The 56,323-nt window shown below is 58.9% G+C and carries 52 protein-coding genes, 1 tRNA gene and 1 pseudogene (1 of these 54 cut by a window edge); 23 read left to right on the forward strand and 31 right to left on the reverse strand.

The window, feature by feature from the left end; all coding sequences use genetic code 11:
- Nucleotides 1-218: 218 nt before the first annotated feature.
- Nucleotides 219-794 carry a hypothetical protein gene (locus E5J99_RS10810; protein ID WP_135497770.1) on the forward strand — a complete coding sequence of 192 codons (576 nt, stop codon included), beginning with the start codon at nt 219-221 and terminating at the stop codon, nt 792-794.
- Nucleotides 795-1,160: 366 nt separating this feature from the next.
- Here the strand turns inward: E5J99_RS10810 and E5J99_RS10815 are convergent, their stop codons facing one another.
- From E5J99_RS10815 to lpdA, 5 genes are all read right to left on the reverse strand, one after another.
- Complete coding sequence (locus E5J99_RS10815) at nt 1,161-1,520, reverse strand: nucleotidyltransferase domain-containing protein (RefSeq protein ID WP_135497771.1); 360 nt, start codon at nt 1,518-1,520, stop codon at nt 1,161-1,163.
- Nucleotides 1,496-1,888 (reverse strand): HEPN domain-containing protein, encoded by a 393-nt coding sequence (locus E5J99_RS10820; RefSeq protein ID WP_135497773.1) that lies wholly within the window; start codon nt 1,886-1,888, stop codon nt 1,496-1,498. Before E5J99_RS10820 ends, E5J99_RS10815 begins: the two co-directional genes overlap by 25 nt.
- An 82-nt stretch (nt 1,889-1,970) precedes the next feature.
- A complete protein-coding gene (locus E5J99_RS10825; RefSeq protein ID WP_135497774.1) occupies nt 1,971-2,294 on the reverse strand; it encodes a DUF5615 family PIN-like protein in 324 nt (107 codons plus the stop codon).
- Nucleotides 2,278-2,514, reverse strand: coding sequence for a DUF433 domain-containing protein (locus tag E5J99_RS10830; RefSeq protein WP_135497775.1), 237 nt, complete (start codon nt 2,512-2,514; stop codon nt 2,278-2,280). Before E5J99_RS10830 ends, E5J99_RS10825 begins: the two co-directional genes overlap by 17 nt.
- A gap of 197 nt (nt 2,515-2,711) precedes the next feature.
- Complete coding sequence (gene lpdA / locus E5J99_RS10835; protein WP_135497776.1) at nt 2,712-4,118, reverse strand: dihydrolipoyl dehydrogenase; 1,407 nt, start codon at nt 4,116-4,118, stop codon at nt 2,712-2,714.
- A gap of 825 nt (nt 4,119-4,943) precedes the next feature.
- On the opposite strand from lpdA, the gene E5J99_RS10840 reads away from it, so the two are divergent.
- Nucleotides 4,944-6,368, forward strand: a complete 1,425-nt coding sequence (locus E5J99_RS10840) for a sialate O-acetylesterase (RefSeq protein WP_135497777.1) — start codon at nt 4,944-4,946, stop codon at nt 6,366-6,368.
- Nucleotides 6,369-6,375: 7 nt separating this feature from the next.
- Here E5J99_RS10840 and E5J99_RS10845 read toward each other — a convergent pair whose 3' ends face one another.
- Nucleotides 6,376-8,037 (reverse strand): M1 family metallopeptidase, encoded by a 1,662-nt coding sequence (locus E5J99_RS10845; RefSeq protein ID WP_135497779.1) that lies wholly within the window; start codon nt 8,035-8,037, stop codon nt 6,376-6,378.
- 173 nt (nt 8,038-8,210) lie between these two features.
- Here E5J99_RS10845 and yedA point away from each other — a divergent pair, with 173 nt between their 5' ends.
- Together yedA and E5J99_RS10855 are read left to right on the forward strand one after the other, a co-directional pair.
- Nucleotides 8,211-9,131 carry a drug/metabolite exporter YedA gene (gene yedA, locus E5J99_RS10850; protein ID WP_135497781.1) on the forward strand — a complete coding sequence of 307 codons (921 nt, stop codon included), beginning with the start codon at nt 8,211-8,213 and terminating at the stop codon, nt 9,129-9,131.
- 187 nt (nt 9,132-9,318) lie between these two features.
- Nucleotides 9,319-9,708 carry a group III truncated hemoglobin gene (locus E5J99_RS10855; RefSeq protein WP_135497783.1) on the forward strand — a complete coding sequence of 130 codons (390 nt, stop codon included), beginning with the start codon at nt 9,319-9,321 and terminating at the stop codon, nt 9,706-9,708.
- 380 nt (nt 9,709-10,088) lie between these two features.
- Here E5J99_RS10855 and odhB read toward each other — a convergent pair whose 3' ends face one another.
- The 3 genes from odhB to E5J99_RS10870 all read right to left on the reverse strand — a co-directional run bounded on the left by odhB (nt 10,089) and on the right by E5J99_RS10870 (nt 16,144).
- Nucleotides 10,089-11,774 (reverse strand): 2-oxoglutarate dehydrogenase complex dihydrolipoyllysine-residue succinyltransferase, encoded by a 1,686-nt coding sequence (odhB, locus tag E5J99_RS10860; protein WP_135497785.1) that lies wholly within the window; start codon nt 11,772-11,774, stop codon nt 10,089-10,091.
- Nucleotides 11,775-11,894: 120 nt separating this feature from the next.
- Nucleotides 11,895-14,744: a 2-oxoglutarate dehydrogenase E1 component gene (locus tag E5J99_RS10865; RefSeq protein ID WP_135497786.1), complete on the reverse strand. Its 2,850-nt coding sequence runs from the start codon at nt 14,742-14,744 to the stop codon at nt 11,895-11,897.
- 203 nt (nt 14,745-14,947) lie between these two features.
- A complete protein-coding gene (locus tag E5J99_RS10870; protein ID WP_135497788.1) occupies nt 14,948-16,144 on the reverse strand; it encodes an SMP-30/gluconolactonase/LRE family protein in 1,197 nt (398 codons plus the stop codon).
- Between the two features lie 319 nt (nt 16,145-16,463).
- Between E5J99_RS10870 and E5J99_RS10875 the strand changes: the two genes are divergently transcribed.
- Nucleotides 16,464-16,967 carry an RlpA-like double-psi beta-barrel domain-containing protein gene (locus E5J99_RS10875; protein ID WP_135497789.1) on the forward strand — a complete coding sequence of 168 codons (504 nt, stop codon included), beginning with the start codon at nt 16,464-16,466 and terminating at the stop codon, nt 16,965-16,967.
- 56 nt (nt 16,968-17,023) lie between these two features.
- On the opposite strand, the gene E5J99_RS10880 is transcribed toward E5J99_RS10875, so the two are convergent.
- Both E5J99_RS10880 and E5J99_RS10885 read right to left on the reverse strand, forming a co-directional pair.
- A complete protein-coding gene (locus E5J99_RS10880) occupies nt 17,024-18,046 on the reverse strand; it encodes a hypothetical protein (protein WP_135497791.1) in 1,023 nt (340 codons plus the stop codon).
- 147 nt (nt 18,047-18,193) lie between these two features.
- A complete protein-coding gene (locus E5J99_RS10885; RefSeq protein WP_135497792.1) occupies nt 18,194-18,595 on the reverse strand; it encodes a hypothetical protein in 402 nt (133 codons plus the stop codon).
- A gap of 132 nt (nt 18,596-18,727) precedes the next feature.
- Between E5J99_RS10885 and E5J99_RS10890 the strand changes: the two genes are divergently transcribed.
- Nucleotides 18,728-20,626, forward strand: a complete 1,899-nt coding sequence (locus E5J99_RS10890; protein ID WP_135497793.1) for a WG repeat-containing protein — start codon at nt 18,728-18,730, stop codon at nt 20,624-20,626.
- A gap of 18 nt (nt 20,627-20,644) precedes the next feature.
- Here E5J99_RS10890 and E5J99_RS10895 read toward each other — a convergent pair whose 3' ends face one another.
- Nucleotides 20,645-21,127 (reverse strand): DUF6799 domain-containing protein, encoded by a 483-nt coding sequence (locus E5J99_RS10895; protein WP_135497795.1) that lies wholly within the window; start codon nt 21,125-21,127, stop codon nt 20,645-20,647.
- Between the two features lie 149 nt (nt 21,128-21,276).
- Between E5J99_RS10895 and E5J99_RS10900 the strand changes: the two genes are divergently transcribed.
- Nucleotides 21,277-21,522, forward strand: coding sequence for a hypothetical protein (locus E5J99_RS10900; RefSeq protein WP_135497796.1), 246 nt, complete (start codon nt 21,277-21,279; stop codon nt 21,520-21,522).
- A 76-nt stretch (nt 21,523-21,598) separates the two neighbouring features.
- Here E5J99_RS10900 and E5J99_RS10905 read toward each other — a convergent pair whose 3' ends face one another.
- Nucleotides 21,599-23,131: a hypothetical protein gene (locus tag E5J99_RS10905; RefSeq protein ID WP_135497798.1), complete on the reverse strand. Its 1,533-nt coding sequence runs from the start codon at nt 23,129-23,131 to the stop codon at nt 21,599-21,601.
- A gap of 188 nt (nt 23,132-23,319) precedes the next feature.
- Between E5J99_RS10905 and E5J99_RS10910 the strand changes: the two genes are divergently transcribed.
- From E5J99_RS10910 to E5J99_RS10925, 4 genes are all read left to right on the forward strand, one after another.
- On the forward strand, nt 23,320-24,063 hold the full coding sequence (locus E5J99_RS10910; protein ID WP_135497800.1) for a hypothetical protein: 744 nt from the start codon (nt 23,320-23,322) through the stop codon (nt 24,061-24,063).
- Nucleotides 24,064-24,107: 44 nt separating this feature from the next.
- The gene (locus E5J99_RS10915; protein ID WP_135497802.1) at nt 24,108-24,692 is read left to right on the forward strand and encodes a hypothetical protein; all 585 of its coding nucleotides are present in this window, start codon (nt 24,108-24,110) and stop codon (nt 24,690-24,692) included.
- Nucleotides 24,693-24,908: 216 nt separating this feature from the next.
- Nucleotides 24,909-25,487, forward strand: coding sequence for a DNA-binding protein (locus E5J99_RS10920; RefSeq protein WP_167852079.1), 579 nt, complete (start codon nt 24,909-24,911; stop codon nt 25,485-25,487).
- Nucleotides 25,488-25,556: 69 nt separating this feature from the next.
- A complete protein-coding gene (locus tag E5J99_RS10925; protein WP_135497805.1) occupies nt 25,557-26,393 on the forward strand; it encodes a DUF1206 domain-containing protein in 837 nt (278 codons plus the stop codon).
- 56 nt (nt 26,394-26,449) lie between these two features.
- Here E5J99_RS10925 and E5J99_RS10930 read toward each other — a convergent pair whose 3' ends face one another.
- The gene (locus E5J99_RS10930) at nt 26,450-27,670 is read right to left on the reverse strand and encodes an NAD(P)-dependent oxidoreductase (protein WP_135497807.1); all 1,221 of its coding nucleotides are present in this window, start codon (nt 27,668-27,670) and stop codon (nt 26,450-26,452) included.
- A 152-nt stretch (nt 27,671-27,822) separates the two neighbouring features.
- Between E5J99_RS10930 and gcvP the strand changes: the two genes are divergently transcribed.
- Nucleotides 27,823-30,744 carry an aminomethyl-transferring glycine dehydrogenase gene (gcvP, locus tag E5J99_RS10935; RefSeq protein ID WP_135497808.1) on the forward strand — a complete coding sequence of 974 codons (2,922 nt, stop codon included), beginning with the start codon at nt 27,823-27,825 and terminating at the stop codon, nt 30,742-30,744.
- 90 nt (nt 30,745-30,834) lie between these two features.
- On the opposite strand, the gene E5J99_RS10940 is transcribed toward gcvP, so the two are convergent.
- The gene (locus E5J99_RS10940) at nt 30,835-31,095 is read right to left on the reverse strand and encodes a hypothetical protein (protein WP_135497810.1); all 261 of its coding nucleotides are present in this window, start codon (nt 31,093-31,095) and stop codon (nt 30,835-30,837) included.
- Between the two features lie 254 nt (nt 31,096-31,349).
- Here E5J99_RS10940 and E5J99_RS10945 point away from each other — a divergent pair, with 254 nt between their 5' ends.
- Complete coding sequence (locus E5J99_RS10945; protein ID WP_135497812.1) at nt 31,350-31,958, forward strand: DUF4136 domain-containing protein; 609 nt, start codon at nt 31,350-31,352, stop codon at nt 31,956-31,958.
- 73 nt (nt 31,959-32,031) lie between these two features.
- Here the strand turns inward: E5J99_RS10945 and lipA are convergent, their stop codons facing one another.
- Nucleotides 32,032-32,934: a lipoyl synthase gene (gene lipA, locus E5J99_RS10950; protein WP_394345948.1), complete on the reverse strand. Its 903-nt coding sequence runs from the start codon at nt 32,932-32,934 to the stop codon at nt 32,032-32,034.
- A 160-nt stretch (nt 32,935-33,094) separates the two neighbouring features.
- Complete coding sequence (locus tag E5J99_RS10955; protein ID WP_135497814.1) at nt 33,095-33,874, reverse strand: hypothetical protein; 780 nt, start codon at nt 33,872-33,874, stop codon at nt 33,095-33,097.
- Nucleotides 33,875-33,985: 111 nt separating this feature from the next.
- Here E5J99_RS10955 and E5J99_RS10960 point away from each other — a divergent pair, with 111 nt between their 5' ends.
- Entirely contained in the window at nt 33,986-34,393 is a 408-nt protein-coding gene (locus tag E5J99_RS10960; protein ID WP_135497816.1) for an OsmC family protein, read from the forward strand.
- Nucleotides 34,394-34,493: 100 nt separating this feature from the next.
- Here the strand turns inward: E5J99_RS10960 and ytxJ are convergent, their stop codons facing one another.
- The 4 genes from ytxJ to E5J99_RS10980 form a co-directional block, all read right to left on the reverse strand.
- Nucleotides 34,494-34,838 carry a bacillithiol system redox-active protein YtxJ gene (gene ytxJ / locus E5J99_RS10965; protein ID WP_135497818.1) on the reverse strand — a complete coding sequence of 115 codons (345 nt, stop codon included), beginning with the start codon at nt 34,836-34,838 and terminating at the stop codon, nt 34,494-34,496.
- Between the two features lie 4 nt (nt 34,839-34,842).
- Complete coding sequence (locus E5J99_RS10970; RefSeq protein WP_135497820.1) at nt 34,843-35,166, reverse strand: hypothetical protein; 324 nt, start codon at nt 35,164-35,166, stop codon at nt 34,843-34,845.
- Between the two features lie 102 nt (nt 35,167-35,268).
- Nucleotides 35,269-35,580 carry a hypothetical protein gene (locus E5J99_RS10975; RefSeq protein ID WP_135497822.1) on the reverse strand — a complete coding sequence of 104 codons (312 nt, stop codon included), beginning with the start codon at nt 35,578-35,580 and terminating at the stop codon, nt 35,269-35,271.
- 97 nt (nt 35,581-35,677) lie between these two features.
- Nucleotides 35,678-37,657, reverse strand: coding sequence for an alpha-ketoacid dehydrogenase subunit alpha/beta (locus tag E5J99_RS10980; RefSeq protein ID WP_135497824.1), 1,980 nt, complete (start codon nt 37,655-37,657; stop codon nt 35,678-35,680).
- A gap of 303 nt (nt 37,658-37,960) precedes the next feature.
- On the opposite strand from E5J99_RS10980, the gene E5J99_RS10985 reads away from it, so the two are divergent.
- Nucleotides 37,961-39,241: a M16 family metallopeptidase gene (locus tag E5J99_RS10985; protein ID WP_135497825.1), complete on the forward strand. Its 1,281-nt coding sequence runs from the start codon at nt 37,961-37,963 to the stop codon at nt 39,239-39,241.
- Nucleotides 39,242-39,319: 78 nt separating this feature from the next.
- Here the strand turns inward: E5J99_RS10985 and E5J99_RS10990 are convergent, their stop codons facing one another.
- The 3 genes from E5J99_RS10990 to E5J99_RS11000 all read right to left on the reverse strand — a co-directional run bounded on the left by E5J99_RS10990 (nt 39,320) and on the right by E5J99_RS11000 (nt 40,970).
- Nucleotides 39,320-39,901 carry a hypothetical protein gene (locus E5J99_RS10990; RefSeq protein ID WP_167852080.1) on the reverse strand — a complete coding sequence of 194 codons (582 nt, stop codon included), beginning with the start codon at nt 39,899-39,901 and terminating at the stop codon, nt 39,320-39,322.
- A 126-nt stretch (nt 39,902-40,027) separates the two neighbouring features.
- Entirely contained in the window at nt 40,028-40,372 is a 345-nt protein-coding gene (locus tag E5J99_RS10995) for a hypothetical protein (protein WP_135497829.1), read from the reverse strand.
- A 70-nt stretch (nt 40,373-40,442) separates the two neighbouring features.
- Nucleotides 40,443-40,970: a hypothetical protein gene (locus tag E5J99_RS11000; protein ID WP_135497831.1), complete on the reverse strand. Its 528-nt coding sequence runs from the start codon at nt 40,968-40,970 to the stop codon at nt 40,443-40,445.
- Between the two features lie 220 nt (nt 40,971-41,190).
- Between E5J99_RS11000 and pheS the strand changes: the two genes are divergently transcribed.
- The 4 genes from pheS to E5J99_RS11020 all read left to right on the forward strand — a co-directional run bounded on the left by pheS (nt 41,191) and on the right by E5J99_RS11020 (nt 44,522).
- On the forward strand, nt 41,191-42,234 hold the full coding sequence (gene pheS / locus E5J99_RS11005) for a phenylalanine--tRNA ligase subunit alpha (protein WP_135497833.1): 1,044 nt from the start codon (nt 41,191-41,193) through the stop codon (nt 42,232-42,234).
- A gap of 257 nt (nt 42,235-42,491) precedes the next feature.
- Nucleotides 42,492-42,806 carry a Rieske (2Fe-2S) protein gene (locus E5J99_RS11010; RefSeq protein WP_135497835.1) on the forward strand — a complete coding sequence of 105 codons (315 nt, stop codon included), beginning with the start codon at nt 42,492-42,494 and terminating at the stop codon, nt 42,804-42,806.
- 96 nt (nt 42,807-42,902) lie between these two features.
- Nucleotides 42,903-42,979 (forward strand) — tRNA-Asn (locus E5J99_RS11015).
- A gap of 172 nt (nt 42,980-43,151) precedes the next feature.
- Nucleotides 43,152-44,522: a hypothetical protein gene (locus tag E5J99_RS11020; protein ID WP_135497837.1), complete on the forward strand. Its 1,371-nt coding sequence runs from the start codon at nt 43,152-43,154 to the stop codon at nt 44,520-44,522.
- A 237-nt stretch (nt 44,523-44,759) separates the two neighbouring features.
- On the opposite strand, the gene E5J99_RS11025 is transcribed toward E5J99_RS11020, so the two are convergent.
- The 4 genes from E5J99_RS11025 to E5J99_RS11040 form a co-directional block, all read right to left on the reverse strand.
- A complete protein-coding gene (locus tag E5J99_RS11025; protein ID WP_245318896.1) occupies nt 44,760-45,761 on the reverse strand; it encodes an IS701 family transposase in 1,002 nt (333 codons plus the stop codon).
- 41 nt (nt 45,762-45,802) lie between these two features.
- Nucleotides 45,803-45,949, reverse strand: coding sequence for a TfoX/Sxy family protein (locus tag E5J99_RS22255; protein ID WP_135497839.1), 147 nt, complete (start codon nt 45,947-45,949; stop codon nt 45,803-45,805).
- A gap of 135 nt (nt 45,950-46,084) precedes the next feature.
- Nucleotides 46,085-47,443, reverse strand: coding sequence for a sensor histidine kinase (locus tag E5J99_RS11035; protein ID WP_135497841.1), 1,359 nt, complete (start codon nt 47,441-47,443; stop codon nt 46,085-46,087).
- Nucleotides 47,433-48,806, reverse strand: a complete 1,374-nt coding sequence (locus tag E5J99_RS11040; protein WP_135497843.1) for a sigma-54-dependent transcriptional regulator — start codon at nt 48,804-48,806, stop codon at nt 47,433-47,435. The genes E5J99_RS11035 and E5J99_RS11040 overlap by 11 nt, the downstream gene beginning before the upstream one ends.
- A gap of 303 nt (nt 48,807-49,109) precedes the next feature.
- Between E5J99_RS11040 and E5J99_RS11045 the strand changes: the two genes are divergently transcribed.
- The 3 genes from E5J99_RS11045 to E5J99_RS11055 are packed head-to-tail and all read left to right on the forward strand — an operon-like array spanning nt 49,110 to nt 53,472.
- The gene (locus E5J99_RS11045; protein ID WP_135497845.1) at nt 49,110-50,369 is read left to right on the forward strand and encodes an efflux RND transporter periplasmic adaptor subunit; all 1,260 of its coding nucleotides are present in this window, start codon (nt 49,110-49,112) and stop codon (nt 50,367-50,369) included.
- A 39-nt stretch (nt 50,370-50,408) separates the two neighbouring features.
- Nucleotides 50,409-51,092, forward strand: coding sequence for an ABC transporter ATP-binding protein (locus tag E5J99_RS11050; RefSeq protein ID WP_135497847.1), 684 nt, complete (start codon nt 50,409-50,411; stop codon nt 51,090-51,092).
- Between the two features lie 22 nt (nt 51,093-51,114).
- Nucleotides 51,115-53,472: an ABC transporter permease gene (locus E5J99_RS11055; protein WP_135497849.1), complete on the forward strand. Its 2,358-nt coding sequence runs from the start codon at nt 51,115-51,117 to the stop codon at nt 53,470-53,472.
- A 291-nt stretch (nt 53,473-53,763) separates the two neighbouring features.
- Here E5J99_RS11055 and E5J99_RS11060 read toward each other — a convergent pair whose 3' ends face one another.
- The gene (locus E5J99_RS11060) at nt 53,764-53,949 is read right to left on the reverse strand and encodes a hypothetical protein (RefSeq protein ID WP_135497911.1); all 186 of its coding nucleotides are present in this window, start codon (nt 53,947-53,949) and stop codon (nt 53,764-53,766) included.
- Between E5J99_RS11060 and E5J99_RS21865 the strand changes: the two are divergent.
- Nucleotides 53,902-54,036 (forward strand): annotated as a pseudogene (locus E5J99_RS21865) (IS5/IS1182 family transposase); the annotation flags it as partial. The gene E5J99_RS11060 and the pseudogene E5J99_RS21865 overlap by 48 nt on opposite strands.
- A 6-nt stretch (nt 54,037-54,042) precedes the next feature.
- Here the strand turns inward: E5J99_RS21865 and E5J99_RS11070 are convergent.
- Both E5J99_RS11070 and E5J99_RS11075 read right to left on the reverse strand, forming a co-directional pair.
- Complete coding sequence (locus E5J99_RS11070) at nt 54,043-54,939, reverse strand: carbohydrate kinase family protein (RefSeq protein ID WP_135497851.1); 897 nt, start codon at nt 54,937-54,939, stop codon at nt 54,043-54,045.
- 52 nt (nt 54,940-54,991) lie between these two features.
- Nucleotides 54,992-56,323: the 3' portion of a glycoside hydrolase family 13 protein gene (locus tag E5J99_RS11075; protein ID WP_135497853.1), read on the reverse strand. It continues 564 nt past the right edge of the window; the window shows 1,332 of its 1,896 coding nt (coding positions 565-1,896); its start codon lies off the right edge, out of view — the gene reads right to left on this strand; it ends in the stop codon at nt 54,992-54,994.

Raw genomic sequence — 56,323 nt, forward strand, 5'->3', positions numbered from 1 at the left:
AACGGCGCACAGCGGGTCTTGACCTTGCGCGTCTGCGCGATGAGTAACCGATGGCAGCTGGTACGCCAACACATTGAACCCTTCAACACGGCCAGGGCGGCGTAGCGACAATTTGGGTTGCACCCCATAGGAATCGAGCAAACGTATTAGAAATACTTACTGAGGACATCAAAGAAGCATGTGATATTGTAAATGAAAAAGTTGGTTTACCAGATAATATGAACCCATTAAGGCTAGCACAATGGAAACCAACAGAAGAACACGTATTAAAAATGCACAATGACATTAGCGACGATGTTTTAAACTCAAGATTACCAGAATCTTTAAAAGATCAATATGCAGACAAATCTTACAATCAAGTAAAGCCATATGACCAAAGCATACAATCCATATTTGAAGAATATGCATTGCATAATCTAATGCAAAAAATATCTGCCTCATCAAGAGCATTGAGAAACAGTGATTATGTAGATCCTGAGATTAAAAAAAAATTATTAAAGGAGATTATACGAGGATGGGAACAATTATCAAAAGTTCTATTGGCATTAGCTCCTATTCTTGCATCCAAAGGTCAAGCTGCTTTTGAAGGATGCGGTTTTGAGCTTTCAGGAGATTTTGGAAATACTTTTGAGGAAAGAATGAATAGTATCATTCAAGTCAACCCTACTAATGTTGTAGGTTATTTTAAGGATGATTTATTTTCTAATAAAATGGGGCCATTACTTTATGCGCATTTTTCACTGGAAACAGATGCAATAAAAAAACATCAATTAGCTTTATTATTTGTATTTTAAAGACCTAAAGATTGGAAAAAGTATATTCAAGAGCACATTGTATCAATTTCCAAAAATTCTTTTTATCTATATGATATTTTCAATGCACTACGAGTACAATATAGATACGCATTCGCATCAGAAGAAACATTGAAAGAAATAGAATACCTAATTAAAATGGGGTTAGCAAAACATCATTTCGGCGACAAAAAACCTAGCCTCGATAAAATAGTTAAAATATCAAACAAGAATTTACCAAAAAGGGAATTCGGCGAAGAGGAAAGCAAGTAGCAATCTAGCTCTATTACTAATCACTCTTACAGCCAAAAAGCGGCTGAAGTTTCCCTAGCTCTAGCCGCTTTTGCGTTACTGCATTACGGCGCGGAATTACATATGCATGGCCCGACTCTCGGGGGCGGTGGGTTCCCACTCGCCGATGACGATGCCGGTGCGCTTGATTTCCTGGACGAAGGGGTTCCAGTCGGTGAACTGCTCGGGCGAGAAGGTATGGGGCTCGATATCGACAAATGCCTTCTGGGCAATGACTGCCCCTATCAACCCTACGTCCTGAAACCCGAACCCGGTGAACTCGTCGGCCACTAAGGCCACATCGATATCCGAAAACGGCCGCTGGTCGTTGCAGGCATACGAGCCAAATAGAATGACCTTCCGCAACGACACCTGCTCACTGCGGATACTTTCGGCAAAGGCTCTGACCCGTTCTAAGGCAGCTGATTGAGTAAGCATTGGCGGAGGTTGGTTACGTCTTGTAGCACAGTTTGGGTGAAGGCGCGTGTAGCCTGCTGGCGCAGGTTGGCGGTGTGGCTTTCATAACGGCCTTCAAGCTGGAAAGTGTTCAACTGTTGCACGAACGTGGCCTGGGCAGGCGTCAGGACCAGCGTGGTATCAGCCGGCAGCCGGGCAATGTTGTGGGTAAAAGGCGGAGTGTCGCCGGGGTTGTCCTGCACCCAGAGTGCCTTAGCCAGCTTTTCAATGGTAAGATGTGCCCAGAACAGGCAGGGCACATAGGTGCCGGCCGTAAACATGCTGCCGACCTCCTGCCAGTTCTGGTTGGCGGCGTTCATCCAATAGGCAATGTGGTCGGCTTTGGTCATGCGTGAGGCCAAGCTACAAAAAAGCGGCTGAAGCCCCGGGGAGTTTCAGCCGCTTTTGGCGCTACTGCATTACGGGACGCAACTACAGCGAAACGACTTGCGGACCGGGCCGCAAGGGTTGCTGTAGCAGCTGCCGGAGCGGCGGCACGAGCTGCTGGAGGGTCAGGTATGTATTGTCGGGGGCATTGAGCAGCACTACGGCAATGGGGTACTTGCTGAAGTTCTGTTGGTAGCGCAGGTTTTTGTCGAAGGTTACCAGCACCTGGAAGCCGGTGGCCAGCATCTCGCGCAGTAGCTCACCGTTCTTTTTGCCCTGCCACTGTTGGTCGCGCACGGTGTAGAGCTCATGCTCGGGGAAATCCTGCTTCAGGCGTTTGGGCAGGTTCTCATCAAGCAGCACTTTCATAGATCTGCCGGAAGTTGGGCGAGGAGAACATCTTTTCGGCTATGGCCAGCACCTGCATCACCTGCTCGTGTTGCACGGAAGGAAAGTCGTCGAGAAACCCGGCTACCGATACACCTTTTTCCAGGTGCATAAACAGCGTTTCAATGGGGACGCGGGTGCCCTGGAACACCGGGGTGCCACCCAGAATATCGGGGTCGGAAAGGATGACGTCGAGGTTCATAAAGCGGTGATGACAGGAGTAAGCTAAAGATACTGTATTCGGTAGAGGAGGAAGTTGGAGGGCATAAAAAAGCGGCTGAAGCTCCGGGGAGTTTCAGCCGCTTTTTTATGGTTGGGCAACGAAGCGGTAGAGATGCTTCGGCTCCACTACGGTGCGCTCAGCATGACGTTCTTTCGTGCTGCTGAGCCGTTTTGTCCTTACATATGAATCGCCCGGTTCTCGGTGGCGGCGAGGCAGGCTTCCTTCATGGCTTCGGCGTAGGTGGGGTGGGCGTGGCTCATGCGGGCCACGTCCTCGGCGGAGGCGCGGAACTCCATGGCCGTCACGGCTTCGGCGATGAGGTCGGCGATGCGGGGGCCGATCATGTGGACGCCCAGGATTTCGTCGGTTTCCTTGTCGGCCAGCACTTTCACGAAGCCGTCGAGGTCCATGGAGGCGCGGGCGCGGCCCGAGGCGCGGAACGGGAACGAGCCGGTTTTGTAGGCTTTGCCCTGCTCCTTGAGCTGCTCTTCGGTGTAGCCTACGCCCGCCACTTCGGGCCAGGTATACACCACGCCGGGGATGAGCAGGTAGTTGATGTGGGGCTTCTGGCCGGCAATGGTTTCGGCCACGAACACCCCTTCTTCCTCGGCCTTGTGGGCCAGCATGGCCCCGCGCACCACGTCGCCGATGGCGTAGATACCGGGCACATTGGTTTGCATGTGGGCATCGACCTTAACACGGCCGCGCTCCTCCATCTCGATGCCGGCGGCTTCCAGGTTGAGGCCCGCCGTGTAGGGCGAGCGACCCACGGCCACGAGGCAATAGTCGCCTTCGAAGGTCACTTCCTCGCCTTTCGGGTTGGTCGCCGTCACGGTCACGGTGTCGCCGGCGCGGGTGGCGCCGGTCACTTTGTGGCTCAGGAAAAACTCGATGCCGATTTTGCCCAGCACGCGCTTCAGCTCCTTGCCCAGGCCGCGGTCCATGGTCGGAATGAGGGAGTCGAGGAATTCGACTACCGATACTTTCGCGCCGAGGCGGGCGTAGATGGAGGCCATTTCGAGGCCAATGACGCCGCCGCCAATGACGACCATGTGCTTGGGCACTTCCCGGATGTTGAGCGCCTCGGTGCTGGTGATAATGCGCTGCTTGTCCTGGGCAATGAAGGGCAGCACAGTGGGCTTGGAGCCGGTGGCGATAATAACGTTCTTGGTCTCGATCTGCTGCGCCTCGCCGCCGGCCGTGGGCGCGATGCTGATATGGGTCTTGTCGACGAACGAGCCGACGCCTTGCAGCACGTCGATCTTGTTTTTCTTCATCAGATACTGAATGCCGTCGGTATTGGCCTTCACGACGCCCGCCTTGCGGTCAATCATCTGGTTCATATTCACCTGCAGGTCGCTCAGCTCGATGCCGTGCTCCTTGAAGGTGGTATGGGCGTTGTGGTAGTGCTCGGTCGAGTCGAGCAGGGCCTTGCTCGGGATGCAGCCCACATTGAGGCAGGTGCCGCCCAGGGTGTCGTACTTCTCGATGAGGGCCGTTTTGAGGCCCAGCTGGGCGCAGCGGATGGCCGCTACATATCCGCCGGGGCCGGAGCCGATGACGGTAACGTCGTATTGGGTCATAGTAGGGTGAATTCGGTGGAAATCAGCGTGCGGCAAAGGTAGGAATGAATGCCGGGATGTGCGGGGTCGACGGGCGGGAGTTAGCAGGCACAGCAGGTTCGGGCCCGCCGGAACGCCGTAGCGGCACGGCCCTGCGACCCCGGCGTCCGCGCCGCCAGAAGTCATTCGCTGCTGGTTATCCAACACCCGCCTGCACGGGTTGCGCCTGAGGAAAGTGGATGAGTCTACGCTGAACTTTTCGGCAGGGAAGCCTCTCTTTTTTCTGTGGCCCGCGCGCCCCAGGCCCAACGCGGCGAAACTGGGTAGTGAGGCTGTTGGGGAGTTCATTTGCCGGTCATCCTATGTTTGTCGAAGCATCTCTACTGCTTCGTTACATTCCCAACCAGTTAGAGCGGTTTCGAGGTCAATGGCTAGTAGCGCGAACTTTGTAGGTCGCGTCGCCACGCCGTTCGCATGCGTTCTATCGGCGCGGGGACGCGAACTACAAAGTTCGCGCTACTATTGTCCCGTACACGGAATTCGAAACCACGCTGGGGCGCTATTTTTGTCGCGCCTGCGTTGGGCAGCCTGTTCAGGGCGTGTGGACCGTAATCGAAAAAGCGGTCCTGAATGCTTTTTGAAGGTCGTGCTGAGCATTCTGCGCATCAAGCAGCGAACGAAGCATCTCGCGTGCGGTCGTTGGATGACTACTCCTACGGCAGCACGCGAGATGCTTCGTTCGCTGCTTGATGCGCAGAATGCTCAGCATGACGGCCTTTTTTCTTGCTGTCCACACAGCCTAATTGCCGGACTCCCGCTGCTGCTGTATACCGCTCATTTTCTGCTATGATTTCTACCATCATCCGGTGCCTCCTACCAGCCACTTTACTGCTTCTCGCTTCCCTGACCCAAGCGGCGGTACGCCTGCCCCGGCTGGTTGGCAGCAACATGGTGCTGCAGCGCAACACGGCTTTGCCCATTTGGGGCTGGGCGGCTCCCGGTGAGCGGGTCGTGATTATCTTCCAGGGCCACACCTATCGGACCCCGGCCACCGACACCACGGGCCGCTGGCGCATTATGCTGCCGCCACTGCGTGCGGGTGGCCCCTATAGCATGCTCGTGAAAGGCCACAACACCATTCAGCTGAGCAATATTCTGGTCGGCGACGTGTGGCTGGCCTCAGGACAATCGAACATGGAATGGCCGCTGCAAGAGGAAGTGCTGAATTTTCGGCAGGAAATAGCGGCGGCCAACTACCCCCGCATCCGGCTGCTGACGGTGGAGAAAGTCACGGCCGCCTCGCCCCAGGCCGATTTTGCAAGCGACGGGTGGCAGGAGTGCGGCCCCCAAACCGTGGGCCGCTTTTCTGCTGTCGCCTATTTCTTCGGCCGCAGTCTGCACCAGCACTACCATGTTCCCATTGGGCTGATCAGCGCGGTATGGAGCGGTACGGCCGCCGAAAGCTGGGTGAGCCCGGCCACCCTTCGCACCTTGCCCGGCCAACCGCAACACCCCTTTCCCACGAGCGGACAGGCAGAGTTCCCCTCGATTTATAATGCCATGATTGCACCGCTCCTACCCTACGCGCTGAAAGGCATCATCTGGTACCAGGGCGAAAGCAATGTGTCCCGGGCGTATCAGTACCGTACTCTGTTTCCGGCCCTGATTCAGGATTGGCGCACCCGCTGGGGCCAGGGCAATCTACCCTTTCTCTTCGTGCAGCTCGCCGGGTATATGCGCGACCAGCCTGAGCCCGCCGAGTACGAATGGGCAGAGCTGCGCGAAGCCCAGCTACGCACCCTGGCCGTACCCAGTACGGGCATGGCCGTGGCTCTCGACCTAGGTGACCCAAACGACATTCACCCGCGCAACAAGCAGCCGGTGGGTGAGCGGCTGGCGCTGGCGGCCCGCCGCGTAGCCTATCACGATTCGGGGGTGGTAGCTTCGGGGCCGCTGTTACAGGCCATGCGAGTGCAGGGAAACACTGTCCGGCTACGCTTTTCCCAAACGGGCGGGGGACTGGTACTGAAAGATCCGGCGGGTCCCTACCTGCGCGGATTTGCCCTGGCCGGGGCCGATCAGAAGTTCGTGTGGGCCCAGGGCCGGCTGGAAGGCCAGGAGCTGGTGCTCTACAGCGACCAGGTGCCCACGCCCGTGGCGGTGCGCTATGCCTGGGGCAACAGCCCGTTTCCCAATCTCTACAATGCCGAGGGCCTGCCCGCCTCCCCGTTCCGCACCGACGACTGGCCGGGACTGACCACAAACCGGTAACGACTCATCAATCTACCAGCACACCGATGTAGTAGTTGAACGTATCGACTTCGAGGTTGGCTGTGGTGGCGCCGGGCAGCTCGATGGGCTGAAACTGACTGGAGGGCTGGATGAAGCTATACTGACCGCCCTTCACCCGCACCCGCACGGGCATGTTGAAGCCGGGCACGCTGGCAACCCAGCGGGCCTGGAGCTGGCCGGCTTCCTGCCGTATTTCCAGCGTCGGAATGGTAGGGTAACGCAGGTACTGATCAAATACCTTGGTCAGGTCCTTGCCGCTCTGCTGGTTGAGGTAGCCCACGATTTGTGCCGTCGTCACGGTCTGGTGGTAGAAGGTCTGGCCGAGGCCGCGCAGCATTTGCCGCCACTTCTCGTCGTCGTTGATGATGGTGCGCACCATGTTGAGCACGTTGGTGCCCTTGTCATACATGTCGCCGGAGCCTTCGGTATTCACGCCGTAGGGGCCAATAATCGGGGCGTCGTTCTGGATGTTGCGCCGCTGCCCGTGGATGTATTCCTGGCCGGCCCGCTTCCCAAACTGACTTTCCGTGAACAGGGCCTCCGAGTACGTCGTGAAGGCCTCGTGAATCCACATATCGGCAATATCCTTGCTCGTAATATTATTGCCGAACCACTCGTGGCCGCTTTCGTGGATGATGATAAAATCCCACTTCATACCCCAGCCGGTGGCCGAGCGGTCTTGGCCCAGGTAGCCATTCTGGTATTTGTTGCCGTAGGCCACGGCGCTCTGGTGCTCCATGCCCAGGTGGGGCGCATCCACCAGCTTGTAGCCATCCTCATAAAACGGATAAGGGCCAAACCAGTGCTCCAGCGACTTAAGCATAGGCTTCACGTTGGCGGCGAAGTGCGTTTTTGCCTTGGCCAGATTTTCTGTCAACACCCAGTATTGCAGCGTCAACGGGCCCTTCTCGCCGGCGTAGGAGTCGGCAAAGCTGGTGTAGTCGCCCACGTTCAGGGCCACGTCGTAGTTGTTGATGGGGTTGCGCACGGCCCAGTCGAACCGGCTGAAGCCGCCTTGCACGGGCGTCACCCGCCGCAGTCGGCCATTCGATACGTCTTTCAGCCCCTTAGGCACCGTCACACTGATGAGCATGCTATCCACTTCGTCGGCCTGGTGGTCTTTGGTGGGCCACCACACGCTGGCCCCCAAGCCCTGGCAGGCCGTAGCTACCCAAGGCTTGCCGTTAGCATCGGTCGCGAAAACCAGGCCGCCGTCCCACGGGGCACGCTCGGCCACGCGCGGCTTGCCGGAGTAGAACACGGTGAACTCGTCGCGGCTGCCTTTGCGGATGGGCTGGGCAAAGGTGACGAACACGGCATTAGCCTCGCGGGTGAAGGGCAGACTCTGGCCCTTGTACACCACTTTCTCCACCGTCAGATTGGCGAATAAGTCGAACTGCAGCCGCGAGAAGTCCTGGGTGGCCGTAAAGCGAAACAGGTTGGAGCCGCTGATAAACCGCTTCGCTATGTCCAGCTTGACGTCGAGGTGGTAGTAGTTGATGTCGTAGCAGGTGCGCAGCGGCGTGAGCGTACCGCGCAGGGAATCAGCGCGGGTGAAGGCCGGGCGGCTCTGTAGCAGCTGGGCCGTAGCGCGCTGGCCCAGCCCCAGCACGGCCAGCAGTAAGAAAAGAGTAGCGGTACGCAGCATAGAAGCGGAAAAACAAGATAGAAACGTGGCTAACAGACTCCTGAGCCAGCCTGGAGTTGCGCCCCGGCGCGTGCGCCAGGCCAGCCGGCAGACGCACGAAGGTAGCCCACCGCAAGTTTCGGGTGGCCACCCGCCAGACTTTGCCGTAGGTTTACGGCCTCATTCCTCAGTTTATGCCTGCTGCTTCCCCCGCTCCTTCCCGTGCCGCTCTGCTGGGCGCGTTTGCCATTGTGTACCTCATCTGGGGCTCTACCTACCTGGGCATCCGGTTTGCCATCGACAGTATTCCACCGCTGCTTATGGCTGGCACCCGCTATTCGTTGGCGGGGCTGCTGCTGTATGGCTACATGCGCTGGCGCGGCGAGCCGCGCCCCACGGCCCAGGGCTGGCTCACGGCGGTGCTTATCGGCGTGTGTCTGCTCACGTTTGGCAATGGCGGCGTCACGCTGGGCGAGCAGTATATTCCTACCGGTATGGCTTCGCTGCTGGTCGCTACGGTGCCTATGTTTCTGGCGCTGCTCGGCTGGCTGAGCGGCCTGGCGGCCCGGCCCACCCCGTGGGTAGCGCTGGGTCTGCTGCTGGGCATGGGCGGCGTCTATCTGCTGGCCCGCAACCCCGGAGCCAGCCACGTAGCCCTACCCGGCCACGAAACCCTGGGTATTATTCTGGTGCTGGTAGCGGCGCTGGTGTGGTCCATCGGCTCCCTGTACTCCAAGAAAAAGCAGGCTGCCGCCTCTCCTTTCCTGGCCGGGGGCATGCAGATGCTGTGCGGCGGACTGGCCATGCTGGTCATTGGCCTGATGCGGGGAGAGGCCACAGGCTTCGAGCTGGCCGCCGTCACCACCAAATCGTGGATAGCTTATGCCTACCTGGTCACGTTTGGCTCCATTGTCGCTTTCTCGGCTTACATCTGGCTGCTGCGAGCCGTGGAACCGGCGCTGGCGGGCACGTATGCGTTTGTCAATCCGGTGGTGGCCGTGCTGCTGGGCTGGGCCTTCGCCGGCGAGCAGCTCACGTTGGGTATGCTGGGTGGAGCGGCTCTCATCGTGGCCGCTGTGGTGCTGGTTGTGTTGGGAGGTCGCCAGAAAACGTAGCGGCCACAACGTTGTTCGCCAGCTGCTGGCACTGCAGAGCCTAAAGCGGCTTCTTGCGCTGCGCAAACGTTTTTTCATACCCTCATTCATACTTATTATATAAATATACATACGGTATAGAGCGAAATCTATGAAACCTGCGTAAATTCGCTGCGTATCTGGTACTCCACTCGCTTAGCCGCTGCCCATGAAAACATCTGCTATTCTCTCCGACATCAAAACAGAAGGGGACATCAAGACTTTAGTGGACACGCTGTGCCATAAAGCAACCAACGATACGTTGCTTGGAGCCCGTTTCGGCGCGGCCGCCCGCATTCACTGGCCGCACTACCTCACCACGCAATACCGCTACTGGAGCAGCACCTTGCTGGGTCACGGCACCCAGGAAGGCGAACCACTCCCGGAGCAGCTGGCACTGCCTACCAGCGGCCCCCACATCGAGCACTGGCTGAAGCTGTTTTCCTCGGCTGTGGAGGAGTGCTTCGCGGGTTCTAAGGCTGATGAGGCCAAACACCTGGCCCGCCAGATGGCAACCCGCCTGAGTGGCACCCGCACCCGCGAGCTGCCCGTCGACTAAGTACAACACCTATTGCATAGCTATTCCGGCCTTTTTCCACAGCCTCTTTTCCCTTTCTACTCACCCACCCGTTAGAATCCGGATTTCTTTAGAACCAGACTCTATCCCACCCCCACCAACCAGCACCCTAACCAGTGCTGGTTGTGTCGTTTTAGAGGATTCGGGGGAATGACAGAGCGGTTTCGGGGTCATTCGCGTCGCCGCGCCGTTCGCAGTCGTTTTATCGGCGCGGCGACGCGAACTACAAAGTTCGCGCTACTGCTCTCCTGTACCCGGAATCCGGAACCGCTCTAACAACTCGTAGACTTACCACCAAAACATAAAAAAGGGCAGCCCGAGAATTCGGACTGCCCTTTCTTGTATCGCGCTACTGCGCTAGCCTACACGCCCAGCAACAGACGCGTCGGGTCTTCCAGCAGCTCTTTCACGCGCACCAGGAACGATACCGACTCGCGGCCGTCGATGATGCGGTGGTCATAGCTCAGGGCCAGGTACATCATGGGGCGAATGACCACTTGGCCATTTTCGGCAATAGGGCGCTGCACGATGTTGTGCATCCCCAGAATGGCCGACTGCGGCGCGTTGATAATCGGCGTGCTCATCATCGAGCCGAAAATGCCGCCGTTGGTGAGGGTAAACGTGCCACCGGTCATCTGCTCGATGGTGAGCTTATTGTCGCGGGCCAGCATGGCCAGCCGCACCACTTCCTTCTCGATACCCTCGAAGGAGAGCTGCTCGGCATTCCGGATTACGGGCACCACCAAGCCTTTTGGGGCCGATACGGCAATGCTGATGTCGCAGAAGTCGTTGTACACGATATCGGTGCCGTCAATCTGGGCATTGACCGACGGCCACTCCTGCAGGGCCACGCACACGGCCTTGGTGAAGAAGGACATAAAGCCCAGGTTCACCCCATTCTTTTCCTTGAACCTGTCCTTGAACTTGGTGCGCAGGTCCATAATCGGCTGCATGTTCACCTCATTGAAGGTGGTAAGCATTGCCGTTTCGTTTTTCACCGCTACCAGGCGGCGGGCTACGGTTTTGCGCAGGTTGCTCATGCGCTCCTTGCGCTGGGTGCGGTTGCCGACAGTGGCCGGAGCGGCTGGCTGGGCAGCAGCCGCAGCCGCCGGCGCGGCAGCTTGCGGAGCCGCTACAGGTGCCGCCGGACGAGCCTGAGCATTCAGTGCGTCTTCCTTCGTAATGCGGCCGTCGCGGCCCGAACCCTGCACCTCAGCGGCTGCAATTCCTTTCTCGCCTAGAATCTTACCCGCTGCCGGCGAAGGCGTGCCGGTGGCATAGCTGGTCGAACCAGTAGAAGCGGGAGCTGCGGAAGCAGTTGGGGCAGCGGGAGCGGCGGCTGGCGCGGCCGGAGCCGGAGCAGCACCCGCGCCGCTACCGCCCTCAATCCGGGCAATAACAGTTCCGATGCTGATGGTTTCGCCTTCCTTAACGGCATGGCGTAGCGTACCGGCACCCTCGGCGGGTAGCTCAAACGTGGCTTTATCCGATTCCAGCTCGGCAATTACTTCGTCGCGCTGCACCTGGGCTCCGTCGGGCTTCAGCCATTTGGCTACGGTTACTTCCGTGATGGATTCGCCAACGGCGGGTATCTTCATTTCCACCGTGGCACTGCCGCCAGCAGCCGGGGCCGGGGCGGCTGCCGCCGGAGTAGGCGTATCGGCGGAGCCGGCCTGCGAACCGCCGTAGCCCGACTGATTGCTGGCTTGCGGGTTCTGCTCACCCTGCGTTACCGGGTCGGCAGCCGCTGGGGCCGGAGCGGCGGCCGGAGCCGCTGCAGCAGCTGGCTCAGCTACTGGAGCGGCACTGCCGCCCGCGCCGTCGATGTCGGCAATAACGGTTCCGATACCGATGGTTTCACCCTCCGCTACCCGGATTTTGAGCACGCCATCTGTTTCGGCGGGCAGCTCAAACGTGGCTTTATCTGATTCCAGCTCGGCAATGACTTCGTCGCGCTTCACGGTTTCGCCGTCTTTCTTGAGCCACTTGGCAATGGTCACTTCGGTAATGGACTCGCCGACGGCGGGGATTTTAATTTCCAGACCCATAGGGAGGGAGTTGAAGGGTTTCGGTGGAGGGTGATGACGCAAGCGGGGTGGCTCGCGTTTCCTGAACGGGTATTCGTAATACGGCTTAGTGCCGGGCGAGCTACGGAGCCCGGACCCCACTTAGTCCTGCTTCTTGGCTATTTCTACGGTGCTTTTGATGTTGGCATCGGCCACCTGCTCTTTGGGCTTGTCGAAGGCGCGGGCCACAAGGTCCTTCTGCTCCTTCACGTGCACCTTATTGTAGCCCGTAGCGGGCGAGGCCGACGGCTTACGGGCGACAACATCCTCCAATTCGCGGCGCATGTAGCGAAGCATGAAGTTCCAGTAGCCCATGTTTTCGGGCTCTTCCTGAACCCAGTACAGCTTGGCTTTCGGGTACTTGGCCAGCTCGGCGTCCAGTTGCTTCTTAGGGAATGGATGCAGCTGCTCCAGGCGCACAATGGCCACGTCGGTGCGGGCGGAGGTGCGTTGCTCTTCCAGCAAGTCGAAGTACACCTTGCCCGAGCACAGCAGCACGCGCTTCACCTTTTTGGCATCGGCATACACATCACCCAGCACTTCGCGGAAAGAGCCGCTGGTAAACTCCTCCACCGGCGACACGCACAACGGGTGGCGCAGCATCGACTTCGGCGACATTACGACCAAGGGCTTGCGGAAGCTCCAGGTCAGCTGCCGGCGCAGGGCGTGGAAGAAGTTGGCCGGCGTGGTCATGTTAGCCACCACGATGTTGTTTTCGGCCGCCAGCTGCAGAAACCGCTCGGGGCGGGCATTGGAATGCTCCGGCCCCTGGCCTTCGTAGCCGTGGGGCAGCAGCAGCACCACACCGTTCATGCGCTGCCACTTGCTCTCCGATGACACGATAAACTGGTCAATCATGGTCTGAGCGCCGTTGGCGAAGTCGCCGAACTGGGCTTCCCACACCACCAAAGCAGTCGGGTTAGCCATGGCGTAGCCAAATTCGAAGCCCAATACCGCGTACTCGCTCAGCAGCGAGTTGTAGATGCTCAGCTTCTCTTGGCCCTCGCCGATGTAGTTCAGCGAGTTGTAGGGGGCCGAAGTTTCGGCGTCGTGCAGCACGGCGTGGCGGTGCGAGAAGGTGCCCCGCTGCACGTCCTGGCCACTGACGCGCACGATGTGCTTTTCGGCCAGCAGCGAGCCGTAGGCCAGCAGCTCGCCGGCCGCCCAGTTGAGCACCTTGGTGTCGAAGAACATCTTCTTGCGCTCCTCCATCAGCTTCTCAATCTGCTTCAGCGGACGGAAGCCTTCGGGCAGCTTCGTCAGGGCTTTGCCCACCTGCTGCACCAGCTCCGCGCTGATGCCCGTAGCCGGCGACTGGTCGAAGTCTTCGGGCTTGGAGCGCCGCAGACTGCGCCACTCGTTTTCCAAAGCCTGATAGTTATAAGGCAGCGGCTTCTGCTTCACCATGTCGAGGCGCGCCTGCAGGGTGTCGCGGAACTCCTTATCCATATGAGCCGCCAGCTCCGCGTCTACGTCGCCGCGCTGCACCAGCGTCGCGTTATATACTTCGCGCGGGTTCTGGTGCTTGCTGATCAGGTTGTAGAGCGTGGGCTGAGTGAATTTGGGCTCATCCGACTCGTTGTGGCCGTGGCGGCGGTAGCACACCATATCAATGAAGATATCGGCGTGAAACTGCTGCCGGTATTCGGTAGCCAGGCGCACGGCGAACACCACCGCTTCCGGATCATCGCCGTTAACGTGCAGCACCGGCGCGTCGATAATCTTGGCTAAATCGGTGCTGTAGATAGACGAGCGGGCATCCTCGAAGTCAGTCGTGAAACCAACCTGGTTATTGATGACGAAATGCACCGTGCCGCCCGTCTTGTAGCCTTCCAGCAGCGACATTTGGGTCAGCTCGTAGCCAATGCCCTGCCCGGCCAACGCGGCATCACCGTGGATGAGGATGGGCAGAATCTGGTGGTAGTCGTCGGCGTACTGATGCTCAATTTTAGCCCGCACGAAGCCTTCTACCACGGGGTTTACAGCCTCCAGGTGCGACGGATTCGGTGCCAGCTTCAGGTTCACCTTGTGGCCGGCTTCCGTGTCCACTTCCGAGCTGTAGCCCATGTGGTATTTCACGTCGCCGTCGCCCATGGTCAAATCCGGTACGGCCGTTCCCTCGAATTCCGAGAAAATCTGCTCGTAGGTTTTGCCCATGATATTGGCCAGCACATTGAGGCGGCCGCGGTGAGCCATTCCAATCATTACTTCACGTACTCCCAGAGTGGCCGCCTGCTCAATGATGGCGTCAAGAGCAGGAATCGTGGTTTCGCCGCCTTCGAGCGAGAAGCGCTTCTGCCCCAAAAACTTGGTGTGCAGGAAGTTTTCGAATACTACCGCTTCATTTAGCTTGCGCAGAATCCGCTTTTTGTATTCGATACCAGGATTAAAGGCCAAAGAATCCTTCTCGACCTTGGCCCGGAACCAGTCGAGCACCTGTGGGTCGCGGATGTACATATACTCGAAGCCAATGCTGCGGGTATAGATCTTTTCCAGCGCCGCCACGATGTCGCGCAACTTGGCTCCCGTGCCCAAGCCCAGCACTTCCCCCGTCTTGAAGGGCGTATCCAGATCGGACTCTCCCAAGCCGAAATCGGCAATATCGAGGCGGGCTTTGCGGTCTTTGCGTTCCCGCACCGGGTTGGTTTTGGCCCGCAGGTGACCTCGGCTCCGGTAGGCGTGCACCAGGTTGCTCACCTGGGTTTCCTTGTCGGCGGCAATTGTATCTACGGCCCGAATGAGACCGGCACTATCGGTAGAGGCTGAGGTAGTAAGCACTCCGGTACCGGCGGGCTGCACATCGCCTTCGGCAGCATACTGCTGCGAGAAGTCGAAGCCTTCAAAGAATTTGCGCCAGCCAAAGTCTACCGACTCGGGGTCGGCCTGATAGGCTTGGTAGAGTTGGTCAATGTAGTCGCCATGAGCGTTGGCGATATAAGAGTAAGCGTCCATTCGGAAGGAGCTAAGTGAGGTGGCGTAAATGTATTACGCTTCACCGGAAGGCGAAAACTTAAATTCGGGTATACAAATATGCCTCTTTTTCAAAAGATTGATTGCACATCTCCAGTCAGCGGAGAGTAAGCAGTAGCCAATCTATTCAAAATAGAAGGCAAACTGTCTTCCTGCCAGTGGAAACACCAGCCCTGCAGAAGCTCTTATTTAGGCAGTGCCATCTTGAAAATCCGGTAGGGCTGGTCTTGCTTCCCCACTCCTTTGTTCCAGGAGGGCGTTTTGTGGATGGCGGAAGTCGTCACGTACAGCGTTCCGTCACCTGCGAAGGCGAAGGTATCGGGCCATTGCAGACGTGGGTCCTGCACTACCAGCTCTATCTTGCCAGCCGGAGTGCGGCGCTTGATGGAATGGTCCTCGAAAGTGGACATATAGAGGTTGTCGGCGGCGTCGATTTCCATGCCGTCACAGGCGGGAACCTGGCCCAGGTCTTCGATTTGCTGGGCTAGCTGCGCATCCGACAGGCTGGCATTGCGCAGGGCTTCGGTTTTGATGCGGTAGAGCTTGTAGCTGGTCAGGGGCTTCCAATACAGATACTGCATATCCTGACTCAGGGCAATACCGTCGGCATTGAAGCGGGCCCGCTTACCAGTCGCATCAATCATTTCGTGCCCATCCGCTTTGATGTTCAGAGTGGTGTCGCCCATCATGGACGGATGCGTAGCCAGTAGCTTGCGCGCTTTCCCCGATGCAAGATCGATGACCACGAGGCTGCCCACGCCCGATTCGGTGATGTAGGCATAGCGATGTTGGGTGTCGATGCGCACATCGTTCAGGTATGATTTCCGCGAAGCCACACTTTCCGGAATACCGATATTCTGCGCCACCTTGTTGGTTTTCGGGTCTATCCTGACCAGTTTCGGCCCACCCGGAATAGTCCCTTTCAGCCCTGGCGAAGCGGGATCGAGCACCCACAGCATACCGGTTTTGTCGGCGTACACACTCTGGGGGCAAATCCAGTGTTTTTGGGGCTCGTCCCGGACCGACTCGTTCCAGGTGCACCAACTGGCGTCCGGGTAGGGCTTCACCGAGCCGTCGGTGCCAATCTCGGCCACCGGAGCCACGGGGTTGTTGTCCCAGCGCGGGAAATCGCCGAACACGCGGCCATCGGGCAGCACCGCCACACCTACTATTTGGGGCTCCCGAAACTCAGCAACAACTTGCAAGGGCGAACCGCTGGGCGTTGCCGAGCTAGTGGCAGCAGAATCGGCGGCAGCCGTTGTAGCAGCCGCATCGGCCGGCTTGTCGGGCGAAGAGCAGCTGGCAACTGCCGCCGTCAGTAAAAAGCCGAAAGCAACCTTGGCGCGGTGCCGCTGAAACAGGCGGTTTGCAGAAGGGGACATAAGTAGTATTTCGATGGAATTGGTCAGAGCGCCCGGGTCCGGGAGTCGTTTTTTTCTTACGACTTGAACCGCTATGGGTTTCTGCTTCCAAACCTTCGCAACGACGCTTTCTACAGTTTCAGCAAATTAAATGGTGTATTTTTATGTCTTTTGTAATATTAAATATAAAATTAGTATATGTTTACAATACTCTGACTCACTAAATCCACAGCGGTGGCAACTTTTTTCTGTTGTTCAGGGTTAACTCCATCTTGCCCGCCTCGCATGTAGGCGGCCCATTCTCTTCGGGCCTAAAGGAGAGTCCACGAAGCCAAACGTCATGTCTATTGCTCTAGTCCTACTCACCCTGCTTTTCCCCCCGCGGCCTGTTTTCTCCGCTGCTCTCCCCTCTACCGTTGCCCACCTGAGCCCGCGCACGGTAAGCTTTGTTTCGGCTCCGCTTGTTCCCAAACGACTGCCCCGCCGCCTGCCAGTCTACACCGTCACGGCGACGATTTATGAAGCCGACCCCCGGCAAACTGATTCCGAGCCCTTTATCACGGCCGACAACTCCCGGATTCCGCGTCGTCATTCGAGCAAACTCCGTTGGATGGCTTTATCCCGGGACCTGCTCAAGCCCTGGGGCGGCAAATTTGCCTTCGGCGACTCTGTTCGGGTAACCGGAATTTCTGCCAGGCTCGACGGCACCTACATCATTCACGACACCATGAACCGCCGGCACCGTCACTGCATGGATATTCTGGCCGCCAAGTGGGAACACCTCGATGAGATGTGGAAAAACGTTAAAATCACGAAAGTAGAGCCCCAGTGGCATGCTAGCTGATTGGCCGTACGTCCGCTAATCAGCACCGTTTTCTCTGAGCAGACTGGGCAATTGTGCTACACCGGCCGCCCGGTAGTACCTTTCCCTTCCCACGTTTCTATCGTTTGGGGTTCCCCATCCGCATCGTACAGGTAGCTTAGCGGCTGCTGCGGATCACGCATGATTTCGGAGTACGGAATCTGCCACCGTTTCCACATTTCCTGCAACGACTGTCCATAGCCGGTATTCTCCCAGGGGTTGAAAATCTCCCGCGTTACGTCGTCAATCAGCGTGTCGAATACCAGTTGCGTATCGCCGGGCTGCGTGGGGCGCGGGAAATAATCGGGGACTACATTGAGCAGATACGCGCCATAATAGACCCGGGCTTTGAACTCAGCAACCTGCACTGGATGCAGGGGCCGCTGCGCGTCCCGGTACACTCGGCCCATAGCTTGCCGCACGATACCATTGTCGATCAGGCAGGTGATGAGCACCGTTTCGTCCAGCTTAATGCTGAAGGTCATAGTGCTCAAATCGTCGTCGTATTCAAAGGGAATAGTATCTTCCAGCCCGGCTGTTTTCAGCACAAAAATGGAGGCAGGCGTGAAATCCTCAAACTCAATGGGGACGCGCAACGCCTGAAACACCTGAAAGAAGCACTGCAGCTTGCGCAGTAGCTGGGTATTTTCGGCCAGTGGGTATAGGGGCTTCGCTAACGGGTCAAGCTCATTGAGCAGCTCTAGCAGCATCACGCCGTAAAACATCTTACCCAGCCACAGGAACAGCGTTTTCCCCTCTAAGTCGCGCAAGGCGGCCGGGCCGGCCTGTGCGGCGTCGGCCACGGTCTGCTCCAGCGGCTCTACATATGCCTGACGGCAATCCGCGCAGCAGGGCATACGCAGGTCACGATAAGCCAACACACTCTGGTCGAGCAGCTTAATCTGCAGGTCGGCGAGCTGGTAGCGCTCCAAGAGCCACTCAGCGAAGACCAGCACCGAATCGGTGGGCATCGGTGTGGGGACACCACACAGGAAGCAGTGATGCGCAAAACGCATGCCCGTGAACGGGTCGTAGAGCGAGAGGTCGGGCGAAGTGGGCATAAGCAGCGCGAGGAAATGAAGGCGCAAAAGTACGTGGCTCACAAGGAACAGCTGGTACTGCCTTTGCTACCTGCTCAACGGATGGCTTATAACCAAAAGCCTCAGCCAGTAGATGGCTGAGGCTTTTGGTTGGGCTACAATTCCGAACTAGCGGGAGAGTGAAGACCCTATTTTGATGAGCAGCTTGCCCAAGTGCGTGAGTGGGGCAGTGTAGTTATCGGAGGTTTCGTCGGCTACTTTCACCGTTTCGGCCCCCAGCGTGGCCAGGGTTTCGGCAATATCGTGCGCGGCCGTATCCTTGTCGCTCAGTTGCTCGCGCAGAATGGTGAGCTCCTGAATAATCTTAGCCAAACCGGGCCGCTCGCTCGCGCGCAGCACCTGCTCCCACCGTTCTATCTCGCCCAAGCCCCGCTGATCGGCCTTTTCCGGAACACCATTGTTTAGCAGGGAAAGCGTGTCGTCGAGCAGGGCGGAATTCTGCTGGTCGGTTACTTCCAGCGGAATAGTAGGCATGGGAGTGTTCTGGGGCGTGGGCGTGGTGGAGTCCATGGTAAGGCGGAAAAAAATCGAAAGAAGTTATTGGTTATACTGCCTTCTTTCCAGAAAAGTTAAGTGACCACAACCAGGCCTCCCGCGTACAAACCGCCCGTACCTGCCCAGCCGCCGCCCTCATTCCTGCCTATGCTCCACGTTTCCATCCTGTCACCTTTCTCTACCAGAGCCCACGCAGAGCAATTTGAAGCAATACGGGACGCTTTGGCGGCCGAAACCACTGCGCCGCCCACAGTGCTGCTAGCCAACTGGCGCGTGTCGGGGGAAGAAGTGCTGGATGCGGTGATACTGCGCCCCCACCTCATTGCGGTGCTGCTGCTTGAGCCCCGGGGCGGCCGCTTAGCCATCCGCGACTTTGCCCACGCCGCCTGGCAGCTCGATGGAGCTCCCCTTACCGGCTCGGCTGATGCCGACAATCCTTTCCAGCAGTTTATGCAGCAAAAAGCGGCTTTGGCGCAGGTATTGGCCACTTATCTGGAAGCCGGGCAGGCAAATCTGAGCTTCATCAGTGGCCTGCTGCTATTTGGGGAGCCAGTCGTATTTGGGCCGGAAATAGAGGAGCGCATGAGTGCCGTGCCCGCCGCCAACAGCTTTCAGCTGCTGGCCGATCCAAGCCGCTTCACCCGGCGGCTGGCACAGCTGGCGACGCCCGAAATTGAGCTCAGCGAACAAGACCTGCACCAGCTGTGGACCGAGCTGACAGCTACGGCCGAACTGCAGCCCAGCGACGAAGCCGATGAAGCCGATGCGCCAGCAGCGGAACCCATAGCTCCGACCACGCCGGCGGCCGGCAGTTTTTTTCAGCAGAAAGCCTCGCAGCTCTGGCGGTGGCTTGGGGCCGAAGATATCGACGAGCTGGACAGTGCGCCCTACGGCTACGCGGAAACGACTCTGGCGGCCCGCAACCAGGAAAAGCAGGAGTTGGAACACGTACGAGCCACTATGCAAGCAGAGCTGGCGACGCAGCTCCGAGCAATGGAGGCCCGCGAAACGGAACGAGAAAACAGTATTGCGCAGCTCCGGGAGCAGTTGGCCGTGGCCCCGCCGGTAGCTCCCGAAGCTGCCGTGCTCCAGGCCCGGCTAGCCGCCGAAAGCCGGGAGAAGGAAGTGCTCGACGCCGCTATTCAGGCCTCACGTGCCGAGTCGGAAGCCCGCAACCGGGAGCTGGACGCGAAGATTCAGCAGCTGGAGCAGCTCATGCAACGGTTGCAGAACGCTCCCGCAGCGTCGGCAACGCCATTGCCCACAGCTGCTCCCGGGGTGGCCAGCCCGGTGGCTCACGCGGTAGGCGCTCAACGCCCGGTGAATCTCACCAGCCGCTTCCGTCAGCTACGCGCCTGGCGACGCCGCCTCCCGCGCCTGGCGGCGCTGGGCACCGGGCTGGCGGCGGCGGCTTTGGTGGTCGGTGGCATCAGGTCGCTCACGGCGGGGCCGCCCAGGCCCTTTGAGCAAAACGGAAAATGGGGCCTACTCGCTGCCGATGGCGACACGGCATTGCCGGCGCGCTACACCGCTATTGGCACTTTCCACGATGATCGGGCCGTGGTAGAACAGACGGGCGCGTTCGGCTTTATCAACACGCGGGGCGAAGAAATCTTGCCGCCTACCTACGATGCCCTCAACCCCTACCACGACACCTACGCCCGCGTCCGGGTGGGCGATACCTACACCTTTATCGGGGAGGACGGTCAGGAGTTCGACCACTACTACTACAATGCGCTCGACTTTGCCGAAGGCCGCGCGGCGGTGCTCGACTACCGGGGCTGGCTGTATATTACCGGACCCGAAATACCGGCCAAACCACCACTCGTGTTTCGGGAGGCATATTCTTTTCAGGATGGTTTGGCCCGGGTACGGCTGGCCGATGGCTACACATTCATTACGGAAGCATACTTAACCGATGCTGAACCTGACACCAAGCCCTTTGGCCGCTACACCAGCGCCACTGACTTCGTGGACGGGCGGGCGCAGGTGACCCAGGATGGGCGCACCTTTTATATTGATCGGGATGGTGACCCGGTAGAGTAGCTAGCCGACGAGTACGGCCTAGTCGTCGTTCTCATTCTTATGACGCTTGCCTTTGCCGTGCTTATTTTTCTTGTAGCGGCCCCCGCCGCGGTGCTTACCATTTCCTAGTAGCTGGCGCAAATACGTATCGGTTGAGACTGCCCGGGCTTCAGCAGAAGCAACAGGCTGCGGGCGGGCAGCGGCAGCCAGCACCAGCTGGCCATTGGCCCCGGGCGTTACGGCGGTGGTTGTTCCCACTAAGTCACAGCCGTTGCCTTCGCGCAGCTCCGTACGATGCCCGTCGCGCTCTACCACAAAGCCGTCGCGGGTGATGACACGACCGTTGGGCAAGTGCACGTCCCGCGTCATAGGGCGCTTCACCCCGTTGCGAATGACGTACATGCTGCCGTCCCGGCGCTGAAATCCGTCGTTGGCCGCACGGCCTTGGCCCGCCAAAGGCGTGGTAGCCAGCAAGGCGACACCGAGCACGAGAGTAGAAAAGGAAGTAGGAATGACGGGCAAAATGGCGGCTGCTAAAAGGGGAGGGAAACGTAGGCTACGGCTGGCCCAAGGCGCAAGTTTTCAGCCAGGTTTTGCAGACGCACGGGTTACTTTTAAAAAAGCTCCGTATTAAAAGCCAACCTAACATTCTACCTCATTCTTTTTTAGCCATGAAAACCACTTTCAAGCCCCTGTTCATTGCCGCTGCATTCGCTCTGTTCGCTACTACTTCCTGCTCGGAAAAAACCCAGGAAAATGCGGAAGCAACCACCGAAAGCGCCGTAACGGATGCTGCCAACAACACCGAAAACGCCGCCGGAGAAGTGAAAGCCGACATGGCTGCTGAGCCTGGCGACACGGCTGTAGTTATGGATAAAGAAGCTGACAAGCTCGTAGAAGAAACCAACAAGAAGTAGTTTTAGCTGCTGCCTGTTTCTGACCGGGTCCGTGCTACCACAGCACGGACCCGGTTTTTTTTATGGCCAGTGTGCTCTACACCGGAGCCGCAGCCGACAACTCCAGCAGCACATCGTAGTAGGGTCGGGCCACGACCCGCGACTTCAGCCAGGCATAAAAGCTCATGGCATGCAGGTCTTCCCGCTCGAGGGGCAGAAAATCGGGGAGAGCTTCCATGCGGGCCACAAACCCGGGCCGGGTCGGGGCCGCCGGGTCGTCGATGATTTCGCGCACCAACGCCAGGTAGCTCAACACGTAATGATAGTCGCCGCCCTCATCGCCGAGCCGCTCGCGCAGGGCCCGCTCAATGGCTCGTAGTCGGTTCATGGCCAGGTCCAGGTTACCCATTTCGAGCTGCACCAGCATTTCGCCCAGGCTTTTATTGAACACCCATTCCAGCCCCATCTGCTGCTCGCACCACCGGTCGGAGCGCCCGATACCGATGAGCGTCTGGTTGGTTTTGGCAAACTTTCCTTCGGCGAAGTAGTGAAAGCCCAGCCCCAGGCGAGCCGTGAGTTGGTCGCGTGGATTGAGCACCACTTCGCGGCCTTTCAGCACTTCTTCCAGCAACTGAATACTCTCGGTATTGCGGCGCAGGAAGGCATAGTTGGCGGCCAGCAGAAACGTGTACTTGGGCACAAAATCGGCGTAGTGCCCCCGGGGCCCGGCATACAGGGCTACGCGCAGCTGCTCCAGATACTCGATGGACTCGGGAAAGCGGCGGGTGCGGTAGAGCCCGTGCGCAATCATGTAGAGCAGGCTCAGCTGGTAGTAGCGGTGCGCCGCCGCAAAGCCGTGGCGCTTCTCCATCAGCTTGTAGCAGCGAATAACAAAGGGCGTGAAGGAAGCAAAGTCGCGGCGGACCAGCATGGCGCTGCGCGCAATCGACATGAGTCGGTAGAGCAAGGACGGCCGCCGGGCGAAGGCTTCCTGCAAATCGTATTCGCGCAGCACTTCCTGCATGATGCCGTCGAACGACTCGCCGGCGCGGCCCCGCACCCGTGCCTCGCGCAACCGCTGCCGAATGAGACTGTGGGCAATGCCGGCCCGCTCCTCTTCATCGGCAGCCTTCTTGTTCAGGTTGCGCCGCCGGATGATATCGGTCAGGTTTTCGGCGTACTCACTGTCGGCCTGGGCTATTTGCAGGTTATAAATAGTGTTGAGCAACTCATATTGCTCGTTGGTGTGGGCGAGCTTTTCCGCTTTGCGCAGCGTGAGCCAGGCCATGCGGGGCACGCCGGCCTCGAACAGATACTGAGCCAGCGTAAGCTGCCCGCGCACGGAGGAAGCAGCCGTAGGATCTTGCTGGCGCTGACGGAGCAGCAGAAAGTCGGTGATATGGCGCATCAGGCGCTTGCGTAGCGCATAGTAGGCCACCGTATTGGGCTCCTCGGGGTAGAGGCGGGCTACGAGCTCCTCGGTGTCATACTGTTTTTGGTGCAGCAACAGCTCGTAGAGGCGCGAGTCCATGCGGCCCTTCTGCTTCTTGCGCTGGCGCTGAATAAAACGACCGAAATCTTTTCGATCTTCCACTGAAAATGTGGCGAGGGTGGTACGCAGGTCATCCATGAGCTACGGCCAAGTTGTGAATAATTCTTTAAAGTCTAATATCACCGCTATTAAAAACCTGACTGTCAGTATTTTTTGGACTGATTCGGGGATTTTGCAAAGTCTTTTAAGTCGACAAACTGGCACACAGCTATAACTAGTAATGCTGCATCTTTCGACTACAAAGCGTCACTCTATTCCCCTACACCATGCTTCGTACTCTACTCCTGCTCGCTGGCTGCCTATGGGCATTCGCCGCTCAATCCCAGGATCTGCTCACCAAACAAAACGGCGAGGAACTCCAGGTCAAAGTTTTAGAAATCACGCCTACTGAGGTGCGCTACAAGCGCTTTGACTACCTGGATGGCCCCCTGATCACCGTGCGTAAGGCCGACGTATTTATGATTCGCTATGCCAACGGCACGAGGGAAGTACTGGGCGTGAAGGCGGCCTCGCCAGCTCTATCGGCCCCTGGTGCTGCACCGCTGCCCGGCCCGGTAGTGCCCGGCGACGAAGCCTCGGCGTATGATGAAGTGCATCTGGGCGGCCCGCGCATTGGCATCACCCTGCTCACGGGCGGCGTGGCCGATAAGGCCGATTCTGAATACAACATCAAGCCTTTTCTGACGCAGTTTGGCTGGCAGTTCGAAACGCGGATATTCCGCTTGCCCAATGGGACGGCGGGCTTGCTGGAAATCGTGCCGCTGATTGGGGGCCTGGAACAAAACAAGTTTATTCCGAGCCTGAATGCGCTGGTCGGTATCCGGGGGCCAAAGGGCTTCGAGTTTGGCCTGGGTCCCAATATTACGCCGGTGAGTGCCAGTGTAGCCCTGGCTGTGGGCACCAGCTTCCGCTCCAATGGCGTCAACTTCCCGGTAAACTTCGCCGTGGTACCCGGCAATGGTGGGGTGCGCTTCAGCCTGCTGTTCGGCTTCAATTCGCGGCGGAACTAGCTTTTCCGGCTCATCCTATACGTTCGTTCACTCTACTTTTCGCCATGCGCTACTTCTACTTCGTGTTCCTCTGCATGCTGACGCATCTGGTACAGGCCCAGCACGACACCATTCTGCGGACCGACGGTCGGGAAATAAAGGCCCGGGTGCTGACAATTGGGCCCAGTGCCATCAGTTACGTACCGCTCGATACGGCCACGACCGATACGTTGCGGCTAGCCTCGGCTCAGGTGTTTCTTATTCGCTACGCCAATGGGGCCCGAGAGCTGATTCGGCCGGCCCTGGCAACACAGCCAAAAGAGCTTTCGGCAGCCGAGGCCGGCAGCCGCGGCACCCAAGATGCCCGCCAGCACTTCAGGGCCTCCGGGGCATTCTGGGGCACCTATGGCACTACGGTTGCTTATGCGCCAATAGGTCTGGCGACTGGAATAGCTATTGCCCTCACCCCGCCCAAAGCAGCCAATCTGCGCGTGCCAGACGCTACATTACTGCAGAATCCGGAATACGTGCGCAGCTACGAGCGGCAGGCACAGCGCAAAAAGACCGGCAATGCAGCCGCCGGCTTCGGTGCTGGCATAGGCACGGTGCTAGTACTTGCCGTTGCCATTCTGACCGCATGGGATAATTAGAGGTGGGTTGCGGTAATAAACCCGTCATATTCTCGACAGTCAGTAAGCCTCATTTTGCCGCCAATAGGAGCAGGTTGCTCTACCACGAAGCCTTCAGTTGTATATTGCAGCTAATAACGTGGAATAATTTTTATGACGTTAGCATTAATAAATTGTAATTTACCTTATAACACGGCATCAACGATCTGCTTTCGCAGATAGGACTGCTTTTCCTATATGTCTATTGCCCCGGAAGAGTTGCGTAAGCTAGGCAACACTGCTTTATTAGACTTACCCAAAACAGCATTCTTCTGCTCGCGCCATTACCCTGCTAGTATAGAGCATTTTACGTATTTATGGGCGTTGGAGCAGCGGGCTCAACATCAATGCGTTTTATCTGGTTTCCATTCGCAGCTGGAGCAAACGGTGTTCCGCTACCTGCTGCAGGGGCCCGCTCAGCCTATTATCTATGCGCTGGCCCGGGGCATCCAGCCTAATATCCGAATGGAGTATGGCCCGGAGATAAAAGCCGGACAACTGCTGTTTATTACCCTTTTCGAAGTCGATACTATCACCACTTCCCAGGAAACGGTCGACATCCGCAATCTGCTGATAGCCGATCTGGCCGATCAGTTTTTCATTCCGTACGTAGCTCCCGACGGCAACCTGGCGCGGCTGCTGCAAGGTCTTTCTGCCCAGAGTAAGCCCGTGCTGACGCTCGACGTACCCGAAAACCAGGCGCTACTTCTACAGGGAGCCACTCTTTTTCAGCCCAGCGGTATTCTGGGCCGCCCCAGCCAGCACCAAAAGGCGTAGAGCAGCCCGTACCCAATCTGCGGGTTTGCCCGTAAACGGGAACTTCACGCATATTTTGCACCTGCTACTATGGCTTCGATTTCTTCTGTTTTGCCCACCTCCGGTCCTTCCCAGGGAATTCGGGCGCTGGCCCGCTTCGGCTTTGCCGCCAAAGGCACGGTCTATCTGACCATGGGTATTCTGGCGCTGCTGGCCGCTACCGGCTTGCAAGGCGGCAAAACGGCCGACAAGCAGCAAGCCGTCCAAACCATTCAGGACTTGCCAATGGGCCGCTTTCTGCTCGGCCTGATTGCCTTGGGCCTGGCAGGCTACGTCATCTGGCGCTTCACCCAGGCCCTGCGCGATACGGAAAACAAAGGCTCCGACGCGAAAGGCCTGGCCCGGCGCATCGGGTACGCGGGCAGTGGCGTGCTGTATGTTACTCTGGCCTTCTACGCGGGCAAATCGGCCTGGGAAAACACGTCCGTCAGCGCGGCGGGCAGTGGCGGCGACGCCAAACAGTCGATGGTGGCCACGCTGCTGGCGCAGCCGTTTGGGCAGTGGCTGGTAGGCGCGCTGGCGCTGGCTATTATTGGCACGGGCCTCTACCAGATCTGGCATGCCTATTCCGGCAAGTTTGCCAAGCACGTAAACGCCAGCAGCTTATCAACCCAGCAGCAGCAGGCTGTTTTCCGGACGGGCCAGGTAGGCTACACGGCCCGGGGCATTGTAATGGCTATTATCGGGTACTTCTTCCTGCGGGCAGCTCTGCACGCCAATGCGCGCGAAGTTGCGGATACCGAAGGTGCTTTCGACCTGCTTGGTGCCATGGGCCCGGCTGTGCTAGGCATCGTAGCGCTCGGCCTCATGGCATACGGCGTCTACATGCTGGTGCAGGCACGCTACCCGGTACTGAATGGCGTGTAGGCCGCTCCGGATTGCACCATACAAAAGGTCTCGCCTTGCAGCGAGACCTTTTGGCTTTAGGCAGGACCAGCAACGTAGTCGCTGAGGTACTGGTAGCGCTCTGCCAGCTGGCCGCCGCTGGCAATAGTTGCCCGCTCGATAACAGCATCGGCATCGGCGCTGAGCAAGTGGGGAAACACCGTATCGAGCAGCTGGCGGCCAAAGTCGCGGGAGGCATTGCGCGGCAGCTCGCAGGGCAGGTTATCGACGGCCATTACCGTGATATTATCGGGCCCGGAGCATGCCTCCTCCAGACCGCCGGTGTGCGGGTTGTAGTCGAACAGCGGCTGCTGAATGGTCGTGCTTCGCTTCGTACACGGGATAGAGCCGTCCACGTCGCACGTAACATCGGCAATAGTATTGATACGAAAGCCGAGCTGACGCGTATCGGCTTCCGCAAACAGCTTCGGGGCCGTTGGGTGCCAATAGGCGCAGGCAATGAGCAGATCGGTGACGGGCAGAAACTTGTCGAACGTACTCTTATACAGGTGTGGGTTGCGGTGAAAATCGGGCGTGTCCCACACCCGGCCGTCGATGCGGGCATTGTAGTCGCTGCTACGGAGCTGGGCATACACGGGCTCCGCAAAATCCAGATACAGAAAGTCGTACACGCTCACCTGCCGAATGCCCATGCGGTCCAGCACTTCCAAGGCCCCCTGCGCCACGCGGCCCGAGCCGGTCACGGCCATTTTGATGGGTGGCAATGCCCGCACCTTGAAGAACTCCTCCTGCATGTCGTCCATATCCAGGCACTGGTAAGCGGGCTTCAGCTTGTAGAGGTCGTGCTTGAGGCCGTAAGTCAGCAGGCCGTTGTAAGCCCCCACGATGCCAGCGTAGCGCCCGAAGGCCACGATTCGCTCCCCGTTGCCGTTGGTCAGCATCTCGTAGTCGATCAGGGTGATGTTCTGCCGCACTACCGCCTGCAACAGGGCACGGTTGGCCGGCTGTTTTTTAACTGTATGAGAGAAAAACAGGTACGTTTTTTCATTAATCAACTGGCTTACAGGTACCTCCTTTACACCAAGCAGAATATCACAGTCGGCTACGTCGGCCCGCACCTCGATACCCAAGTCGCGGTATTCCTGGTCGGAGTAGCTGCGGCCGGCACTTTCCTGCACCACCACGGTCAGGCCCGGAAATGTGCTCTGGGCTTCCACGCACTTTTTGGGCGTAAGCGGCACACGCTTATCGGGCGGATTTTTGCCTTCGCGAAGAATGCCGAGGGTAACTTTTCGCATGGGTTTCGGGTTGGGTGGTAACACGTTGAGTAGGGCTGGGATTCCGGGCAAAACTACACCTTTGGCCGTAAGGCTGCCTCACCTTTTCGTCTTACCTTTGTGGGCCCCACTCTCCCACCGGGCTTTTCTACCGCCATTTCTAGCTCTTTTCTATGATTCTGAAAACCAAGCCCGCCGATGTATTCCTGGACCGCCACAATGGTCCGGATGCCGAAACCGTGGCCGCAATGCTCCGCACTATCGGCGTGGACTCGGTCGAGCAGCTCATCGACGAAACCGTGCCCGCCGCCATCCGGCTCAAGCGCGAGTTGAACCTGCCCGCTGCCCTCACGGAGCGGGCTTTTTTGGCGAAGTTCAAGCAGATTGCCGGCAAGAATAAGATCTTCAAAAACTATATCGGCCTGGGCTACCACGACACCCAGATGCCGGCCGTAATCCAGCGCAACATTCTGGAAAACCCAGGTTGGTACACGGCCTACACCCCCTACCAGGCCGAAATTGCCCAGGGCCGCCTCGAAGCCCTGATCAACTACCAGACGATGGTAATTGACCTCACGGGCCTCGAAATTGCCAATGCCTCCCTGCTCGACGAAGGCACCGCCGCCGCCGAGACCATGCACATGTTTCACAGCCAAAGCAAGAAGAAAAACGCAAACCGCTTTTTCGTCTCGGAGCTCGTGCTGCCCCAGACTATCGACCTGGTACGTACCCGCGCTACGCCGCTCGGCATCGAGCTGGTAGTAGGCGACCACCGCACGGCTGACCTCACGGACGAAACGCTGTTTGGCGTGCTGCTGCAATATCCCGCCGCCGATGGGCAGGTTTTCGATTACACTGCCTTCATCAGCCAAGCCCACGACAATGGGCTGTTCGTAACGGTAGCCGCCGACTTGCTGTCCCTTACGCTACTCACCCCGCCCGGCGAAATGGGCGCGGATGCCTGCGTGGGCAACTCTCAGCGCTTCGGCGTACCGATGGGCTATGGCGGCCCGCACGCCGGCTTCCTGGCCACGAAAGATGCCTTCAAGCGCGTGATTCCTGGCCGTATTATCGGCCAGAGCATTGATGCAGCCGGCAACAAAGCCTTCCGCATGGCGCTACAGACCCGTGAGCAGCACATCCGCCGCGAAAAAGCAACGAGCAACATCTGCACGGCGCAGGTACTGCTATCGGTGCTGGCGGGCATGTATGCCGTGTATCATGGGCCGCAGCGCATCCGCCAGTTTGCCTCCAACATTCATGCCCTGACCCAGCTACTCGAGAAGGAGCTGACCGCTTTGGGTGCCGAGCAGGTGAACGAATTCTACTTCGACACGCTGAACATTCGCCTGGAAAGCGCCGAGCTCCAGCAGGCGGTGAAGAAAGAAGCGGAGGCGGCCAACATCAACTTCCGTTTCTTCGACACGACCAGCGTAGGCATCTCGCTCAACCAAAACACCGAGGCCTCCGATGTAGCCGACGTTGTAGCCATTTTCGCCAAAGTGCTGGGCAAGTCGGCCAACAGCGCGGTGGAAATTCCGGCGCAAGTAGAGCTGACGTGGCCCGCCGCCCTGGTGCGCCAAAGCGACTATCTCACGCACCCCATCTTCAACTCGCACCACGCCGAGCACGAGATGCTGCGCTACATGAAGCAGCTCGAAAACAAGGATTTGAGCCTGGCTCATTCCATGATTGCGCTCGGCTCGTGCACGATGAAGCTCAACGCCACTGCCGAAATGATTCCGGTGACGTGGCCCGAAATCGGCAGCTTGCACCCCTTCGCGCCGCGCGAGCAAGCCCAGGGCTACCAGCAGATTTTTGAGGACCTCGAAGCGTGGCTGTGCGAAGTAACCCGCTTCGATGCTGTGAGCCTGCAGCCCAACTCAGGCGCGCAGGGCGAGTACGCGGGCTTGCTCGTCATTCGGGCTTACCACGAAGGCAGCGGCCAAGGCCACCGCAACATCGCCCTGATTCCGGCCTCGGCCCACGGCACCAACCCCGCTTCGGCCGTGATGGCTGGCATGCAGGTAGTGGTGGTAAAGAGCACCGAAGACGGCAATATCGACGTGGCCGACCTCAGGGCGAAGGCCGAGCAGCATTCGGCTAATCTGTCGTGCCTGATGGTGACTTACCCCAGCACGCACGGCGTGTACGAGGAAACCATCATTGATATCTGCGCCACGATTCACCAGCACGGGGGCCGTGTGTACATGGACGGCGCCAACATGAACGCTCAGGTGGGTCTCACTTCGCCTGCTACCATCGGAGCCGACGTATGCCACCTGAACCTGCACAAGACCTTCTGCATTCCGCATGGCGGCGGCGGGCCCGGCGTGGGCCCGATTGGCGTAGTAGCCGACCTGGCTCCTTATCTGCCCGGCCACGTAGTGGTACAAGTAGACCACGAAAAAGCCACTGGTGCCGTGTCTTCGGCTCCGTGGGGCTCGGCCAGCATCCTGCCCATCTCCTACGCCTACATCTCGATGATGGGCGGCGAGGGCCTGAAAGCTGCCACCCAAATAGCTATTCTAAACGCCAACTACATCAAGGCTCGCCTCGAAGAGCACTACCCCGTGCTGTACACGGGCACGAATGGTCGGTGCGCCCACGAAATGATTCTGGATTGCCGCCAGTTCAAGAAGGCCGGCATTGAGGTAGAAGATATTGCCAAGCGCTTGATGGACTACGGTTTCCATGCGCCTACGGTATCATTCCCGGTAGCGGGCACCTTGATGATTGAGCCCACCGAAAGCGAAAGCAAGGAAGAGTTGGACCGTTTCTGCGAAGCCATGATTCTGATCCGGCAGGAAGTGCGGGAAGTGGAAGAAGGCCGCGCCGATGCAAAAGACAACCTGCTGAAGCACGCTCCGCACACCGCCGCTACGGTGCTTACCCACGACTGGACGCGCCCTTACACCCGTGAGCAGGCTGTGTATCCCACCGAGTACGCCCGCATGTTCAAGTTCTGGCCCACCGTCAGCCGCATCGACTCCGCCTACGGCGACCGGAACCTGATCTGCTCTTGCACCTCCACTGAGGAGTACGCCGACCAGGAAGAGCGGCTAGTAGCGACCGATAAAGGTCCATCGTACTAACATCATTTCGCTCCATAAAAAGAGCCGCTCCGGAAGGAGCGGCTCTTTTTTGTTAAGTAACTTTTACTGTACTGGGTTCGTTGCACCCACTTAGCGCTGCGGAAAGCACGTGCGGTACATAAACCCGGTCAAGGGTTTACCGTCCTTGGTTACCCGGGCCTTCACGAAGTAGGCATCGACGGTATCCATTACCTGCACTTCCATACCAGAGCCAACAGTCGTTAGTTGGGCCGACTGCTTGCTCATACCATCGTACAAAATGCATTCTACCACGGTATTATAGGCAACAGGAGTGCGGTTGGCGCGCGAAGTAGTGGAAGTCTCGCTGGCAGTGCTGCAAGAAGCAAGCATTGCCAGCGTAAAAACGTGGAGTATGCGTTTGGTCATAAGGTGGCGTTAGGCGGGTTAAGATAGAGGTATTTCAAGGCTAAAGAGAGTTTTTGCGTAAAATTTTCTACTTGGAACATGCTGCTATTCTAGTATTTGGGAACGTTGGCCTAGCTGTAAACGTTAAAATCGCAAACCTGAAAAGTGCTTTTTTGGCCCTCTTTACTCGGCTGAATAACGTGCTGAGGGTATTCCCTTAACTATCTGATAAACCACCGATGAACCGTATATCCCGCTTCTTTGCCCGCCCGGTTGCTTTGGCTGCCGTGGGCTTTTCGTTGCTGCTGGGTGCTACCAGCTGCGCCATGACTTCCCGCGTAGGCGTCACTTCCGACTTCGACCATTCCGTTAACTTCCGCGCTTTCAAAACGTGGGCTTGGTATCCGCAGCAGCCAACCGATAGCGAAGGTGGTCCGGCTGAGGGCTACCAGTCCTTTCTCGATACGCGCCTGCGCACGGCTGTGGAGTCGGAGATGGTGAAGAAAGGCCTTACCCGGGTTGATAAAAACCCCGATGTCTATGTTGCCTACAGTGCTAAAGTGGAAGACAAACAGCGCTCCAATGCCGGTTATGGCTCGCCTTTCGGCTATCCATATTATGGTTATGGCTATGGCGCTTTCGGCCGGGGCGCTTACCAGCCCATCACCGACTACAAAGCGGGCACCGTCATCATCGACTTGGTCGATGCCAAGCGTAAGCAACTGGCGTGGCGCGGTTTCGGCGAGGCTCAAATTGACCAGCAAACCATTTCCGAGCAGGAAGCCTACCGTATCGTAGGCAGCGTACTCGGCTCTTACCCGCCTACCGACACTCAGGCGAAGCGCTAAAGCAAGTGCAATGGCCAACAAAAAGGCGACTTCCTCTCGGGAGTCGCCTTTTTGCCTTTTAGTAGTAAGCCGCTTAGATCGGTACGTTCACATGCCGCTCGGCGTGGTAGCTACTGCGCACCAGCGGACCGGATTCTACATACTTCAGCCCCCGGCGCAATCCTTCTTCCCGATAATGAGCAAAAACATCCGGATGAATGAATTCTGCAACTTCCAAATGGCGCTTTGTGGGCTGTAGGTACTGGCCCAGCGTGAGGATATCGAGGCCATTGGCAACGAGGTCATCCATGGCCTGATACATTTCATCCTGCTTCTCGCCCAAGCCCAGCATAATCCCTGACTTTGTGCGCTTACCGGCGTCCTTGGTCCGGCGGATTTGCTCCAGGCTCCGGTCGTATTTGGCCTGGGGCCGCACCAAACGGTAAAGGCTGCCCACAGTTTCGATGTTGTGCGACACTACCTCCTGGCCCCCGGCAATCATGGTATCTAAGGCGGCCCAGTTGGCTTTTACGTCCGGTATCAGAGTTTCGATGGTCGTTTCGGGGCTGAGCTGTTTTACCTGCACCACCGTTTCGTACCAGATGCTGGCACCCCGGTCTTTCAGCTCATCCCGGTTCACGCTCGTAAGCACGGCATGCTTCACACCCATCAGCTGAATGGCTTCGGCTACGCGGCGGGGCTCGTCGGTGTCGTACTCATTGGGGCGGCCAGTGGCGACGGCGCAAAAGGAGCAGGACCGGGTACATACATTGCCCAGAATCATGAAGGTAGCGGTGCCGGCCCCCCAGCATTCGCCCATGTTGGGGCAGTTTCCACTCTCGCAGATAGTATGCAGCTTGTGCTCCTCCACCAAGCGGCGTACTTTGGCATATTCAGGGCCTACCGGTAGCTTCACGCGTAGCCAATCAGGCTTGCGCGGCTTAGCAGGTAAGGCCGGAGTAGCCATGCCGGGCTGAATGATAGGCAAAGTCAACAACAATTCATCCATACTACAAAGGTAGTAGTCAGTTAGCAGTTATGAATACCATCCGAGGCGGATGGCTAAAAAACCAAGGACTTCTCAGGCGTCGGAGTACAAACACTCAAACGGCCGAAAAGTCCCTGTTATTCGCCCTGAAGCGCGACTACGAATGGCCTTAGCTTCGATGGCCGATATAGAGCGTCAGATATACCGAGGGGTAGAAGTTGGTATTCAGCGTGCCGTCGCTGATGTTTTGAGCGCGCAAAATGGTGATGTTCTTCGGGTAGAGCTCGAACATAAAGCCTGTTTCGATACCCGCTACGGCATCCCGATAACGACCATACTCGAAGCTCAAAGCGCCCCGGATGTGGGCCCCAAACTTAGCCTGGGTCTGGCTGGCACCCGAAAAAATTGGTGCCCGGTCAACGATCCGGGCCTCCGAAGAATTGACCGACGGGTTATACTGCTCGCTACGAATGTCCTCCTGCACGGGGCGGCCGCCACCGTTTTCCAGAATCGTGTAGTCGTAGTAGATGTAATAAGGCATCAGCAGCGCAATGGATGGCCCTCCGCCAAGCAGCGCGTTTACCTGCACGCCCGATTCGGGTGCTTTGCGGAAAATCACGCGCTGCACCCCAAAGGAAGGCCGCACGACAAACATATAGTTCGACTTGCCATACACGTAAGAGCCGCCAGTGTTGGGATTCAGATGGCGCTGCTCCTTGGGGTGCTTCACCTCCACGCCTTCAATGCCCCAGAAGCGGGACCATTTCTCGTCCAGTACCCGCGTAGAGCGCACGGCGACTCCCCCGATAAGTCCGCCGCGGGTATTGAAGTTAACGCCGTACGTAAACTCCTTGCGGTAGGAGGGCTCATCGGAGCTTTGGGCCTGGGCCTGAGAAGACGCCCCAAGTAAGGCCAGCAGACTGAAACCAAATGTATAGAGGTTACGCACGGGAGGCACAGGAGCTAGAAATGGGAGAATAAAGCGCGAATAAGGCAGTGGCGGGGCCATACCACCTAAAGTACGTAAATTTGCGAGCATTGTATTGCCAACTTTCTGACTATGAGCACCGCTACTGCCCACTACCTTGGAAACCTCCGGACCGAAGCTATTCATAGCGCTTCGGGCACCACTATTTTCACCGATGCTCCCGTCGATAACCACGGTAAGGGAGAATCATTTTCCCCCACCGACTTGGTCAGTACGGCCCTGGGCACGTGCATGATGACCATTATGGGCATCGTAGCCGAGCGGCACCACCTGAATCTGACGGGTGTGAGTTTCGAAGTGAGTAAGCATATGATGGCAGAGCCACGGCGCATTGCTCAAATTGACGTACACTTTCGGCTGCCAGCGGTGCTGATTACCAAAGACCGTACACTACTCGAAAATGCCGCCCGTACCTGTCCGGTAGCTATCAGTCTGAACCCTGAAATACGGCAGCAGGTTCAGTTTTCATACGACTTGTAAACTCTGTTTTGCCCGAAGCCGGACGTGCCACAAGCGCCTTTGCTGTAACGGCAACAGGCAGCGCGCCACGCCCGGATTTTCGTTTGGGCATACGGTGCAGTTACGTTATTTGACTCTTCACATCGCTCAACCGGATGCTCATGTGCGAGGCATCGAACCGGCACTCACCATCCTGAATCAGCAATAGCTGGGGAGACTCGTGGCGTATGCTGAACTTGGTAGCTATTTCGGCCGAAATGGGCCGATAGCGCAGCAGATCGAGGTAATAAATCTTCACGTCGGCCAAGTTAGCTTCGGGCCACTGGCGTTCCAGCTTGCTTTTGGCGGCGGCGCTGATGGAGCAGCTCGTGCTGTGCTTGAAGATAAGCACAGGGTGCTCATGCGACTCCCGCACGATGTCGGTGAGCTGTTCGGTTTCGGTGAGGGGCTGCCAGGGAGTACTCATATGGTTATTCTTTCGTCGCTTTTTTCTTTTTGCGCAGGCCTAGTCCTAGGTGTTGCGGTTCGCTCACGCGGGGCAGGCCGGCATTGTCGAACTTATAACTCTGCCGGCCATCATTAGGTTGCTGCGGTGTGCCTGGTTCGCCGCGCTGCAGCGCCGTTTTGTTTACTGCTAGATGCGACTCTTTGTATTCGGCCTTCACCTTGTGCGCATCGCGCAAGGCCCGCCGGTTTTCGGCACGCTGCCGCGCCGGATACATATCCTCCAGCTGCGCCGAGGCCGTGGTGCTCACTCCTACCAATAACCCAGCAACGATCCAGACTACACGCATACAACTCGGGATAAAAGAATGCTTGACTACTTAGATGGATAAGTGGACGAAGAGGCAGTGCTCAGGCCCGATTTTATACGCAAAAAGTGTAGAATGTGGTGGTTAGAAGGGCAGTGGAAATCCAAAAATTGTCCGCTGGCCTACTTTCTTCTTCAACCTCCGACTCTTGTACTTGGGCTTTTTCAGCATATCGTGCTTATCGTAGCGGTTCTTTATCGGCTTGGCTTCGGTGGCCACATCCAGGCTTCTCCCATCGGCAGCCTCATTGTCCACCTTTTTTGCCTTCGTTACCTTCGGCCGAGGTGGGCCGGTTGGGTTAGGAATGCGGTAAGGATGACAGGTGACGGACAGCAGACAGCTGAGCAGCCCCAGTGCTAATAGCCGACGCAACCCGCGAAAAAGAAAGAAAGTCATAAGGCGGCAGAAATCAGGCCGAAGCGGAGGAATTAGCCTACAAGATACTGAGCCGCACGGACTCCGGCCACGGAAAGTGCCGGAGTCCGGAGCAAACTTAGTAGGCCAGCAGCTTTTCGACCCGCTCGCGCAGGCGCTGCTGGGGCAGGAAAGATTTTTCTAAAGGGGGCGCAAATGGAATAGCCGTATCGAGGGAAGCCACGCGCTGCACGGGTCCATCGAGGTGTTCGAAGCAATGCTCACCAATCCAGGCCGCTATTTCGCCGCCGAGGCCGCCGGTGAGCGTATCCTCGTGAAAGAGGATGATGCGGCCGGTTTTGATAACCGTTTGGCGCACTGCTTCCTCATCCCAGGGCAACAGCGTGCGCAAGTCGAGAATATCGCAGTTCAGGTTCAGCTCTTCAGCCAAAGCCGTAGCCCAGTGCACACCGGCTCCGTAGGTAATGATGCTTAGGTCGTCGCCCTGGCGGGCCAACGCGGCCTTGCCGATGGGCGTGGTGTAGTAGGCGTCCGGCACTGGCCCGCTGATGGAGCGGTAGAGCATTTTGTGCTCGAAATAAATCACCGGGTTGGGATCTTCAATGGCCGCATTGAGCAGACCTTTGGCATCGTGCGGATTAGACGGAAATACCACTTTCAGGCCCGGCGTGTGCGTAAACCAAGCCTCGTTGCTCTGGGAGTGAAACGGCCCGGCCGCCGACCCGGCCCCGGTGGGCATCCGCACCACCACATCGGCGTTCTGGCCCCAGCGGTAGTGGCTTTTGGCCAGGTTATTTACAATCTGGTTGAAGCCGCAGGTCACGAAATCGGCGAACTGCATCTCTACCATCGCCTTTTGCTTTTTGATGCTCAGCCCCAGTGCCGCACCCACGATGGCCGACTCGCACAACGGCGTGTTGCGCACCCGCCCTTTGCCAAACTGTGCCACGAAGCCGTCGGTGACCTTGAATACGCCACCGTAGTCGGCAATATCCTGGCCCATGAGCACCAGCTCGGGGTAGCGCTCCATGCTCTGCCGCAGGCCATCGGAAATAGCATCGACGTAGCGCTTGTCGGTGGTGGGGCCGTCGGCGGGCGGGTTCTGCTCCGGCGCTTCGAAGGGCTGATACATGTCGGCCACTTCTTCCTCCACGCTGGCCGTGGGCATGGGAGTGGCGTCGGCTACGCGCAGGCCTTCCTCAATTTCGCGCTTAATGGTTTCGCGGAAGCGCATGCGGGCTTCTTCGTCCAGGATTCCTTCGGCCAGCAGCCATTTTTCGTAGTTCTCGACCGGATCTTTCTGCGCCCATTCCTCAAATAGCTCCTGGGGCACATATTTCGTTCCCGACGCTTCTTCGTGACCGCGCATCCGGAAAGTCAGGGCTTCCACCAGCACCGGGCGCGGGTTGTGGCGCAGGTCTTCGGCCAGCCGACTGATGGTATCATACACCTCCAGCACGTTGTTGCCGTCTATCTGTACGGCTTCCATGCCGTAGGCGGGGCCTTTATCGACGAAATAGTTGAACCGAAACTGCTCCCGGCTGGGCGTGCTCAGGCCGTAGCCGTTGTTTTCGATAACGAAGATGACGGGCAGCTGCCACACAGCCGCCACGTTCAGGGCTTCGTGAAAGTCGCCTTCGGAGGCCCCGCCATCGCCGCTGTAGGTGAGCGTGACGCGCGGCGTTTTTGCCAGCACATCGGCCAAAGCAATGCCATCGGCCACGGCCAGCTGCGGCCCCAGGTGCGAAATCATGCCCACGATGTGGTGCTCATTGGTGCCGAAGTGAAAGCTTCGGTCGCGGCCTTTGGTGAAGCCGGTTGTTTTACCCTGCCACTGCGCAAAAAGCCGGTCGAGCGGAATGTTGCGACCCGTGAAGACACCCAGGTTGCGGTGCAGGGGCAAAATATACTCGTCCGGTTGCAGCGCCAGGGTGCTGCCCACCGAAATGGCTTCCTGCCCGATTCCCGAAAACCACTTGCTGACTTTGCCCTGCCGGAGCAGAATGAGCATTTTTTCCTCAATCATGCGCGGCTTGAGCAAGCCTTGGTAGAGGTGAAGCAGGATATCGTTGGAGTAGTCTTTCCGGTCGAAGTTCATAGCGGAGAAAGGGAGGGTGGGTAGTAGGCGGGGTAAAAGTACAGGTTTGGGCGAAAGGAAAATTATGGCGGAGCGCAACGCACGCCAACAGGCCTCAGCCGTTGGTTTAAACGATGTTTACCTTGTCCCGCACTCTGTCTCTTTATAGTACCGTGAGCTACCCAAACGCCGGGATAAGCTGCCGCGAGGTGCCCGAACAGCTTGGTGGCCGCCACGCCTCTTGTTCAGGCAGCCCACGCGTACTCGAACCCAGTGCGCATTTCCCGGGTTATCAATCTTTAGCTCCTCCTAGTATATTGCTTCATGATTCACTTCGAAGAATTCACTCTTACTAATGGCCTGCGCTGCATTGTGCACGAGGATCCGACGACACCCATTGCCGTTCTGAACGTGCTCTACAACGTCGGCTCGTGCGACGAAGACATGGCCCACACCGGTTTCGCGCATCTATTTGAACACCTTATGTTTTCGGGCTCGGTCAATATTCCGAGCTACGACGAGCCGCTGCAATACGTAGGCGGCGAAAACAACGCCTTTACGTCGCCCGACATCACCAACTATTACCTCACGCTACCGGCGGCCAATATCGAAACGGGCTTCTGGCTGGAATCGGACCGGATGCTGGGCCTGGCCTTCTCGGAAAACGGGCTCGAAGTGCAGCGTAAAGTAGTGGTCGAGGAGTTTAAGCAGAACTACCTCAACCAGCCCTACGGCGACGTGTGGCTCAAGCTCCGCCCCCTTGCCTACCACACCCACCCGTACCAGTGGCCCACCATTGGCAAGGAAATCAGCCATATCGAAAATGCCGTTATGGACGATGTGCGGGCATTTTTCAGCAAGCACTACTCGCCCACCAATGCTGTGCTGGTAGTGGCCGGAGCCGTGACGGTGGCCGAGGCGCGCCGCTTGGCAGAAAAATGGTTTGAGCCCATTCCGGCCGGCCAGCCCTACCGGCGGCAGCTTCCCGCCGAGCCGCGCCAAACGGCTCCTCGCCGGCTCGATATAACGGCCGATGTGCCCGCCAACGCCTTCTACAAAGTATACCACATGCCCGCCCGGCCCGATGACACCTACTACACCGCCGACTTGCTGAGCGACGTGCTGGGCCGGGGAAAATCGTCGCGCCTGTACCAGCGCCTCGTGAAAGATACTCCGCTGTTCAATTCGATATCGGCATCCTGCACGGGCTCTCTCGAACCAGGTCTGCTTGTCATCAGCGGGCGCCTCAACAAAGGAGTGCTCATGGAAGCAGCCGATGCGGCCGTGGAGGCAGTAGTAGCCGAGCTACGGCAGAGCCTGGTACCGACGGAAGAGTTGGAAAAAGTGAAGAACCAAGCCGAAACCAGCATTGTGTTCGAAGAAATTGAGCTGCTCAATCGGGCAATGAAACTGGCCTACTGCAAGCTCCTCGGCGACACGAATCTGGCCAACCAGGAAAGCGCCCAAGTGCAGGCGGTCACTTCGGAAGGCCTGCTGGCTATGGCCCAGGATATTTTGCGACCCGAAAACAGCAGCACGCTTTATTACCGCGCCCAGGCCACTGTGGCGGCCCCGGAAGTAGCTGATCTTGCCGCTAAGCAATAAGCCTCACGTATTGCGGACACAAAAAAGCCCAACCGATAGACGGTTGGGCTTTTTTATGGCTGTATTTTTTGAAGCCGATTACCAGCCGCTACCGCCGGAAGAACCCCAGCCGGTATCAGCTTTTTTGGTGGGAGCAGCGGCTTTCTTAACGGGAGCAGCAGCCTTCTTGGCAGCCGGCGCGGCACCAGCGCTGCTCACTTTTTTAGAAGCCGAAGCCGAGGCGGACTTGCTGGCTGGAGCAGCCATTGGAGCGGCCACCTCGGTTGTGGTTACAGCGGGTTCGGCGGTGGCTGGTGCGACGGTTTCCGTCATAGGTGCCGGGGCCACAGCGGACGTATTCACGCTCACATTGCGCTTGATATAAGGAGCCAAAGGCCGTCCGCGGTAATCCATCCGAACCCGGTGCGACGGAGCGGCTGTGAAGCCGGGCGCCACGGCGAAGCCGTTGGACTGCACGTTGGATTCAGCGGCGCCGGCGGCGGGCGCAGCGAAACCGCTGCTGGCAGCCGGCTCTACAGCTACTGGGGCGGGCTGAGGTTCAGCAACGGGCGCAGCGGCAGCTGGCTTTTTAGCCGATTTCGAGCGGCTTTGCTGGGCTAGTGCGTTCGAGGTGCTCAATACGGCAACCAGCAAAAGGCACGAAAAAACGGGACGTAGCATAGCGAGAGAACAAGTGGCAGAGAAAATTTTACTTTCCCCTACTACGAAAAAACAAAAGGATTTGTGCCTGAAAGGACAAAAATATCTACTCTTCTCGTAACTATTGGAGTAGAGCCGATATTTAGTTTATCGACGCTTGCGCCCTGGGGCCGACGCGGGAGGCGCGGGAGGCGTTTGGCCCGAAGAAATAGTAGAGCTAGTGGAAGCAGGCTTCGCCACTTTTTTCTTGAGTGGGCGGCCCATGTAATCCGTACTCGGTGGCGTGGGCATATTGATGCGCATACCAGGCGCCAGCCGCTGGCGGTCCTCGTCGCTGTAGCGGCGCGCCGTTGCGGTGCGGGCCACCGCGCGCGAACGAGCCGGAGCAGCCTTTTTGTGGTAGCCGCTGGCGCGCTTGGTCTGCGCCTGTGTTGCCCCGGCGGGCACCATCACCAGCATTAGCAGCCAGAAGATGAAACGAGAGTACCGCATAAGAAACCCGAAAAAAGGTGGAACACACTCTGGTTTCTCATACGGTACTCTACGATTTTCGGCGAAGCGCTTATTGCGCCGAGTTAGCCACTGTAGCTACCGACGACGCCTTAGCAATCTTGGCCGCAACTTTGGCATCCTGGCGCTTGGCTTTGCGCACCGGACGGCCCCAGTAATCGGTACTGACACCTCTGTAAGGAGCGGTATTCATGCCGGGGGCAATCATCACGCCCGAAGACTGCATCATGGGGTCGGTGCTGCCATCCGCCACCGCCACCGCTTGGGCGGCTGATGCGGTAGTAAGGTTGTTTTTTGCTTTTTTCTTGAGCGGCCGGCCCCAATAATCAGTGCTAGGCTTATTGTGCAGGCTTAGGCTAATGCCGGGGGCACTGCTCCAGCCCATGTTGTAGCCCACAGGATCAGCAGCCGGCACCTCTGTTTTCTCTACCGCCATCGTAGGTGCCCCCATCGTCCAGGGGTCCAGTACGGGCTGCGACCAGTCGGCAGCGGGAGCCACCGACGTGTTTTGGGACTGCGCCTGGGCCGAAGCGGCACTTACAACGAAGAAGAAAAAAGCCAAAGACAGGAAACGGTTCATAAATTCAGGGAAGACGGAGGAGTGAAAGATAGACCGGGCGCATAGCCCTTACCGTAGCGTATGACTCGAACGGGTGGCGCCCCGCGTCCGGTCTTCAGTGCCGCTTATATCAGTCGTTTTGCAGCAATCGTACCAAGTATTTTTCGGGGCCTTCCTCACTCCTGCCCTAGCCGACAGCTGACGCGTAGGGTTTGCGCCGGAAGCGTACCTTTGTCGGACTATGCAGGACCAAATCCACCGCCTCCGCGCCGAAATAGAAGCCTACGACCTTACCGCTCCCGATAAGCTGGAGCAGTTCCGCATCGCCTTCACCGGGCGCAAAGGACAACTGGCCGATTTGTTCGATCTTCTCAAAACGGTGCCGCAGGACCAACGCCGCGCCGTTGGCCAGGAGCTAAACCAGTTGAAACAACTGGCTCTCGATAAATTCACGCAGCGCCAGCAGGAGGTGGAAGCGGCCACGCAAAATGCCCCCGCCGATCCTACTTTCGACTACACGCTGCCTGTGGTGCCCAACACGCTGGGCACACGGCATCCGCTGAGCCTAGTGCGCGAAGAGATGGTCCGAATTTTCTCCCGCATTGGCTTTAACGTCGCCGAAGGGCCAGAAATTGAGGATGACTGGCACAACTTCACGGCGCTGAATTTCCCCGAAAATCACCCGGCCCGCGACATGCAGGACACGTTCTTCGTAACCCGCAACTCCGCCAACCCTACCCACGACGCCCTGCTACGCACGCACACCAGCACTGTGCAGGTGCGCGTAATGGAAAGCCAACAGCCGCCCATCCGTAGTATTATGCCGGGCCGCGTGTACCGCAACGAGGCTATTTCAGCGCGGGCTCACATGATGTTTCATCAGGTGGAAGGTATCTTCATTGATGAAGGCGTTAGCTTCGCCGATCTGAAGCAAACCGTCTATTACTTCGTCCAGGAAATGTTCGGGCAGGATATTCATATCCGGTTTCGGCCGTCTTTTTTTCCCTTCACCGAGCCGAGCGCTGAAATTGACATTACCTGCCTAATTTGTAAAGGCAAGGGCTGCAACATCTGTAAGCAGAGCGGGTGGGTGGAGATTGGTGGTTGCGGCATGGTCGACCCCAACGTGCTCCAGCAATCGGGTATCGACCCGGAACGTTACTCGGGCTATGCTTGGGGCATGGGCATTGAGCGCATCACGATGCTCAAATATCAGATTAAAGACCTGCGCCTCTTCACCGAGAATGACTTGCGGTTCCTACGGCAATTTGAAGGCGTACAATAATACGGTGCTACGACCGTGTACTATTACCAAGTGGTTGCTGTGGAACAAGAACCCTGTTGCGGCGCGTTCTACCGCCACTTCAATGGTGTTGTGTTAGTATGCAACATGTAATCCCTCAAGCCAAACCTTTTATGTTTCCATCTGGCTGCCCACGTACGTTTCTTATTTGGTCGGCTCTGGTAGCGTGCGCAGCCATTAGTAGCTGCGGAGCTAGTTCCGAAGCTCAGCCCCAAATTCCCCTTACCTCCTTTAATGAGGTGCTGTATCTCACCGATCAGCAGAATAGCGCACTGCGCTTCGACAACGGGGCCGTATATCATGCAGGAGGCGTCAATGGCTTGATTGTGGTGCGGCAGAACGCCAGTACTTATCTGGCTTTCGAGCGAACGTGCACGTATCAGTCGCTTGACACCTGTGCCCGAGTCAAAATCTCGCCGTTCGTGCAGTTGGTCGACCCCTGCTGCAAGTCGCAGTTCTCTTTTCAAGGGCAGGTATCGGGTGGCCCTGCCAACTTACCCTTACGTCGGTACGCCACAGCCCTCTCCGGTAACATTCTGACAATCACTAATTAACTGATTTTATACAAATATTTTCAGTGAAAGGCTTGCAACATCCAACCTGCTAGTCTAATATTGCACCCGCAACGATAGATAATCGTGGCCATAACCGCTTCCTTAGCTCAGCCGGTTAGAGCATCTGACTGTTAATCAGAGGGTCCCTGGTTCGAGCCCAGGAGGGAGCGCCAATGCTTAAAATGCCCGCCCTAACCGGCGGGCATTTTTTCGTTTATGCCTTTTCGGGGCTATTCGAGGGGTTTCGGAGCGGGTGAAGTGCTTGGAAATTTGATTTTATTCGATTAGTTTGGTTGTAAACCGGGACATAAACCGGGAACTAAACCGGGACATAATCGAAAAACCATGCTGCGCCCCACCACTTACAAGAAGAAAATCAGCGTGCGGCTGTACCCGCGGCTGGCGGCTACCAACCAGAACGGGTTCTGCCCGGTGCGCCTCACGGCGCGGTGGCATGGCGAAGAGCTTCAGGTAGATACCGGGGAAATTATCCTGCCGCTGCGCGAGGGCAAGGACGGGGAGGTTGAACTGCTGTGGCACAGCGAAACCCAAACCGTGATGGGCGGGCGCAAGCTGACGGCGAAAGAGGAAGGCACGGTACCTACCCACCCCGACTTTCACTACAACATCAACTCCCGCCTTTCCAAACTGGTCAAGCAGGTAAGTGATACGTTCAACCGGCTCTACGACGCGGCTCCGCTCCACAAGGTGAGCAAGGCAGCCATGCTGGCTGAACTGCTGCCGGCTGAAACCCGGCAGGTAGCGGCTCCGGTAGCGGCCAGAGAAGAAGCTACCCCCACCTTCCGACAGGTGCTGGAAGAATGGAAAGCGGAAAACCGCAACCTGGCCAAGGACTCGCTGCGCAAGTACGATCAGCTGGCCACGATGATGGAGGTATGGCGGCCAGAGCTCCGGCCGGGGCAGGTAACGCAGAAGGTGGCCAAGGAGTACCAGCAGCACCTGCTGGATCTGCAGAAGTCGGATGCGACCATCAAGGTGCATTTCGGGGGTATCCGCAAATGCCTGGAGCAGCTGAACCTGAAAGCGGACATGGCCTGGCTGCAATACTCGGCTAAGAATGCCCCGCAGCTGGATCTGGAGATGGAGGAGGTCCGCAAGCTTATCCAATGGCGGCCGACTTCGGAGAACCTGGCGGAGGAGCGGGACCGGTGGCTGTTTCAGCTATTCAGCGGGCGGCGGTATGAAGACCTGGAGAAGTTCGACAAGCGCGAGCGGATATCCTTGCCTTTGGCCGATGGTAGCTCAGTACCGGCGCTGCTGCACGCGCAGGGTAAGACGGGCAACGACGCGGCCGTGCCCCTGCCTCCTATTGCGGTAAACATTGGCGAACGGTGGGGGTGGCACTTTCCGGCGCGCAACTGGCAGCAGCGCGGCGACTGGATTAAGGAAATAGCAAAAGGCGCGGGCCTGACCCGGGAATGGGACGACCGGCTGATTACGGGCGGCCGGGTGATGCACAACTGGCGGCCCATCTGGCAGGTCATCAGCACCCACACGGCGCGGCATACGGCGGGCACGCTGCTCAAGCAGGTCAGCAACGGCAATAAAGCCCTAGCCAAGCTAGTACTGGGGCACGCCGACGAAGACGTAACGGACCGGTATGCTAAGGACAAGGCCCGGCTGCTGGCGCCGGCGGTGTTGGAAGCCTGGCGGAAGATCCTGGGTGAGTGGTACGACGGGGAGCCAGCGCGGTAGACGGCATCGTGCATTTACACTACTGGCCGCCGCGCTGCTTTTTAGTTTTGGGTTTGGGCTCCGGCAATTCTTCCACCGTCAGGCGGGCTAGATTTGCCAGCCACTCCCGGTCCTCTAGCTGCTCTTCAACCAGGAGGCAGGGCTTTGCGCCTGGATAAGGCGCGGCCTCGGTTACTTCCGGCAAGAAAGCCCGCCCCGCTGCAGTAGGCTTAACGTATATAGGACTTACGCACTCGACTACATAAGTGCCTGAATAAGGGGTTTTTGAAGCAATTGCCGCAGGTAGGGTGCCCATTGCTGTTGGTGGGCCTGATACATCGTTTGGCCCATCCGGCGGGCGTGTTGGCGAAGCGATACCCACGCCAGATAGCAGCAAGTCAGGTGGTTGCGTTGCGCCCTTGCGTTGCGGCACTGGCATTTCTCAGAACCGGTCAGTTGCTTGAAGCTGCGGTGAAACTCCTCGACCTGCCAGCGCACCTGCACGGCCTCAATGACCATTTCGCGGGTCAGATGCGCGGCCAAATGGTTGGTAATGACCCATTCAATGTCGCCGTTTGTGGCCACCAGCTTGAAGAGCTTCACCCCAAAAGGCACTTCTTTCAGGCGCACGACCACGCCCTGGCTCCAGCCCTGGGGCGGCGGGTCGAGCGTGTCGAGGCCCTGGTAGCCGCTTTCCTTGGCCAGGCTCACCAACCGGTTGCTTTTCAGGGTCGTGAAAAACGTCCAACCCGCGCGGTGAATGCGCTTTAAATTCGTGCTGCCCGCGTACCAGGAATCAAATAAGATCGTGCGGGCCAACAGGTTGTCTTCGGCCACGACCTGGTCAAACATCGCCAGAAAATGGTCGTTTTTTGTCTGCCCGTCGTCGTCGGGCGCGTACACGCGGTAGTCCAGGGGCAGAAAATCGCCCGCCGCGCCGCTGCTGTGCACCAGGTTGACTAACCCGATGCCGGTGACCATGCCGTGTGCGTTGCCCGAGTACTGACGCTTAGCCACATCGATGAAACGGCTGTAGCGTTTGTCCTGCACGCTGTCATCGACGAGCAAAAAGGCCTCCGGGGAGTCGTGAAGCAAGGGGGCGACTAACGTGCGCAACTGATTGACAGGCAGATTACGCGTGCGCAAAAATCGGTTCACCTGGTCGTGGCTAACCTCGGGCAGATGGGCCGCCAAATGCGTGCACGTGTAGTTCGTGGGCGTACTGAGCAGGTACTCGATGTAAGTGGTTTGGGTCAGCATGAGCGGGCGGTTTTCCTAAATTACCCTAAAGTGCGTAAGTCCTAGTATAGTTTGTTGTCACAAACCAGGGCAAAGGGCTTACTATCCCAATACAGGGTGTATTCCCCAAACATTTTCCTAGCGGTAACGTGACCGGAGCCGTTAAACTGCTCAACGACAAATTCGACAAATTCTGGGGTAGAGGCCATTGCACATGGGACGTAATTAAAGTCTTACCAGGTCTATCTGGTTTGAGCTTAGTCTATCTGTCAGTGGTTAGCTGAACTGTGAATCGTTCGTAAGCTCGCCAGACTTCCAGCTAATGTACGGCGCGAGTCAAATGCTCACCGCAATGTAGCCAGACCGGGAAACCAAAGCTGAAAGGCGCTGCCTGCCCCTTCCACGGATTGCACCTGAATGCTACCCTGGTGCAACTGCATAATCTGCTTGGCCAGGCTCAGCCCAATCCCGGAGCCATTCGGGTGGGTGGTAAAAAAAGGAATGAAGATGCTGTCCAGCACGTCGGCGGGAATACCGGTCCCGTTGTCTTTCACTTCAATAACCACCCGTTGCTGTTCATCGGGCCAGGCCAGCAGGCTAATGCGCGGGTTGGGGGTTTGGGTGACTGCCTGGGCCGCATTGAGCACCAGATTGATGAGCACTTGCTCCAGCAGGTGGCCATCGGCGTGCAGGGTGAGGTGCGCGGGCCGGACGCTGAGGGTGACCTCGATGCCTTGCGCAGCCAGTTGCTCCGCCAGGAGCTGCCGGGTGGCCTGCAGCAATTCCTGCACGTACAGGGTGGTGCGCTGCGGCGCGGTCAGGGTGCTAAAGTTCCGGTATACCTGGGCGAAGCGAAGCAGTCCTTCGCTGCGCTGCTGGATGATGCGAATGCCGGTACCCACATCGTCGAGCAATTCGGCGGAGGCTGCCTGCTGCCGGGCGCGCTGCACGTGGCGGCCCAATGAATCGGCCAGCGAAGCAATGGGGGCGACTGAGTTCATGATTTCGTGCGTCATCACCCGTAGCAGTTGCTGCCAGGCAGCCGTTTCAGTATCCGCCAGGGCCTGGCTCACGTTCTTGAAAGCTATTAGTGTAAACGCTTCGCCGCGTAGCTTAAACTGGGTGGCGGATACGAGCAGCTGCACCGTTTGGAGGCCCACCGTCAGCTTCACCACCACGGGCTGGCCAGGCACCGCCTGGCAGATGGCCTCGTACAGAACCGGCTGCCGGGAGTGTAGCGCCCAAATGTTTTTCAGGTACGGCAGGTGCAGCGTCTGCTTAAACGCCTCGTTCACCCAGGCCACGTTGCCCGCCGCATCGTAGGACACGATGCCGGTATCGAGCAGCGCCAGGATAGTTTGCAGGTATTGAAACTGCCCTTCCTGCTCGGCCCGCAACTCCCGAAACGTGGCGTTGACCTGGTTGAAGGCCTCGTGCAAGGGGCGCAGCGATGCCGGGGCAGACTGCGCCGGGTACTGCCGCGAAAAATCCCGGTACTTAAGGGCCAGCGTAAAGTCGGCCAGGGCCTGCTGGCCACGCGTCAGATAGCGGGCCAGGTCCAGGACCAGGAGTAGCAGCAGCACCAGGGCCCCCAGAGCTAGCCCGTCGGCGTGGTGCAGCGCGACGTAGCCGCCGCCGGCTAACACGGCCATCAGCAGTACCAACCGTCCCAGCAGGCGCACGTCCAGGCGATTAAATATCATGCTTGTCGAGCCGACGGTAGAGGGCGGTGCGGGTGAGGCCCAGCTCCCTGGCCGCTTTGGTGAGGTTACCCTGGTGGCGCTCAATGGCCTGCTGGATGGTGTTTTTTTCTACTTCCAGCAACGGCAGCGGATTCTCAGCCACGATTGCCGCTGGCGCGGAAGCAGTGGCCGATTCGGGGTTCCGAAACGAGAAATCAGCCGAATGCAGTACGGGTCCGGTCCCCAGGATAATGGCCCGCTCCACGGCGTGTTGCAGTTCCCGCACGTTGCCGGGCCAAGTATGCTCCTGGAGCTTGCGCAGTGCGGTGGCACTGAATTCCGGCACGGGTTGCCGGTTGCGGGCCGCATACACCTGCGCGAAGTGCTGGGCCAGCAGCTGCACGTCGTCGGCGCGTTCGCGCAGGGGCGGTAGCGTGATTTCAACGGTGTTGAGGCGGTACATCAGGTCCTGGCGAAAGGTGCCGCGGGCTACCAGGGCATGCAACGGGGCGTTGGTGGCCGACAGCAGCCGGATATCCACCGGGACGGGTACGTTGCTTCCCACGGGCACCACTTGGCGGTTTTGCAGGGCCGTGAGCAGCTTGGCTTGCTGGGGTAGGCCAATGTTGCCAATCTCGTCTAGAAACAAGGTTCCTCCGGTGGCCGCCTCAAACCGGCCCACGCGGCTGGCCTGGGCATCCGTGAACGCGCCCTTGGTGTGCCCGAACAGCTCGCTTTCAAATAACCCCTCGCTGAGCGCGGCCACGTCGGCGGCTACAAAGGGTCGGGCGGCGCGGCGCGACTGCTCGTGCAGAGATTTGGCGACTAACTCCTTGCCCGTGCCGTTCTCGCCGAGCAACAGCACGTTGGCTTCGGTTGGGGCGACCTTTTCAATGATGGCGCGTACTTCCTGCATGGCGGATGACTCGCCCAGTAGAGCGGTGGCCGCGGCAGGCCCGACTACTTTTTTCGGGGTGCCTCCGCTTTTACTGCCGGTTTTAGGTTGGAGGGCGGCAGCCAGCGTTTGCAGCAGCTGTCCGTTGTGCCAGGGCTTAAGCAGGAAATCGGTGGCGCCGGCTTTGAGGGCGCGCACCGCCGTGCGAACGTCGCCATAGGCGGTTATAAGGATAACGGCCGTCGTGGGGTCGTGCTCCCGGATGCGGTCCAACCAGTAGAAGCCTTCGTTGCCCGTTGCTTGGCCGCTGCGGTAATTCATGTCGAGCAGCACGGCGTCGAAGTGCTGCTGACGGATCAGAGAGAGCAGCAGCTCCGGGTTTTTCTCCGTTACGACTTCCCGCACCTCGGTTTTAAGCAACAGCTTGAGGGCGAACAGCACATCGGGCTCGTCGTCAACCACCAGGATGCGGGCGTGCTTGGGAATCATGTGAAAAGGGTAGGTAAAACGTAAAAGTCGGGGCTAGCAGGTACCCGTCCCAACGCAGGCAACAGAAACCGTGCAGACCTCGGAAAATACTGGATTTCAATCGGCCAGGCAGTTTTAAGTTCGTCATTAGATTCGAACTGTATCAGAACCGAACGTTCAACTGTATCAAAACCGGACGTTCGGCAGCAGTTGGCAAACAAGGCTTAAACGCATAATTCTGATTAGAAAGAACTTGCGACAAAGGCACCGTTCTTGGCAGCTCCGGTCAATAGCTTTTTGCTACTAGTTCCTGCGCCGAACCGAATGGATGTCCTGATACCGAAGAAAAAGTGGTGGTTTGTTGCCCGCTGGTGGTGGTTGGGGAGCCTGGTGCTGGCGGGCACGGGAGTAGCCAGCATTTACTGGCCCCGGCCGGGGCAGCGGCTGCACGTCGCGGCCAGCCGGCTGACTATCAGTCCCGTTACGCGGGGTAATTTTCAGGAATTCACGGCCATCGACGGGGTGGTGCAGCCGCTGCGCACCGTGTACTTGGACGCGGTGGAGGCCGGCACGATACAGCAAGTGCTGGTAGAAGAAGGCGCGACCCTGACGGCGGGCCAGCCCCTGCTCCGGCTGGCCAACCCCGACCTGCAACTGGAAATGGTAAACCGCGAAACGGCCGTCTATGACCTGATGAACAACCTGCGCAATACCCGCAACCAGCTGCTGCAAAACCGCATCCTGCGCCAGAACCAGTTGGCGGACATCGACTTTCAGTTGGCCGAGGCCCGGCGGGTGTTCGACACCAACCAGGTGCTGTACGACCAGAAGGTGATTGCGCGGCAGGATTACCTGCAAAGCCAGAACGCCTACCGCTACCAGCTGCGCCGACGGCAGCTCACGCAGCAGACCCTGCGCCAGGACTCGGTGGCCATGCAGCAGCAACTGGGCACCATGCAGGAATCGGTGCGGCGCATGACCAGCAACTTAGCCCTGATGCGGCGCAAGATGGACGACCTGCTGTTGCGGGCCCCGGTGGGCGGTCGGCTCAGCTCGCTGGCGGCGGAAGTGGGCGAGGCCAAAACGCGGGGCCAGCGCCTGGGGCAGATTGACGCGCTGGCGGGCGTGAAACTACACGCCGTGGTGGACGAGTTTTACATTGCCCGCATCGGAACCGGTCAGGTGGGCGAAGTGGTGGTGGATGGCCAGGCGTATGCCTTGCGCGTGACCAAAATCTTCGCTCAAGTGGCCAAAGGCCTGCAAATCGACCTGGCCTTTACCGGCACCCCGCCACCAGGCCTGCGGCGGGGCCAGACCCTGCCCATCCGGCTGGCGCTGAGTGCGAAGGCCCCGGCGGTGCTGCTGCCCAAAGGCGCCTTTTACCAGCAAACCGTGGGCAACTGGGCGTTCAGGCTGGGGGCCGACGGCACCCGGGCCCAACGGGTAGCCATCCGGCTGGGGCGGCAGAATCCCGACTACTACGAAGTGCTGGCGGGCCTGCAACCCGGCGACCGGGTTGTAACCTCCAGCTACGAAGGCTACGCCGACCAGCAGGAACTGGTGCTGGACAACCGCCAGCCATAGGATTTTCAATAACTACTTGGTCCGATAAGACTAATGCTCATGATTAAGACCGAAAACCTCGAAAAGGTGTACCGCACCGAGGAGGTGCAAACCAAGGCGCTGCACCACGTCTCGCTGACGGTGGAGCCGGGGGAGTTTGTGGCCATCATGGGCCCCTCGGGCTGCGGCAAGTCGACGCTGCTCAACCTGCTGGGCCTGCTCGACGAGCCCGACGGCGGCAGCCTGCAACTGCTGGGCACCGAGACCAGCCGCTACTCGGAGCGGCAGCGGGCCGAGCTGCGCAAGCGGAGCCTGGGCTTCGTGTTTCAGAGCTTCAACCTGATTGACGAGCTGACGGTGTTTGAGAACGTGGAGCTGCCCCTGCGCTACCTCGGCGTGGGGGCCGCCGAGCGGCGGCAGCGGGTGGAACAGGTGCTGGAGAGAATGCAGCTGCTGCACCGGCGCAACCACTTTCCGCTGCAACTCTCGGGCGGGCAGCAGCAGCGCGTGGCCGTGGCCCGCGCCGTGGTGAACGCCCCGCCGCTGCTGCTGGCCGACGAGCCCACCGGCAACCTCGACTCGGCCAGCGGCCACGATGTACTGGGCCTGCTGACCGAATTGAACGAGGCGGGCACGACCGTGCTCATGGTCACGCACTCCGAGCACGACGCCCGGTACGCCCGGCGCGTCATCCGCCTGCTCGACGGGCAGGTGGTGCTGGAAAACAGCCGCAGCCAATTCTGAACGCTTTCCTCCTCCTTCGGCCATGCTTCCCTACCCCTTGCTGCTCATCTACCGCAACTTCAAGCGGTTCAAAAGCACGTTCTTTATCAACCTGATTGGCCTCTCGACCGGCCTGGCCTGCGCGCTGCTTATCTACCTGTGGATAAGCGACGAGCGCAGCTTCGACCGCTACCACGCTTTGGACGGCCGGCTGTATCAGGTGCTGGAAAACCGCCGCACGGCCGCCGGCATCGAGACCCAAACCGGTACCGTGCCGCTGCTGGCCGAGGCCCTGCGGCGGGAAATGCCGGAGATTGAATTCGTGGCCACCACCACGCCGGTCCCGTTCTTCCCCGCGTTCACGCTGGCGGCGGGCGGACAGCACCTCACCGCCGTCGCCAAATACGCGGACCCGTCCTTCTTCCAGCTGTTTTCCTACCCCCTGCTGGTGGGCACCCCCGCCACGGTGCTGCGGGATAAACACGCCATTGTGCTCTCCGAAGCCCTGGCCATCAAGCTCTTTCAGACGCCGCAGAACAGCCTGGGCAAAGCCGTGGAATGGCAAATGGCCGACAGAAAACAGACCTGCCTGGTGGCCGGGGTGTTTGCCGGGGTGCCCCGCAACTCGTCGGAGCAGTTTGACTGTGTGCTGCCGTTTGCCTCGTTCAAGGACCAGATGCAGATGAGCGAGGCCATCAAGTGGGACGACGACGGCCCCTTCAACACCTACCTGGCCTTGAAGAAGGGCGCCGACCCCGCGCAGTTTCAAGCCAAGCTGGCAGGTTTGTTGAAAACCAAGAGCGCGCAGGCCCAGGCCCGGGGGCGCACGCTGTTTGTGCGGCCATTCTCGGCGGGGTACCTGCACGGCACCTACGAAAACGGCGTCGCCACCGGGGGGCGCATTGCCTACGTGCGGCTGTTCGCCCTGATTGCCGGGCTCATTCTGGTGATTGCCAGCATCAATTTCATGAACCTGTTCACCGCCAAGGCCTCGCGGCGGGTAAAGGAAGTGGGCATTCGCAAGGCCCTGGGGGCGAGCCGCGCCGCGCTGGTGGGGCAGTACCTGACCGAATCCGTGGTGATGGCCTTGCTGGCCCTGGTCGTGGCCGTGGGGCTGGTACAGCTCGTGCTCCCGCAGTTCAGCGCGCTGACGGGCAAGCCGCTGGCCTTGCGCTGGGAGCCGCAGCTGGTGGGGGCCAGCCTGGCCCTGGCGCTGGGTACGGGGCTGCTGGCGGGCAGTTACCCCGCGTTCTACCTGTCGGGTTTCCAGCCGGCGGCCGTGCTGAAAGGCAAGCTGCCGACCAGGGCCGGCGACGTGTGGACGCGGCAGGGACTGGTCGTGCTACAATTCACGCTCTCGGTGCTGTTCATCGTGGCCGTGGTGGTCGTCAACGCGCAGCTGGCGTTTGTGCAGCGCCAGCCGTTGGGCTACGACAAGGCGCACGTGCTCCGCTTTGATACTGGCGGCAAGGCGGCGCGCCAGCAGGCGGCCTTTCTGAGCGAGGTGAAGAAATTGCCCGGCGTCGTGCAGGCGTCCAGCGTCTTGGGCGGTTTCCTGGGGGGGCGCTACGTCGCGGAGATGAGTTGGCGGGGTAAGCGCCTGCCAGTCGGGACGATGCTGGTCAACTATGACCTGTTGGAAACGATGGGCCTGCACTTGGTCGCAGGCCGCAGCTTTGCGCCGCAGTTCCGCGCCGACAGCGCTGGTATCATCGTCAACCAGGCCCTGGTGGCCGGCCTGGGGATGCCGGACCCCGTGGGCCAACGGCTCGACGGGGCCCGCATCGTGGGCGTGGTCCGCGACTTCCACTATGAGTCACTGCACGAAAAAATCAAACCCCTTCTCCTCCGGCTCGACCCCCAGATTAACACGGTGCTAGTGAAGCTCCAGCCCAGCGCGGAGCAGGCCACGATTGCGCGGCTTCAGCAACTGTACGCCGCCTACAACCCCGGCTTTACGCTCGACTACACGTTTCTGGATGCCGACTACCAGGCCCAGTACGTGGCCGAGCGGCGGGTTGCCGTACTCGCCCGCTACTTCGCCGGGCTGGCCATTCTCATTTCCGCCCTGGGCCTGCTGGGGCTGGCGGCCTTCACGGCCGAGCGGCGGCGTAAGGAAATCGGCATCCGCAAGGCCCTGGGCGCGAGCGAGCTGGGTATCGTCTGGTTGTTGACCAGCAGCCTGACCCGGCTGGTTGTCGTGGCCATCGTACTGGCGCTGCCTCTGAGCTACCTGCTACTGCAGCGGTGGTTGGAAGGGTTTGCCTACCGCGTGGCGTGGCAGTGGTGGTACTTCGCCGCGGCCGGCATGGGGGCCCTGCTCATTGCCTGGCTCACAGTAAGCGTGCAGGCCTGGCGAGCCGCCCGTCGCAACCCCGTGCTGAGCCTGCGGGCAGAATAGGGGTGTGGCGAGCCGCTCCGGGCGGCTGATAAGGTGGGAGGCGAGCGTCACTATTGCAGCAATTGGAGGTATGGTACAAGGCAGTCTAATCCTTATTGACCTTCCGCGACAACCGCAAGACCAACGATGCCGGAAGCGGAAAGCATCACTACCGAGAATTGGCAACCCCTGCGCAATCTGGGAAGCGCAGCTTCGGGAATTTTCCTAGCGATGTTTTCTGTCCCTGGTACAGTGCCTGGCTATCACGGCGGCCAGGCTGCGAGGTGCCTACAGACTGCCTCCAAAGTGCCTTCAGCGCCTGTTGAGCGCGGCGGCTACTTCGGCTTCCGGGAGGCTGGTGTACGCGCAGAACTCGGCTACGGAAACGTAGGCGCGGGCGGGCTTGCGCAGCTGGGTGCGGATGCGCTGTAACAGGCGCTTGCCGGCGGTGAACGCAGCTTCGCCTGGTGCAGCCGCTTTCGCTGCCCGGCCCGCGATTACGAACGACTGAGCAGCACGTTGCAGCAACTTCACTTTGTTGTCTTCGCCTGGATTATGCTTGCCCGACACGCCAACAATGCATAAAAGGCTCTAGGAGTTGCCAAAGTGTTGCTGCCAGGCCTGTTCCAACCGGGGGCTGCTCAGCTGCGGGTCCACCAGGCCTAAAGCGCCCACGCACCAGCTGCCGCAGAGAGCGCCGTATTGCAGGCATTTTTGCGCGGGCTCCTGGCGCAGAAAGCCGTAGAGGAAGCCGGCGAAGAAGTTGTCGCCGGCCCCGTTGCTGTCGACCACGGCGGGCGCGGGCACGGCGGCCTGCTCCAGCCACTGGCCCGCGGCGGTGAGCAGGGTGGCCCCCGCCGCGCCGTGGGTGCACACCACCAGCAGCTTGCCCGCCGCCCGTAGCTGCTGCATTACCGGCCGGTAGTCGGGCAGGTTATCGGAGCTGAGGTGGATGTACTGGGCGGCCTCGATAAAGGGCTGGTGGTACGGGTTATGGCCGTCGTAGTCGTGCAGGTCGGTCCAGATGGGGTGCGGGTAGTCGCGGAGCAGCGGAATCAGCGGCTGGCAGTAGCTGATGATGTTCAGCACCACGCACGCACTGGCGCGGATGAGGCCGGCCACCTGGGCGTGGTCGAAGGCCAACGTGGGCGAGGCCTGGGTGATAAAGAGGGAAATGCGCCGGCCCTGGGCATCCATCAGGTTGATGTGGCGTTCGGTGCCGGCGGGGTCCAACACGTAGTAGGCCTCCACGCCCTGGGCGCGCAAATCGGCCACGATGTGGCGGCCGTAGGCATCGTCGCCCACGGCCGAGTACAGGGTGACGGGCAGCCCCAGCTTTGTCAGGGCCAGGGCCTTGCCCGCGCCGGTTGAGCCGGTACCTTCGTGAAAAGGCGCCCGGTGAATGGTCTGCGGCAGCGGGGCCGGCAGCTCGGGTAGGGTCACGATGTGGTCGAAGGTGGTACCTCCCAGGATAAGCGTGCGCAACACAGGACGGGGCGAAAAATCGGCTAAAACATAAAACGTAAGCGGGCGGCCCGGCTCAGCGCAGCTCCCAAACCAGGGCGGTGAAGGCCGGCACGGTGGCCGTTTGCAGGTTCGGCACCTCGGCTTCCGTCAGCACGTCGCGGGCGGCGGTGTAGCCGCGCAGGCGCTCGGCAAAGCGGTTCAGCGGCACTGTTTTCGCGACCGGGTTGCAGTTCATCATCACCAGCACGGTGTGGCCCTGGGTATCGTGGCGGAAGTAGGTGTACACGCCGTCTTCGGGCACGAAGTGGGTGAGCTGACCGGTGTGCAGCACCGGGTGGGTTTTGCGGTAGTTGGCCAGCTTGCGCACGTACGTGTGCATGTCGTGCTGGGCCGGGGTGCGGCCGGCGGCCGTGAAGGCGTTTTTCGGGTCGGTGGGCCAGCCGCCGGGGAAGTCTTCCCGCAGCAGCCCGTCGGGGCGGCTGAAATTCTTCATCAGCACCTCGGTGCCGTAGTAGAGCTGCGGAATGCCGCGCTCGGTCAGCAGCCAGGCCAGGGCCATTTTCTGCTTGTTCACGTCCTCGCCCAGCACCGAGAATATCCGGTCCACGTCGTGGTTGTCGAGGAAAATGACGTTGCGGCTGGCATCCTCGTACATCCAGTCGCCCTGCACGGCGTAGTAGAGCCTGGACACGCCCTCGTCAAAACCGGCCGGCTTGGTCAGGCTCTCGACCAGGGTCATGCGCAGCATGAAGTCGAGGGCGCCGGGCAGGTTACTCTTGAAGCCGTTGATGGGCGGAAACACGTTGCGGGTCCAGAACGCCTGCTGGGCCACGCCTTCGCCTTGCTGCATCCAGGTTTCGCCAAACATGCCCAACTGTGGATACTCGTCGAGAATGGCCTTGCCCCAGTTCATCAGAAACGTGGGGTCGGAGTAGGTGTACGTGTCCACGCGGTAGCCATCCACGCCGGTGTACTCCACCCACCACAGAAAATTCTGGATGAGGTAGGTGGCCACCAATGGGTTTTCCTGGGCCGGGTCGGGCATAGTGGTGTCGAACCAGGTGGTGCTGAACATCTTGCGGTCGAGCACCGCCACGTGCGGGTCGTTTACCGTGCCGTTGCGGTAGTTGCCCCGCGTGAAGGTGGGCCACTGGTGAAACCAGTCCTTGGCGGGCTGGTCGAGCCAGAGGTAGTTGAAGCTGCCGATGTGGTTGAGCACCACGTCGTGCACCACCTTCAGGCCCTGCTCGTGGGCGTGCTGCACGAAGCGTACGTAGTCCTCATTGCTGCCGTAGTGCGGGTCCACGGCGTAGTAATCGGTGAGAGCGTAGCCGTGGTAGCCGGCTTTGGGCATGTTGTTGTCGACCACCGGAGTGGGCCAGATGGCCGTCACGCCCAGTTCTTT

This window comes from Hymenobacter elongatus, from assembly GCF_004745955.1.
In the GTDB taxonomy this organism is placed as follows: domain Bacteria; phylum Bacteroidota; class Bacteroidia; order Cytophagales; family Hymenobacteraceae; genus Hymenobacter; species Hymenobacter elongatus.

Coding starts and splice junctions, on each gene's coding strand:
- E5J99_RS10810 (WP_135497770.1), top strand. CDS start 219: ATGAACCCATTAAGGCTAGCACAATGGAAACCAACAGAAGAACACGTA.
- E5J99_RS10815 (WP_135497771.1), bottom strand. CDS start 1,520: ATGCTTACTCAATCAGCTGCCTTAGAACGGGTCAGAGCCTTTGCCGAA.
- E5J99_RS10820 (WP_135497773.1), bottom strand. CDS start 1,888: ATGACCAAAGCCGACCACATTGCCTATTGGATGAACGCCGCCAACCAG.
- E5J99_RS10825 (WP_135497774.1), bottom strand. CDS start 2,294: ATGAAAGTGCTGCTTGATGAGAACCTGCCCAAACGCCTGAAGCAGGAT.
- E5J99_RS10830 (WP_135497775.1), bottom strand. CDS start 2,514: ATGAACCTCGACGTCATCCTTTCCGACCCCGATATTCTGGGTGGCACC.
- lpdA (WP_135497776.1), bottom strand. CDS start 4,118: ATGACCCAATACGACGTTACCGTCATCGGCTCCGGCCCCGGCGGATAT.
- E5J99_RS10840 (WP_135497777.1), top strand. CDS start 4,944: ATGATTTCTACCATCATCCGGTGCCTCCTACCAGCCACTTTACTGCTT.
- E5J99_RS10845 (WP_135497779.1), bottom strand. CDS start 8,037: ATGCTGCGTACCGCTACTCTTTTCTTACTGCTGGCCGTGCTGGGGCTG.
- yedA (WP_135497781.1), top strand. CDS start 8,211: ATGCCTGCTGCTTCCCCCGCTCCTTCCCGTGCCGCTCTGCTGGGCGCG.
- E5J99_RS10855 (WP_135497783.1), top strand. CDS start 9,319: ATGAAAACATCTGCTATTCTCTCCGACATCAAAACAGAAGGGGACATC.
- odhB (WP_135497785.1), bottom strand. CDS start 11,774: ATGGGTCTGGAAATTAAAATCCCCGCCGTCGGCGAGTCCATTACCGAA.
- E5J99_RS10865 (WP_135497786.1), bottom strand. CDS start 14,744: ATGGACGCTTACTCTTATATCGCCAACGCTCATGGCGACTACATTGAC.
- E5J99_RS10870 (WP_135497788.1), bottom strand. CDS start 16,144: ATGTCCCCTTCTGCAAACCGCCTGTTTCAGCGGCACCGCGCCAAGGTT.
- E5J99_RS10875 (WP_135497789.1), top strand. CDS start 16,464: ATGTCTATTGCTCTAGTCCTACTCACCCTGCTTTTCCCCCCGCGGCCT.
- E5J99_RS10880 (WP_135497791.1), bottom strand. CDS start 18,046: ATGCCCACTTCGCCCGACCTCTCGCTCTACGACCCGTTCACGGGCATG.
- E5J99_RS10885 (WP_135497792.1), bottom strand. CDS start 18,595: ATGGACTCCACCACGCCCACGCCCCAGAACACTCCCATGCCTACTATT.
- E5J99_RS10890 (WP_135497793.1), top strand. CDS start 18,728: ATGCTCCACGTTTCCATCCTGTCACCTTTCTCTACCAGAGCCCACGCA.
- E5J99_RS10900 (WP_135497796.1), top strand. CDS start 21,277: ATGAAAACCACTTTCAAGCCCCTGTTCATTGCCGCTGCATTCGCTCTG.
- E5J99_RS10905 (WP_135497798.1), bottom strand. CDS start 23,131: ATGGATGACCTGCGTACCACCCTCGCCACATTTTCAGTGGAAGATCGA.
- E5J99_RS10910 (WP_135497800.1), top strand. CDS start 23,320: ATGCTTCGTACTCTACTCCTGCTCGCTGGCTGCCTATGGGCATTCGCC.
- E5J99_RS10915 (WP_135497802.1), top strand. CDS start 24,108: ATGCGCTACTTCTACTTCGTGTTCCTCTGCATGCTGACGCATCTGGTA.
- E5J99_RS10920 (WP_167852079.1), top strand. CDS start 24,909: ATGTCTATTGCCCCGGAAGAGTTGCGTAAGCTAGGCAACACTGCTTTA.
- E5J99_RS10925 (WP_135497805.1), top strand. CDS start 25,557: ATGGCTTCGATTTCTTCTGTTTTGCCCACCTCCGGTCCTTCCCAGGGA.
- E5J99_RS10930 (WP_135497807.1), bottom strand. CDS start 27,670: ATGCGAAAAGTTACCCTCGGCATTCTTCGCGAAGGCAAAAATCCGCCC.
- gcvP (WP_135497808.1), top strand. CDS start 27,823: ATGATTCTGAAAACCAAGCCCGCCGATGTATTCCTGGACCGCCACAAT.
- E5J99_RS10940 (WP_135497810.1), bottom strand. CDS start 31,095: ATGCTTGCTTCTTGCAGCACTGCCAGCGAGACTTCCACTACTTCGCGC.
- E5J99_RS10945 (WP_135497812.1), top strand. CDS start 31,350: ATGAACCGTATATCCCGCTTCTTTGCCCGCCCGGTTGCTTTGGCTGCC.
- E5J99_RS10960 (WP_135497816.1), top strand. CDS start 33,986: ATGAGCACCGCTACTGCCCACTACCTTGGAAACCTCCGGACCGAAGCT.
- ytxJ (WP_135497818.1), bottom strand. CDS start 34,838: ATGAGTACTCCCTGGCAGCCCCTCACCGAAACCGAACAGCTCACCGAC.
- E5J99_RS10970 (WP_135497820.1), bottom strand. CDS start 35,166: ATGCGTGTAGTCTGGATCGTTGCTGGGTTATTGGTAGGAGTGAGCACC.
- E5J99_RS10975 (WP_135497822.1), bottom strand. CDS start 35,580: ATGACTTTCTTTCTTTTTCGCGGGTTGCGTCGGCTATTAGCACTGGGG.
- E5J99_RS10980 (WP_135497824.1), bottom strand. CDS start 37,657: ATGAACTTCGACCGGAAAGACTACTCCAACGATATCCTGCTTCACCTC.
- E5J99_RS10985 (WP_135497825.1), top strand. CDS start 37,961: ATGATTCACTTCGAAGAATTCACTCTTACTAATGGCCTGCGCTGCATT.
- E5J99_RS10990 (WP_167852080.1), bottom strand. CDS start 39,901: ATGCTACGTCCCGTTTTTTCGTGCCTTTTGCTGGTTGCCGTATTGAGC.
- E5J99_RS10995 (WP_135497829.1), bottom strand. CDS start 40,372: ATGCGGTACTCTCGTTTCATCTTCTGGCTGCTAATGCTGGTGATGGTG.
- E5J99_RS11000 (WP_135497831.1), bottom strand. CDS start 40,970: ATGAACCGTTTCCTGTCTTTGGCTTTTTTCTTCTTCGTTGTAAGTGCC.
- pheS (WP_135497833.1), top strand. CDS start 41,191: ATGCAGGACCAAATCCACCGCCTCCGCGCCGAAATAGAAGCCTACGAC.
- E5J99_RS11020 (WP_135497837.1), top strand. CDS start 43,152: ATGCTGCGCCCCACCACTTACAAGAAGAAAATCAGCGTGCGGCTGTAC.
- E5J99_RS11025 (WP_245318896.1), bottom strand. CDS start 45,761: ATGCTGACCCAAACCACTTACATCGAGTACCTGCTCAGTACGCCCACG.
- E5J99_RS22255 (WP_135497839.1), bottom strand. CDS start 45,949: ATGGCCTCTACCCCAGAATTTGTCGAATTTGTCGTTGAGCAGTTTAAC.
- E5J99_RS11035 (WP_135497841.1), bottom strand. CDS start 47,443: ATGATATTTAATCGCCTGGACGTGCGCCTGCTGGGACGGTTGGTACTG.
- E5J99_RS11040 (WP_135497843.1), bottom strand. CDS start 48,806: ATGATTCCCAAGCACGCCCGCATCCTGGTGGTTGACGACGAGCCCGAT.
- E5J99_RS11045 (WP_135497845.1), top strand. CDS start 49,110: ATGGATGTCCTGATACCGAAGAAAAAGTGGTGGTTTGTTGCCCGCTGG.
- E5J99_RS11050 (WP_135497847.1), top strand. CDS start 50,409: ATGATTAAGACCGAAAACCTCGAAAAGGTGTACCGCACCGAGGAGGTG.
- E5J99_RS11055 (WP_135497849.1), top strand. CDS start 51,115: ATGCTTCCCTACCCCTTGCTGCTCATCTACCGCAACTTCAAGCGGTTC.